This is a genomic window from Polaribacter sp. Asnod1-A03 (genome assembly GCF_045063585.1).
Classification (GTDB): domain Bacteria; phylum Bacteroidota; class Bacteroidia; order Flavobacteriales; family Flavobacteriaceae; genus Polaribacter.
In genome coordinates this window covers 2,121,715-2,179,385 of sequence record NZ_JBEFOE010000009.1, presented here as the reverse complement: position 1 = coordinate 2,179,385, position 57,671 = coordinate 2,121,715, and the positions used below count along the sequence as shown (strand labels likewise).

The 57,671-nt window shown below is 28.4% G+C and carries 49 protein-coding genes (1 of these 49 running past the window's edge); 19 read left to right on the top strand and 30 right to left on the bottom strand.

The features are described from left to right. From ACJJVY_RS10065 to ACJJVY_RS10055, 3 genes are all read right to left on the bottom strand, one after another. Window positions 1-679: the 5' portion of a RagB/SusD family nutrient uptake outer membrane protein gene (locus ACJJVY_RS10065; RefSeq protein ID WP_405607721.1), read on the bottom strand. 824 nt of this gene lie to the left of the window's left edge; the window shows 679 of its 1,503 coding nt (coding positions 1-679); it begins with the start codon at window positions 677-679; its stop codon lies beyond the left edge, outside the window. Window positions 680-699: 20 nt separating this feature from the next. Next, window positions 700-3,840, bottom strand: a complete 3,141-nt coding sequence (locus ACJJVY_RS10060) for a SusC/RagA family TonB-linked outer membrane protein (protein ID WP_405607718.1) — start codon at window positions 3,838-3,840, stop codon at window positions 700-702. A 223-nt stretch (window positions 3,841-4,063) separates the two neighbouring features. Next, complete coding sequence (locus tag ACJJVY_RS10055; protein WP_405607715.1) at window positions 4,064-6,859, bottom strand: triple tyrosine motif-containing protein; 2,796 nt, start codon at window positions 6,857-6,859, stop codon at window positions 4,064-4,066. 275 nt (window positions 6,860-7,134) lie between these two features. On the opposite strand from ACJJVY_RS10055, the gene ACJJVY_RS10050 reads away from it, so the two are divergent. Both ACJJVY_RS10050 and ACJJVY_RS10045 read left to right on the top strand, forming a co-directional pair. Then, a complete protein-coding gene (locus tag ACJJVY_RS10050; protein WP_405607712.1) occupies window positions 7,135-7,644 on the top strand; it encodes a hypothetical protein in 510 nt (169 codons plus the stop codon). A gap of 51 nt (window positions 7,645-7,695) precedes the next feature. Beyond that, complete coding sequence (locus ACJJVY_RS10045) at window positions 7,696-8,055, top strand: hypothetical protein (RefSeq protein ID WP_405607709.1); 360 nt, start codon at window positions 7,696-7,698, stop codon at window positions 8,053-8,055. Between the two features lie 767 nt (window positions 8,056-8,822). On the opposite strand, the gene ACJJVY_RS10040 is transcribed toward ACJJVY_RS10045, so the two are convergent. The 6 genes from ACJJVY_RS10040 to ACJJVY_RS10015 all read right to left on the bottom strand — a co-directional run bounded on the left by ACJJVY_RS10040 (window position 8,823) and on the right by ACJJVY_RS10015 (window position 15,984). Then, complete coding sequence (locus tag ACJJVY_RS10040; RefSeq protein WP_405607706.1) at window positions 8,823-11,309, bottom strand: BspA family leucine-rich repeat surface protein; 2,487 nt, start codon at window positions 11,307-11,309, stop codon at window positions 8,823-8,825. Between the two features lie 235 nt (window positions 11,310-11,544). Then, window positions 11,545-12,807 (bottom strand): tectonin domain-containing protein, encoded by a 1,263-nt coding sequence (locus ACJJVY_RS10035; protein ID WP_405607703.1) that lies wholly within the window; start codon window positions 12,805-12,807, stop codon window positions 11,545-11,547. 14 nt (window positions 12,808-12,821) lie between these two features. After that, complete coding sequence (locus tag ACJJVY_RS10030) at window positions 12,822-13,355, bottom strand: hypothetical protein (protein ID WP_405607700.1); 534 nt, start codon at window positions 13,353-13,355, stop codon at window positions 12,822-12,824. Between the two features lie 15 nt (window positions 13,356-13,370). Next, entirely contained in the window at window positions 13,371-13,931 is a 561-nt protein-coding gene (locus ACJJVY_RS10025; protein WP_405607697.1) for a hypothetical protein, read from the bottom strand. Window positions 13,932-13,944: 13 nt separating this feature from the next. Then, a complete protein-coding gene (locus ACJJVY_RS10020; protein WP_405607694.1) occupies window positions 13,945-14,580 on the bottom strand; it encodes a hypothetical protein in 636 nt (211 codons plus the stop codon). Window positions 14,581-14,592: 12 nt separating this feature from the next. Beyond that, on the bottom strand, window positions 14,593-15,984 hold the full coding sequence (locus ACJJVY_RS10015; protein ID WP_405607691.1) for a hypothetical protein: 1,392 nt from the start codon (window positions 15,982-15,984) through the stop codon (window positions 14,593-14,595). 99 nt (window positions 15,985-16,083) lie between these two features. Between ACJJVY_RS10015 and ACJJVY_RS10010 the strand changes: the two genes are divergently transcribed. Both ACJJVY_RS10010 and ACJJVY_RS10005 read left to right on the top strand, forming a co-directional pair. After that, complete coding sequence (locus tag ACJJVY_RS10010; protein ID WP_405607688.1) at window positions 16,084-16,644, top strand: RNA polymerase sigma factor; 561 nt, start codon at window positions 16,084-16,086, stop codon at window positions 16,642-16,644. Beyond that, complete coding sequence (locus ACJJVY_RS10005; RefSeq protein WP_405607685.1) at window positions 16,634-17,263, top strand: tetratricopeptide repeat protein; 630 nt, start codon at window positions 16,634-16,636, stop codon at window positions 17,261-17,263. Before ACJJVY_RS10010 ends, ACJJVY_RS10005 begins: the two co-directional genes overlap by 11 nt. Here the strand turns inward: ACJJVY_RS10005 and ACJJVY_RS10000 are convergent. The 5 genes from ACJJVY_RS10000 to ACJJVY_RS09980 form a co-directional block, all read right to left on the bottom strand. Continuing rightward, entirely contained in the window at window positions 17,246-20,368 is a 3,123-nt protein-coding gene (locus ACJJVY_RS10000) for a CHAT domain-containing protein (protein WP_405607682.1), read from the bottom strand. The two genes, ACJJVY_RS10005 and ACJJVY_RS10000, sit on opposite strands and share 18 nt — an antisense overlap. Window positions 20,369-20,960: 592 nt before the next feature. Next, window positions 20,961-21,797: a DMT family transporter gene (locus tag ACJJVY_RS09995; RefSeq protein ID WP_405607679.1), complete on the bottom strand. Its 837-nt coding sequence runs from the start codon at window positions 21,795-21,797 to the stop codon at window positions 20,961-20,963. Between the two features lie 67 nt (window positions 21,798-21,864). After that, entirely contained in the window at window positions 21,865-22,533 is a 669-nt protein-coding gene (locus ACJJVY_RS09990) for a bifunctional 4-hydroxy-2-oxoglutarate aldolase/2-dehydro-3-deoxy-phosphogluconate aldolase (protein ID WP_405607676.1), read from the bottom strand. Between the two features lie 22 nt (window positions 22,534-22,555). After that, window positions 22,556-23,773, bottom strand: coding sequence for a 6-phosphofructokinase (locus ACJJVY_RS09985; RefSeq protein ID WP_405607673.1), 1,218 nt, complete (start codon window positions 23,771-23,773; stop codon window positions 22,556-22,558). 112 nt (window positions 23,774-23,885) lie between these two features. Continuing rightward, the gene (locus ACJJVY_RS09980) at window positions 23,886-24,932 is read right to left on the bottom strand and encodes a PfkB family carbohydrate kinase (RefSeq protein WP_405607670.1); all 1,047 of its coding nucleotides are present in this window, start codon (window positions 24,930-24,932) and stop codon (window positions 23,886-23,888) included. 157 nt (window positions 24,933-25,089) lie between these two features. On the opposite strand from ACJJVY_RS09980, the gene ACJJVY_RS09975 reads away from it, so the two are divergent. Beyond that, a complete protein-coding gene (locus ACJJVY_RS09975; RefSeq protein WP_405611635.1) occupies window positions 25,090-26,115 on the top strand; it encodes a LacI family DNA-binding transcriptional regulator in 1,026 nt (341 codons plus the stop codon). 27 nt (window positions 26,116-26,142) lie between these two features. Here ACJJVY_RS09975 and ACJJVY_RS09970 read toward each other — a convergent pair whose 3' ends face one another. From ACJJVY_RS09970 to ACJJVY_RS09960, 3 genes are all read right to left on the bottom strand, one after another. After that, the gene (locus ACJJVY_RS09970; RefSeq protein WP_405607667.1) at window positions 26,143-26,322 is read right to left on the bottom strand and encodes a hypothetical protein; all 180 of its coding nucleotides are present in this window, start codon (window positions 26,320-26,322) and stop codon (window positions 26,143-26,145) included. Window positions 26,323-26,578: 256 nt separating this feature from the next. After that, complete coding sequence (locus tag ACJJVY_RS09965) at window positions 26,579-27,712, bottom strand: cysteine desulfurase family protein (RefSeq protein ID WP_405611632.1); 1,134 nt, start codon at window positions 27,710-27,712, stop codon at window positions 26,579-26,581. 21 nt (window positions 27,713-27,733) lie between these two features. Continuing rightward, the gene (locus ACJJVY_RS09960; protein ID WP_405607664.1) at window positions 27,734-28,273 is read right to left on the bottom strand and encodes a Smr/MutS family protein; all 540 of its coding nucleotides are present in this window, start codon (window positions 28,271-28,273) and stop codon (window positions 27,734-27,736) included. Between the two features lie 63 nt (window positions 28,274-28,336). Here ACJJVY_RS09960 and ACJJVY_RS09955 point away from each other — a divergent pair, with 63 nt between their 5' ends. Further along, window positions 28,337-28,969, top strand: coding sequence for a hypothetical protein (locus ACJJVY_RS09955; RefSeq protein ID WP_405607661.1), 633 nt, complete (start codon window positions 28,337-28,339; stop codon window positions 28,967-28,969). Here the strand turns inward: ACJJVY_RS09955 and ppk2 (ACJJVY_RS09950) are convergent. Further along, window positions 28,966-29,751, bottom strand: a complete 786-nt coding sequence (gene ppk2, locus ACJJVY_RS09950; protein ID WP_405607658.1) for a polyphosphate kinase 2 — start codon at window positions 29,749-29,751, stop codon at window positions 28,966-28,968. The two genes, ACJJVY_RS09955 and ppk2 (ACJJVY_RS09950), sit on opposite strands and share 4 nt — an antisense overlap. A gap of 6 nt (window positions 29,752-29,757) precedes the next feature. Then, a complete protein-coding gene (ppk2, locus tag ACJJVY_RS09945; protein ID WP_405607655.1) occupies window positions 29,758-30,615 on the bottom strand; it encodes a polyphosphate kinase 2 in 858 nt (285 codons plus the stop codon). A 91-nt stretch (window positions 30,616-30,706) separates the two neighbouring features. Here ppk2 (ACJJVY_RS09945) and ACJJVY_RS09940 point away from each other — a divergent pair, with 91 nt between their 5' ends. Next, complete coding sequence (locus ACJJVY_RS09940; RefSeq protein WP_405607652.1) at window positions 30,707-31,657, top strand: lipid A deacylase LpxR family protein; 951 nt, start codon at window positions 30,707-30,709, stop codon at window positions 31,655-31,657. Here the strand turns inward: ACJJVY_RS09940 and ACJJVY_RS09935 are convergent. After that, window positions 31,654-33,078 (bottom strand): ATP-dependent RecD-like DNA helicase, encoded by a 1,425-nt coding sequence (locus ACJJVY_RS09935; protein ID WP_405607649.1) that lies wholly within the window; start codon window positions 33,076-33,078, stop codon window positions 31,654-31,656. The two genes, ACJJVY_RS09940 and ACJJVY_RS09935, sit on opposite strands and share 4 nt — an antisense overlap. A 105-nt stretch (window positions 33,079-33,183) precedes the next feature. Between ACJJVY_RS09935 and ACJJVY_RS09930 the strand changes: the two genes are divergently transcribed. The 3 genes from ACJJVY_RS09930 to ACJJVY_RS09920 are packed head-to-tail and all read left to right on the top strand — an operon-like array spanning window position 33,184 to window position 35,256. Further along, a complete protein-coding gene (locus tag ACJJVY_RS09930; protein WP_405607646.1) occupies window positions 33,184-33,918 on the top strand; it encodes a hypothetical protein in 735 nt (244 codons plus the stop codon). Beyond that, on the top strand, window positions 33,887-34,723 hold the full coding sequence (locus tag ACJJVY_RS09925; RefSeq protein WP_405607643.1) for a DUF3822 family protein: 837 nt from the start codon (window positions 33,887-33,889) through the stop codon (window positions 34,721-34,723). Before ACJJVY_RS09930 ends, ACJJVY_RS09925 begins: the two co-directional genes overlap by 32 nt. Beyond that, window positions 34,720-35,256: an RsmD family RNA methyltransferase gene (locus ACJJVY_RS09920; protein ID WP_405607640.1), complete on the top strand. Its 537-nt coding sequence runs from the start codon at window positions 34,720-34,722 to the stop codon at window positions 35,254-35,256. The genes ACJJVY_RS09925 and ACJJVY_RS09920 overlap by 4 nt, the downstream gene beginning before the upstream one ends. Window positions 35,257-35,331: 75 nt before the next feature. On the opposite strand, the gene ACJJVY_RS09915 is transcribed toward ACJJVY_RS09920, so the two are convergent. The 8 genes from ACJJVY_RS09915 to nusB all read right to left on the bottom strand — a co-directional run bounded on the left by ACJJVY_RS09915 (window position 35,332) and on the right by nusB (window position 41,829). Further along, complete coding sequence (locus tag ACJJVY_RS09915; protein WP_405607637.1) at window positions 35,332-35,952, bottom strand: L-threonylcarbamoyladenylate synthase; 621 nt, start codon at window positions 35,950-35,952, stop codon at window positions 35,332-35,334. A gap of 73 nt (window positions 35,953-36,025) precedes the next feature. Next, complete coding sequence (locus ACJJVY_RS09910; protein WP_405607634.1) at window positions 36,026-36,727, bottom strand: response regulator transcription factor; 702 nt, start codon at window positions 36,725-36,727, stop codon at window positions 36,026-36,028. A gap of 9 nt (window positions 36,728-36,736) precedes the next feature. Further along, window positions 36,737-38,305 carry a sensor histidine kinase gene (locus tag ACJJVY_RS09905; protein ID WP_405607631.1) on the bottom strand — a complete coding sequence of 523 codons (1,569 nt, stop codon included), beginning with the start codon at window positions 38,303-38,305 and terminating at the stop codon, window positions 36,737-36,739. Window positions 38,306-38,414: 109 nt separating this feature from the next. After that, entirely contained in the window at window positions 38,415-39,005 is a 591-nt protein-coding gene (gene coaE / locus ACJJVY_RS09900; RefSeq protein WP_405607628.1) for a dephospho-CoA kinase, read from the bottom strand. Beyond that, a complete protein-coding gene (locus ACJJVY_RS09895) occupies window positions 39,006-39,944 on the bottom strand; it encodes a CdaR family protein (protein ID WP_405607625.1) in 939 nt (312 codons plus the stop codon). A 104-nt stretch (window positions 39,945-40,048) separates the two neighbouring features. Further along, entirely contained in the window at window positions 40,049-40,366 is a 318-nt protein-coding gene (gene yajC / locus ACJJVY_RS09890; RefSeq protein WP_405607622.1) for a preprotein translocase subunit YajC, read from the bottom strand. A 5-nt stretch (window positions 40,367-40,371) separates the two neighbouring features. Then, a complete protein-coding gene (locus ACJJVY_RS09885; RefSeq protein ID WP_405607619.1) occupies window positions 40,372-40,839 on the bottom strand; it encodes a DUF1573 domain-containing protein in 468 nt (155 codons plus the stop codon). 51 nt (window positions 40,840-40,890) lie between these two features. Beyond that, complete coding sequence (gene nusB / locus ACJJVY_RS09880) at window positions 40,891-41,829, bottom strand: transcription antitermination factor NusB (protein ID WP_405607616.1); 939 nt, start codon at window positions 41,827-41,829, stop codon at window positions 40,891-40,893. 196 nt (window positions 41,830-42,025) lie between these two features. Here nusB and ACJJVY_RS09875 point away from each other — a divergent pair, with 196 nt between their 5' ends. Then, window positions 42,026-43,780 (top strand): ABC transporter ATP-binding protein, encoded by a 1,755-nt coding sequence (locus ACJJVY_RS09875; RefSeq protein ID WP_405607613.1) that lies wholly within the window; start codon window positions 42,026-42,028, stop codon window positions 43,778-43,780. A gap of 81 nt (window positions 43,781-43,861) precedes the next feature. Next, complete coding sequence (locus ACJJVY_RS09870) at window positions 43,862-44,236, top strand: PUR family DNA/RNA-binding protein (RefSeq protein WP_405607610.1); 375 nt, start codon at window positions 43,862-43,864, stop codon at window positions 44,234-44,236. Between the two features lie 121 nt (window positions 44,237-44,357). Here ACJJVY_RS09870 and ACJJVY_RS09865 read toward each other — a convergent pair whose 3' ends face one another. Continuing rightward, the gene (locus tag ACJJVY_RS09865; RefSeq protein ID WP_405607607.1) at window positions 44,358-45,407 is read right to left on the bottom strand and encodes a chorismate-binding protein; all 1,050 of its coding nucleotides are present in this window, start codon (window positions 45,405-45,407) and stop codon (window positions 44,358-44,360) included. 12 nt (window positions 45,408-45,419) lie between these two features. Next, window positions 45,420-45,836, bottom strand: a complete 417-nt coding sequence (locus ACJJVY_RS09860; protein WP_405607604.1) for a PaaI family thioesterase — start codon at window positions 45,834-45,836, stop codon at window positions 45,420-45,422. A gap of 71 nt (window positions 45,837-45,907) precedes the next feature. Between ACJJVY_RS09860 and ACJJVY_RS09855 the strand changes: the two genes are divergently transcribed. The 7 genes from ACJJVY_RS09855 to ACJJVY_RS09825 all read left to right on the top strand — a co-directional run bounded on the left by ACJJVY_RS09855 (window position 45,908) and on the right by ACJJVY_RS09825 (window position 57,097). Further along, window positions 45,908-46,408, top strand: coding sequence for an IS1096 element passenger TnpR family protein (locus ACJJVY_RS09855; RefSeq protein ID WP_405607601.1), 501 nt, complete (start codon window positions 45,908-45,910; stop codon window positions 46,406-46,408). Window positions 46,409-46,589: 181 nt separating this feature from the next. Then, a complete protein-coding gene (locus ACJJVY_RS09850) occupies window positions 46,590-47,489 on the top strand; it encodes an ABC transporter ATP-binding protein (RefSeq protein ID WP_405607598.1) in 900 nt (299 codons plus the stop codon). A gap of 19 nt (window positions 47,490-47,508) precedes the next feature. Then, on the top strand, window positions 47,509-48,354 hold the full coding sequence (locus ACJJVY_RS09845) for an ABC transporter permease (RefSeq protein WP_405607595.1): 846 nt from the start codon (window positions 47,509-47,511) through the stop codon (window positions 48,352-48,354). A gap of 44 nt (window positions 48,355-48,398) precedes the next feature. Further along, complete coding sequence (locus tag ACJJVY_RS09840) at window positions 48,399-51,968, top strand: T9SS type B sorting domain-containing protein (RefSeq protein WP_405607592.1); 3,570 nt, start codon at window positions 48,399-48,401, stop codon at window positions 51,966-51,968. 114 nt (window positions 51,969-52,082) lie between these two features. After that, on the top strand, window positions 52,083-53,708 hold the full coding sequence (locus tag ACJJVY_RS09835) for an acyl-CoA carboxylase subunit beta (protein ID WP_405607589.1): 1,626 nt from the start codon (window positions 52,083-52,085) through the stop codon (window positions 53,706-53,708). A gap of 106 nt (window positions 53,709-53,814) precedes the next feature. Further along, entirely contained in the window at window positions 53,815-55,908 is a 2,094-nt protein-coding gene (gene pta / locus ACJJVY_RS09830) for a phosphate acetyltransferase (protein WP_405607586.1), read from the top strand. A gap of 4 nt (window positions 55,909-55,912) precedes the next feature. After that, on the top strand, window positions 55,913-57,097 hold the full coding sequence (locus tag ACJJVY_RS09825) for an acetate/propionate family kinase (RefSeq protein WP_405607583.1): 1,185 nt from the start codon (window positions 55,913-55,915) through the stop codon (window positions 57,095-57,097). The last annotated feature ends 574 nt before the right edge of the window (window positions 57,098-57,671 follow it).

Sequence of the window (57,671 nt, the reverse complement as noted above, 5' to 3'; positions counted from 1 at the left end):
AATACACTTTTCCTAATAAGGCTTGCGCTGCGTATTTTGTGATACGTCCTTTTTGTGTAGCTGTAGGAGACAATACCTCTATAGCATCTAATAGATCTGTTTCAATTTGCGCATAAACATCTGCTTGAGGAGCTCTTTCAAAACCTCCAAAATCAGCAATACCTAATTTTCTGTCAGTAAATAAAACTACATCACCAAACATTCTTGTTAAGTTAAAATAATAATACGCTCTTAAAAAAAGAACTTCACCAAAGAGTGCTTCTTTACCATCAAAACTTACAGTGTTTCCTAAAAGATTAACATCTTTATATTTTAATAGATAATTTGTTCTATTTACACCTTCGTAAGCAGATTTCCATAAATCTTCTAACGTACTATTATTTGCCAAAAGTTGATAATCATAATCATCTATATTCTGCAATGTAAGTACATCAGAAGCATTTTCACCTCCTGCTACTGAATTGTCTGATGCAATATCTCCAATAACCATAATTCCATTTAACCATTGTGATGGCGTATAGCAACTTACTGCCATTGTTTGATAGTCTGACGCTGTTTGTAAATAATCTATTTCTGTTACAGCATATTCGTCATGCGGGTCAAATTCGATAACATCTGAACAACCAACAAAGATTGAAAGCATTATAATTAACCCAATACTATTTTTTATATTTTTCATACTAATATATTATTTGGATGTTAAAATTTAAGGTCTAAACCAATAAGAAATGTTCTTGCTTGTGGGTAAGCACCTCTATCTATACCTGTATCTAAAATACCTCCAGAAATTTCAGGATCTAAACCAGCGTAATCTGTAAGTGTTAACAAGTTTTTTGCTTGTGCATAAACACGTACTTTTCTAAAGAATTTATTTGAAGTTTCTGGTAATGTATAACCTAAAATTAAACTTTTAATTTTTACAAAACTTCCATCTTCTACATATCTATCTGAAGGTCTAATATTACTATTAGTATCTGCAAAAGTGTAACGTGGATTTTTAGCATCATTCGTGGTTCCTTCTCCTGTCCATCTGTCTAATATACTTCTATCTTTATTTGTATAAAGTGCATTACGCTCATAGGCTCTAAAAATATCATTTCCTACAGAAGCATACGTAAACATACTTAAATCGAAATTTTTATATTCAAAACCTAAATTCCAACCTAAAGTAAATGCAGCAAATGGGTCTCCAATATTTGTTTTATCATCATCATTAATAATACCATCATTATTATAATCTACAAAACGAATATCTCCTGGCTCTGCACCTGTTTGAGTTGCGTGTGCACCTATCTCTGCTTGGTTTTGAAATAAACCATCTGTTTTAAAACCATAAAAATAACCCGGTGAAAAACCTTTTTCAAATCGTGTAGCATCGTGTGATTGACCATTAAAATAAGATCCTCCCGATATAAATGCGGTACCATCACTATTTGTTTCTGTTACTAAATTTTCTGATGTTGTAAATGTTATTGAAGTATTAAATTTAAAATCTTCTTTATCTATATTATATCCTAAAGTTAAGTCTATACCTTTACTTTCTGTACTACCAATATTTGCTTTCACAGGCTCTGAAGTACCTGCATAAAGTGATGGTGCGTCTGTAAATAATAAACCATCTACGGATTTATTAAAATAATCTGCAGTAATTGAAATACTATTAAAAAATCTAGCATCAAAACCAATGTTATATTGTGTTTGCTCTTCCCAACTTAATGTTGGATTGCTAAATGAATTTACAGTAGCACCTGAAACAAATTCAGATCCAAAAGTATACCCATTACTATTTGCTGTAGAATTATAACTTGGTCCACCTACAGTTATACTTACATATTGTGGATCTACGTTTTCATTACCTACAGTACCGTAAGAACCTCTCACTTTTAGAAAATCAACAGCTTCCGAGTCGAAAAAATCTTCACTAGAAACGACCCAACCTAAAGAACCCGCGTAGAAGTTTGCAAATTTATTATCATTACCAAATGCGATGGATCCATCACGTCTTGCAGAAAATGAGGCTAAATACTTGTCATTATAATCATAGTTAACCCTACTAAAATAAGATAAATTTCTACGTTCTAAATTTTGATAACTATATCCTGTATATGCATTCGTATTTAATTCTGTATTAATTCCTGTAGCTGCACTAATATCTGCCCAAGCCCAAGAATTATCTCTAACATCTTGTCTTGTTGTACCAATTCCATCTCCTGTAGACTTACTCGTTGAAATTCCTAAAACAACATCAAAATTATGTTTTTCTTGTAACTTAAAATTATAACTCGCAAAAGTTTCAAACGTATAACTAAAAGTAGAAACTTCAGATTCTGTAACACTATTATTATATGTTGGAATTATACTTGTTGTACCATCTCCATTATCTATTGTTTGCATTGGCACTGTTCCGTCAGGTAAATATTGACTAGAGACATTATTAGGACCATAATATGCTAATGGACTAAAACTTTTACTAACTTGATCCCATTTGGTATATCCAAAACGAGATGTAACTTTAAGATTCTCTAAAACATCATATTGTAACTCGAATTTACCATATAACTTATCTCCATTGTTCTCATTATACGTATCATCTAATCTTTGAATAGGATTAAAAATTTCTGATAACAATAAGTTACTGTAACCATAAGTTGCAAAATCATTAGCATCATTATTATAAACAGAAACCGTTGGATCAAAATTGATAGCATTCCCTAGAATAGAATTAAAAGAATTCTCAGCAACTGATTTACTTTTTATATTCGCGTAACTTGTGTTAAGTATAAATTTTACCTTAGGTGTTAATTGAACATCTATATTAGCTGTGAAGTTGACTCTATTAAAATTAGACTTTTCATCTCCTCCTACAACACCGCCTTGACTTAAGTAACCTGTAGAGAAAAAGTAACCAATATTTTCAGAACCACCTCTTGCAGAAAAAGTATGAGATGTTACTGAAGCATCTTTAAAAATTTCGTCTTGCCAATCTGTACCTTTTCCTAAATTAGAAATATCGGAAAAAATTAACTCACCTCCTGCAGCAACACTACCTTCATTTGCCATAGCAGCATATTCAGAAGCATTTAACAATCCAATTTTTTGAATTACAGATTGAAAACCCGTATAAGAGTTTAAGCTAAATTCTGCTTTTTGATTTTTTCTACCTCCTTTAGTGGTAACAACAATTACACCATTACCCCCTTTAACACCATAAATAGCTGTTGATGCAGCATCTTTTAAAATATTAAGTGATTGAATATCTGACGAATTAATAGAATTTAAATCATCTAACGATTGAGGCACACCATCTATAATAACTACAGGATCTGTTCCAGAAAAAGAAGGAATACCACGTATAAGTACAGTTGGTTTACTACCAGGAGAACCACTTTGAATTACAGAAACTCCAGATGCACTACCTTGTAATGCTTCTTCTACTCTTAATGGTTTTAATTTTTCGATCGATTCTGATTTAACGGTAGAAATCGCTCCAGAAACAGTCGTTACTTTTTGCGTACCATAACCAATTACTACAATTTCCTCTAAAGTTTCGGCCGCTTCTTCTAAAGAAGCATTTATTGTTTCTTTATCAACTAAAACTTCTTTTATGGTATATCCTAAATAATTAAATACAAGCGTTACTCCTTTTTCTACTTTATTAAGACTATAAAGTCCATCAAAATCAGTTTGAGTTCCAACTGTTGTTCCTTTAATTAATATACTTACTCCAGGCAAGGGATCACCTGTTTTTGCATCTTTAACAACACCCTTTACATTTATAGTTTGTGCATTTGCAAAAAAACCTATAAGTAAAAGGAGTAATAATGTGATTTTTTTTCTCATGAATAAAGGTATTTATTATTTCATGATAAAATTAAAGTTAATTATTAGTTAAATCGCAAAAACAACCCCTACAAAAAACATACATCATAAATTTATCTAGTAAAAATCATAAAAACCCCAATAAACACAAGGTTTTATAAATGTGATAAAAATTAACTTAAATAGATACAAAATTATCTTTGTTGTGGTTATGTATGGGTAAAAAAATGAAATGTTTGGGAGTTTACATCTCTAAAATGTAGTTTGTTAAATTAGAATCATGTGGTAATTCCATTTTTTTTCTTAATCGATATCTTTTAACTTCTACACTTCTAGTAGAGATATTTAATAAAGGAGCAATTTCTTTAGAAGTAAGGTTTAATCTTAAGTAAGCACAAAGTCTTAAATCGTTTGGTGTTAAAGTTGGATGTTTCTCTTTTACTATTTTTAAAAAATCTTTATCGGCATTATTAAATGCTTCCTGAAACATATTCCAATCATCTTTATTGTTCAAATTTTTATCAATAATCTTTACTACTTTATTAATACTATTTGCATCCCCTTTAATCAATTCAATTTTAATCATATTTAAAAAGTCATTCTTTTTTATAATATTCATAGTAGAAGTCGCCAATTCTCTATTCTTACTTTCTATATCATTTTTTAACTTTTCATTATTTAACTTTATAATTTGTTGAGAGTTTTCTAGTTCTTTTAATTCTGATTCTTTATTTGTTTTTTCTAATAATTCCTCTCGTTGCTTTCTATAATATCTCTTAGACGCTGCATGCACCAGGTAAAAGGCAAATAAAAACAACACCACGTATAGTATTATTAACAAATTAGATAAGTACCATGGCCTATTAACATTAAAATTATAAAGAGCTTCATCACCAATTATTTCTCCATTTACAATAGCTCTAACCTTAAAAGTATAACTACCATAAGACACGTTTTCAAACAAAACAGATTCCGAAGTTAATGGATTACTCCATTGTTCGCTTTTACCAGATAAGAGATACTGGTATTTAATATCAATAAACTTACTGTAATTAGGTACACTATAAAAGAATTCAAAATTATTTTCTTTATATAAAAATTCTTGTTTTGCAGTTAAATCTACTCTTACTTTTGGTTTATCTAATACAAAATTATTTACCTTATTAATTTTAAGATCAAATTCCCTTTTTATAGCCAATCTGTTTAAATCAATAATAATGTAACCGTTAGATGTACCAATAAGGTATTTGTTTTTACCTAAGTGAATAATATTTTCATACCCATAAGCTGCTTTAGGCATAGAACTGGAAAATGGGATGCTCTTAACAGTAGGTTTATCACTTAATTTACCTGGTCTTAAATATTTAATACTACTCTTAGAAAAAGACCATAAAATATTATTATGCTTGCTAAAAATTAATTCTCCTGAAGTAAAGTTTTCTTCTGATATTAACTGACTATAAATAGAATCTCTTTTAAAAAACTCCTTCTCTTTATCATATAAAAAGACTCCTTTTTTACTTGTATATAATATTTTATCTTGATAAGAAATAAGGCTTGAATGCAAACCTTTAGTAATTGATTCTTCTTTACTTAAACTTATTACCTTTTTGTAATCTTCATCTAAAACAACTTTAAAAACACCTTTATACTCATGATTTACAAAAAATTTATGAGTATCGTATTTAACAAAGTATTTACTTGAATTCTTAAAACCATCAATCTTACTCCTTAAAGACCATTTATTATCTACTTTCTTTAAAATATACAAACCATCATAAGAACCTTGAAGTATAGTATTATCGTCTATTTTACTCAACCGCCATGTACCTTGTTTATTAAAAATTAGGGTAGAAACATCATTATTTACTAAAAACGTACCAGAAGTATGACCGCAGAATAATTGTTTATCAATTATTGATAAACTCCAAACTTGTCCTTGGGTATTTTTTACTAATTTAAATTTACCATCTGAGTTTTCCTTTCTATAAAATAAACCTTGATTTGTTCCTAAATACAGATTATCATTATAAATAATAGAAGCGTAAATTGTACCTATAAAATTTACTTTGTTCGTATAAAGTTTAATGGGAGAATTGTTATTAATACAATTAATTCCATTGTCTAAACCCAACCAAATATTACTGTCTATATCTTCAAAAACCGAAAGCAGCGTATTATTATTTAAACCTGTACTCTGAGTAATTTGATAATCTACAACACCGTTACTCTTTAAGTAGATAAATCCATCAGAAATAGTACCCAAAGCATAATCTTTATTGTTAACCAACTTAGCACTGTAAACTGTTACTTTATTAAGAATAGATTCTGATGGGGTTTCCCATTTTGTAAGTGCATTATTTTCTAAGTAAAAAAAACCTGATTTCTGAGTTAAGACCAATATTTTATCTTCTTTACTAAAAAACTCTACAACTACACCTTCTTTTAAAATTTTATGATCAGATACTAATTTAGCAACACCATTTTCTATTTTAAAGACCCCTTTATTTTCTTCTTGAAAATATACAACCCCGTTTACTTTCGATAACTTATGTAATCTATAGTCAGAATTGATAATTTTAATCTCTTTATTCTCTAAATTATAGAGATAAATTCTTTCTAAGGTTTTAAACAACACCCAATTATCTATTTCTAATATATTCCAAACTTGCTCATCTTCAAGCATCTCTACACCTTCATTCTTTACAATCGAAGTAAATTCTAATACGCCAAAATTATTTTTTTGCCAAAAGCCAAAATCCATATAAAAGCCTGTGTAAATTTTATCATTTACAACTTTTACACTTCGCATTATTGTTTCATTAGGCGTCGGATATAATTGCCAACTTGCTCCGTTAAATTCTAATAACCCTTTATTATTGGCAACGTATATAAATTTATTTTTAGACTGGGTAATTGCCCAGTTTTGGTTTTCTGCTTTATATTCTTTGGGTGTGTAAGTATTTATAGGTGGCAACTCTTGTGCCGAACACAAATAAGAAAGAAAAGTAAAAAATAAAATAAATAAACCTCTAAGCATGTTTAATTCAGTAATGTTTGGTTACTAAATTACACCAAATAATACAAAGTGTAACTGCAAATAAAGTTTTTTACTTGTATAAAGATTCTATAAGAGCTCAATTAATATTATCACTATCATAAAATAAACCATTATAAAAAATTAATTATATAAATATGATAGATTAAATATTAAGAATAATCAACCATTACGTATTTATTATAAAAATCAACTTAACATTTATCATGTTTTGAAAATAAAAAAGAAGATAATTTTGCTTTGAAAAATTAATAGTTTTGAAGAAAAAAATCATCATCATTGCAGTTCTATTAAATGGATTTATTTCATTTTCGCAAGAACATTTTAAACATTTTAGAGTAAGCCCTGTCTTAAGCCAGACTTACATACCAATAGCAACAAATGAAGGAGATAAAACTGTAATAGTCCCTTCTTTTGGTCTAGATTTAGAATATTGGTTTAATGAAGAATGGGGGTTGGGGTTGCATAATGATATCGAATTAGAAACTTTTGAAATCGAGAAAGATCATGAGCTTTATATAGAAAAAGAATACCCCGTAGTTTTAACCTTAGATGCTTTATGGAAATTCAACAAAAACTGGGTTTTAGTTTTAGGGAGTGGAGTTGAATTCGAAAAAAACGAAAAACTATTTGTCATTAGAACTGGTATTGAATATGAAATTGAATTCGGTAATCATTGGGATGTTGCTCCTACTATATTTTACGATTATCGAGTAAATCATTTTAACACCTGGTCTTTAGGAATAGGAATTGGAAAACGTTTTTAAGCACTACTATAGATAGAATGTCTTATTTTTGATTTCTACATTAAAAATAATATGACAATTCAAGATTTAGTTGGTACATTTTCTATCATTGGCAGCAATCAAGACGGAGAAGAAAACACCTATAAAGGAGAACTTTATTTATCATTAGACACCAACAATAGAATTATTGCTAAGTGGATTATCAACAACACTCAAGAACAATTGGGCAATGGTTTTTTTAAAGACAACATACTTGTTATTAACTTTAATTATGTTGGTTTCGAAAACAAAATATACAAAGGCACAGTTGTTTATAAGTGCTTAAATAAAGATATTTTAGAAGGTTTCTGGTCCGAAGAACTTGGAAACCCTAATTATTTAGGATCAGAAAATTGTTTTAGAATTAAAGAAGCCAAACAGCTTTTAGATTGAGTATTTATTTATTTTGTCTTTTAAGGTAAATATTATATACCAAACCAGACAGAATTAAAGCGACACCTAACAACGCCCAATAATTATAAGTTTCTTCAAACCAAAAAACACCTAAGCGTAAAAATAAAACCTCTATAAAAATTGGTGTAAATCTTATCTTTTAGAACCTTTTTAGGTCGTATAATTGTTTATCATTGGGTGTTTGGATATAACTACCTATTTACCCCATTAAACTCTAATAAGCATTTATTATTAGCAACATAATAAATTTAATTTCCGCTTGAGAAATTCCCCAATTTTGATTTTCTGCTTTATACTCTTTTAATATATCGCTATTAATTGGTGGTAATTCTTGCCTAAAAAATTGAAACAGAAATTAGAAATAATAAGTAAAAATAATTCTATACAGAACTAACAAAATAATGTTAGCTTATTACATTAAATATTCTAAAAGAAAGATTAGCATGCTTCTATTATACTTTTTGTATAAGTAAATACTTTTTTTAGAGCATGTCTAAAATTAGCTATTACATCTTTAAAATTTCTAATTTACAAACCAATATTAAACACAATAATTTAGAGAAAAGTCAAAAAATGATTTTACTGGATTTGAAATACATTTTAAAAGTAAACTTATAATTTAACGTAAATATGACTTTTATTAATAAAGGATAACGATATTTTATTTTGAAAAAAAAATAAAATCCATCAATTTATATTAAATATAAAAGTGATGGATTTATGTTCTTAAAATTCTACTTTTTACTTCAGTTTATCATTATTTTTTTTACAACAACCTGATTGTCAATTTTAATCTTTAGAAAATAAATTCCGGTTGATAATTTTGAAATATTTAAACCTGTTTTCATAATATTATCAATATTCTTAGAAATTAATACCTGTCCATTTGTATTGAATAACTCAATTTTAGACATAACACTACTACTTTCTAAAGTAATATTTGATGACGCTGATGGATTTGGAAATACATTTAAGTTAATTTGTTGAACCGAAAAATTATCTGTAGATAAAACACTTGTTTCTTCTGCTTTAAACGTAAATGTTCCAACTTCAGACTGGTTTTTTACATTTTTAGAAGTATTAGTCTCTAACCATACTTTTACATATAATGTTGTTCCAACAGTCAAATTTGATAATGAAATAGTCTCTCCACAAGCAACGGATTGTGTACTTGTGCAACTATGATAAACAGCAAATTTTAGTTGACCACCAACGCCAGAACCTTCTATCTTAAATTCCCCCGATTGTGGCACTATTATAGAATACCAAACATCGGCCAACACGGTTCCTACGGCACAACTTGGGCTGCTATTTGATGTACCACTAATGACATCTCCTGGCGTTAGTTGACCAAAAACTAACGGAATTGCATTTGAACACTCATCATTTGAAGGAGCACAATCTGTAGAAAAGTTTGCGGTTGTATCTTTATCATTACCCCAATTAGAAGTACTATAAATATCATCATCAACCTCTATACATGTTAAATTTGGATTACCTGTTGCACTAAAAAAGGTAATTTTAGAGTTGTTTTCATTTTTAATTGTTAAACTTTCTAGGGCATTATCTTCTACATCAATCCAAAATAAATCTTCATTTTTTCTAATATCAACTGTTTTTAATTGATTTTCATTCGCAATAAAAGTTAACAAGCTTGTATTAGAAAATAGATTAATAGTAGTTAATTGATTTTTATAACAAGAAATTGTTTCTAAATCTAATAATAAATGAACATCTAAATTAACTAAATCATTATCTCCAACATCTAAATTTTTGAGTTGTAAATTTTTTGATAAATCTATTGTTTGTAGTTGATTATTAGCTATAATCAACTTTTCTAACAATACATTTTTACTTAAATCAATAAAAGAAATTAAATTATTAGTTGCCTCCAATTCTTTAAGGTTTGTAAAATCTTGTATTCCGGTTAAATCTGATATGTTTTTATCCTTAAGAGTAAGTTCAGATATATTTTCTATATCAGTAGTTAATACTTGTCCGTTTAAGGTAGCATCAGAATCTATATTTTCATCAATTAAATATTGCTCAAAATTTGCGTCTAAGATTACTGTAATATTATTACAATATTTAGTGTCGCCCATAATAGACCAATTGTTGGGTGCAGAAGTTAAAATTGTTCTTGCGACTTCTCCTGTACAATAGTAAAGATCTTTTGCACCTAAAGAAACATTTGGTTTTAAGGTTTGTGTTGCCCAACCTTTTAAAATGGCATCATAATTTTCTTTAGTTATAGCAGACTCATCTAACATAGAACTCATACTTATAACATTACTAATATTCCAACTACTAATGTTTTGATTAAAAACCTTTGATTTTTTAAACATATTGGTCATGTCGGTTACATTAGATACATCCCAACCACTTATATCTTGGTTAAAAGCACTAGTATCTTCAAACATATAGCTCATATCGGTTACATTAGATACATCCCAACTACTAATATCTTGGTTAAAAATATATGTTCCTTCAAACATATAGTTCATATTTGTTACCTTAGACACGTCCCAACCACTTATATCTTGGTTAAAATTATTTGCTGAAACAAACATACCACTCATATCTGTTACATTACTTACATCCCACCCACTTATATCTTGGTTAAAGACTCTTAAGAGTCTAAACATTGCATTCATATTAGTAACATTACTTACATCCCAACTACTAATATTTTGATTAAAACCTGTTACAAAATTAAATAAGGCACTCATATTTGTAACATTGCTAACATCCCAATTTTCTATGTTTGGTATATGCCAAACATTATCATCTTCATCAAAATTAAGATTGATAGCACTAAACATATAACTCATGTCTGTAACGTTACTCAAATCAGGAATATCAGTAGCTAAAACCCTAAAATAAGTACAACCATAAAAAGCTCTTTCCATACTTTTCCATTGATTATTACCCCATTGTTCTACAGTTTTTAAAAATTCTTTAGCACCAGAATAGTTTACAAAAATTGCAGGAAACGTACCTGTTATGCTTACAGTATAAGTTCCTTTTACTAAATAAGTATGAGTTGCATCTCCTATTTGGTTAGTAGATGTACTACCATCTCCCCAATCTACATTATAATTATACGTATAATTTGTATTAATAGGGATACTTATTTCTTGATTATCTCTTAAAGTTAGCCAAGTTGTAATAAACTGTGCAAAGGATGTTTGAACAAAGAATATAAATATTAAAGTTTGTAGTGTTTTTTTCATAGCTGCTGATTTAGTAGTTCATTTTTTTATATTAATTTGAATTAATGGTAAGGTTCTTATAAGATAATTTTACACCTTAAATACTAAAATTTTGTACTTGATAATTAGAACTGATTTCTAAAACAAAAGTTACTATTTCTGTTTTATTCCCTATTATCTCTAAAATCATTAAATGCAATGTCTATAGTTAGTGTAACTAATGCTCTTAGTTTTAAAATTTCATAGTTACTGTGTTTTATAGTTTTTCTATTTTAAAACAAATAATTGATAAGCTACTACCGTGTGCATAAAAATATTCTTTATTAAGTATAAGGTCTTTGACATTCATTTTAACCCTTTGCCATTTTCCAACGTCTATTCCACCAAATCCATCATTTGTTAAATTTACTTGAATATCAAAAGTAGCATTACTATTTGCTGCCTCACCTTGTAATATAAATTCTCTCATTACATCTATATTTAAAGATGCTTCTATCAAATCATTTTTATAGTTATTATTAAGGTACTTGTCTACTTTAAAACCTTTTCCTAAAACTTTTCTAGATTCTGTTTTTGAAATATCTAAAACTCTATTTGGTTTTTTATCTTTTGGTTGAATTTTTACATTTCCAGAAAGAGTTTTTGATTCTAAATAAACACCAATAGTGCCATAATATTTATGCCCTTTATCACTACCAAGTTTATTAATTGTAACTCTATAAGTCCCAGAATAATCTTTTTCTTTTTTTACCAAAGGTATTACGTACTTACCATACTCATAAATAGACTTGTTGGTTGCAACTGCCCAAATTTTACCATTATGTACGGCTATATCTTTAAAATCTTTTCTAGTTCCGTTTAATAACACCCATTTTTTAGTCGTTTTATTCCATTTATAAATGCCTTTATTTCTACCTACCGCATAAAGATCTCCTGTTTTATCATCTATTGTAATTTTTAAAGGATTTCCATTTAAGGTTTGCCATTTTCCGTTTTTATGTATTTTAAAAGCGTTATCCTTAAATCGTGCAAAAAGTGTTTTAGAATCTTGACCAATAATTTGGTTAAAGCCTGTTGTTCCTCTGTTAATTAAAATTTTTTCTTGCCATTGTCCTTTGTACAGGTTGTATAATTTACCAGAGAGATTTAAAGCTCTTATGTTTCCATTTTTATCAATATTAATCTCATTCGTTTTTATCCCCGTAATTTTATTCCAGTAGCCCTTATAGTCTCTATAAACTTCATTTGTTGTTGAAACCATATAAACAGTTCCGTTTGGATGTACTGTTATAGATTTTATATTTTTAGATTGTTTGCCAAATGGCTTAAACTTTTTTGATCTAAAATCGTATTTAAGTACATTTTTAGAGGTACCTACAACATAAACGCTGCCGTCTTTTGAGCTTATTGCTATATCTGTTGCTTTACCTGTATTTTTTATAAAAGATTGTGCATTTATACTAAGCGTAAAAAAAAACACAACAATAATTGCTATTATTTTTAATTTTAAAATTTTCATAATTAATGTGTTTATTATTTTAATCTTCCAGGTCTTTTACGTAGCATAAAACTAAACTCTAAAGGCTTTATTTCTCCTTTAAAACCAACTGGTTTTGCAAATAACTGCATGATGTATTTTCCTTCTGGCATAGTGCCTTGGTATCCTTTTTCTATTGTAGTAGCGTGCCTTTCTTTGTCCAAACTTGCTAAAACACTAATAAAATCGAATGCTTCTGCTGGTAGAAACATTTCTCCTGGGAAATAAGGTATTGGTTGCTTTCTTTGTAGGTTTTTAACTATTATACCATCTTTTTTTACAACTGTAATAAAATCAAAAAAGATAACGGTTTCTCCATAAATGTTTTTTGAGATTTCTTTAGATTTAAAATTGAATTTTAATTTATATTTTTCTGTTTTAAAATCTTTAAATAATTGTACTGCCGAATTCGTTTTTAAATTCAATTCGGTTTTTGATTTTCCGTTTAAGGTTAATGTACCTTGTATGGTTTGTGCATTGGTAAATGCACAAAAACCTATTGTAAAAATAATTATTACTAGCTTTTTCATAATGTTAGTTTTTTTTTAAATTTGATAATGTTTTGCTATTTCAATAACAATTTCTTTGTTTTCTTTACCCGTATTAGTAGACCTACCCCTGCTAGGAGCCGCAATGCTATACATAACACCTTTTTTAAGTATTAATAACTGATACGTGTTGGCAATGTAAACTGCTTTATCTCCTATACCTTCTACTTTATGATAAATAGCTGCATTTCTTTTAGGATTATATTGCCAAAAAGGGTCTTTTTGTTGATTTACCCAAGCTGTAACTTGTCCTTCCCAAAACTCATAGTCTTTTTTGCCGTAAAACAGTTTTACTTTGCAATGCAAAATGCCTCCAGATCCATTACTTATAGGTTCTATAGTAATATGAGTAGCATCTGTATTGTACTTTAAAACAAGTTCTTTTGGGAACTCATTACACATCTTACTTTTTATGTCTTCTATGTTTATTTTAGGGTTTGATATATCTGAATTCATATTTGACTCCCCATTAACAATGTTGTTAGAATCCGTTTTATTTTCTTTACAAGACATTAATAGTAAAGCACATAAGAGTATTGTATATTTTAAAAAATTCATTTAAATCTGTGTTTTAATTAATATATCCACCAACTTTAGCCATACTGATAGCTATTTTTTTATAATCTCTATTTTTAGAGGTTTCGGCTTTATTTAATCTGTTCTTTAATGGATTTACCACCAATGTATATCCTTCAAATTTAATTTCTAACACTCCTTTTTTAGGATTCCAAAGTGCAGCTTTTCCTAAATTAGGTATCCATTCTGCAGATTTAGAAATTGATTTTTTTAAGCTCCATGCTTCTTCCCAGTTTTTGCCACTACCGGCAGCTTCAGCTACATCTCCCATAAATTCGTCTTTACTAATTTCACGATTTACTGCAATAGAACCTCTTAACCACATAAAATCATTATCTCCTTCTTCAACATAAAAAATACAAGCAGGTGCCATATCTTTTTTATATCTATCAGACTTTGTAGGGTCTTCTACATGTACTTTACTTGCAGAAACGCCATATATTTTTGCGATAGCTTCTTTAGTTATGTTATTGCAAGCACTCATTCCTTTGGTATAATTAATTTTATTGACTTTAAAGTTTTTATTTATAAATGATGTTTCACCTATTTCAAAAACATTGGTTACTTTTTTATCACCAAAACAACTGGTAAACAAACTGATTATTAAAGTAAGTATTATTAAATTTCTCATAACATTTTTATTTTAGAATCCCATTTTTTTGTATTCATTTGTATTTATAGACACACTTCTATCTTTAACCCCAATAACTTCTATAGAAAAACTTTTTCCATCTTGTATGGTATTCATTTCTAAAACAAAACCAGAAAAATGAGGGTTATTCATTTTCATGCCCAACATTGGCAGAGCTTTATTTTGAACTGGAAAATCATTTGAAACCCAAAAAGAAACACTTCCTTTTTGGTTTGTATACTCATAATCTACCTTTACTTCTTCACATAAATAACCTACAATTGTTTTCATTTTTCCCGTTTTTTTATAGGCAAAATCTCCTTCTTCGGGAATTTTATCTTCCATATTATATTGGCTACCCATTTGTTCTATAGAGGTCGATTTTTTTATTTTCATACCTGCCATACTCATAAAGATTGTCATTGATTCTGGAGTATTTACAACCAGCATTTCTTGACCTTGCATTTCTTTTGGTGCTACAGACATACCGTAAATGTCTGGGTAAGTTCCTAGTAAAAACTCAATAATTTGAGCATCTCCTCTATCATCTATCATTTTAACCTCTACACTCTTATCAAAACTAAATGTTGATGGAATATCTACGGTTGGCATTGCTTTTTTAAAGCCTTGTAATATTTCTTCTTCAGAAATATCATTAGAAATTGCTTTCTTAACCTTAGGCGCCTTGGTTATCGTATATTCTGGAGATGATGTCGTTACCATTCCTTGTATATTTGCGGGTATGTTTTGTACATAAGAATCTGTATTCTTATGATCATGTAGTTTTACATTTCCAGAAAAATTAATAGCAAAATTTTTATCTTTATTAAAAGTAACAGAAACTGTTCCGCTAGTTATATCCATATTTTGATGTGCTCTAACTTCATCTCTATTATAACTATATGTACCTTGTACCATAGCATTGTAAGCCAATTTTAACGTAGCTTCTTCTGGAATTTTATAAGTTTTATCTTTAAGATTATCAATATCTTCTACCTCGTTTATCACTAACTTGTAACCATCAAAAACATCTGCATCAGAAGTTCTCCAATACCCAATAATTCTTACCGTATTGCCTTCTTTATTCACTTTGGTTTTTGTTAAATCGTCTACATTAAATTTACCATATAAAGTAGAATGATTTATAGAAGCAGATCCGTAAGATTGTAAACTATCATCTATTTTTTTAGTTTGAGTATCATCTTCTTTGTCCTCTTTACCTTCCAAGGTATTATCAATAATTTTGTCTGTTTCTTTATCTACTTTTTTTTCTATTTTTTGCTCAATTTTTGTTTGTACTTTCTTTTTAAGTTTTTTCCATAATTGTGCGTTAGTAGGCACCATAAAACCTATTGATAAAACAAAAAAAGTAATTAGAATTTTAGGGTTGGTTTTTAGTATCATTTTATAGTATTTTTTACTTTAATGATTCTAAAACCAAAAGGTTAACATTTTTTTATTTATTTTTAATTTTTTGTTTACTATTCTATTTTTAAACCATTAATGAGAGAACAACAGTTACTTCTTCTTTTAAAACAAGCTGATAAAAGTGCTCTTAAAATGGTATATACAGATAATAGAATTCCGTTTATAAATTTTGCTAGAACTTTTCATCTTTCTGAAGATGATATTCTTGATGTCTATCAAGATGCAATTATTGTCTTACAAGAAAAAGCTGTAAAAGGAGAAATACACCATTTAAAATGTACTATAAAAACTTATTTGTTTGGTATTGGCAAGTACATGTTATATGAAAAAGCTAGAAAAAATAATAAGAAAATTAAAGAATTCCCTTTAGAAAAAGAAGATTATAATTATAAAGAAATTAGTAGCGATTTTCTTAATGATACACCAAATGAGCATCAAGATTCATTAAGAAAAGCTTTTGCTACATTGGGTAAAAAATGCAAAGAAGTATTGACATTATTTTACTATAGAGGATTTACTATTGACGAAATTTGTGAAACTTTAAATTATGATAATAAAAACGTTGTAAAAAGTCAAAAATCGAGATGTATAAAACAATTAAAAGAAAAGATTAAAACAGAAACTCATGGAAAATAACGAGTTTGAAGCACATCTAAAAAAAGTAATTACTGCAGAAGAGCGTAAACAACAAAAAGATTTTTTAAAATCTGTAGAAGCCACAATAAGAATAGATAAAACTAAAAAAACAAAATGGTTTATAGCCGCCTCTATTGCTGTTATCATTAGTTTGTCTAGTTATTTTGTTTTTAATAACCAGTCTATTTCTAACCAAGAATTGTATGCAACATATTTTACACCACATAGAAATATTGTGGTTCCTATTGTTAGAAGCGAAACAAAAGCAACTAACAAAATAACTGCTTTTAAAAACTATGAAACTGGAAAATATACGGAAGCAATTGCCCTTTTTAATCAATTAACAAAAAATGATTCTATTGATAATAATACGCTTCATTTTTATAAAGGAAACGCATATTTGCAATTAAATAAACCTGAAAAAGCAATTCTATCATTTTTAAAAATTTCTGATTCTGATACCAATTGGCAAGAAGAGCGTTTATGGTATTTGGCATTGGCATCTTTAAAAACAGATAAAAAAGAAGATGCTAAAAAATATTTAATTCACTTAAAATCTAATAACTCTAAAGGTTTTAAATTAAAAGAAATTGAAAATTTATTAAAAGAAATTAATTAATCTTTTTCTAAAAACTACAATTATAATACTTGCAAAACCTAAAGCAAACCACCAATAATTTTTAGAGGTTTTAACAGGACTTATATCTCCAGATACTACAAATCCAGCCCAATAATAAGGATGCTTTAAGGCATTGTATTCTGTTGTTTTTAAATAATTTAATTTTGCTATTTGTAAAGCTTCATTTTTAGATTTACCCTTCTTTAATTCTTCGTAAAAACTGATCATAATTTTAGAAGTTTCAACATCTGGAACCGCCCACAAACTAGCTACCAAACTTGGTACACCGGCGTATGTAAAAGCTCTAGAAACATTTACTAAACCTTCTCCTTTTTTTAACTCTCCAGAACCTGTATTACAAGCACTTAAAACCGCCAAATCTGCATTTAAAGACAAGTTATATAATTCTGATATAGAGAGTTTATGGTCTTTTTTTTCTGGCGAAAAATTTAAACTAGAAAACTCTGGTGCTATATTGTTAAAAGAAGAATGCATGGCTAAATGTAACATACTATATTCTGACGCATTCTTTATAAATTTACCTTTATTTGCATCATTTCCTATAAACGATTCTGAACTAAATATAGTTGCTATTTTTGTTGCTTCTTTTAACGCTCCAAATAAGGCAGTGCTATCGTTTCTTTTTGGGTTTTCTTCTTGGTATTTTTTATAAATTGGCGCATAAATACCCAACTTATCTTTCTCAGATTTTTTTGTTTTTATTTGTCCATTCCACAACAATAAAGAAGGTGCATAACTTACTTTATAAGTCTCAATTAAAAACGCTCCTTTTTCATCAATTAGAGCTTCCATAGGAATATAATTTAAAACATCATCTTGTATAAAAACAAGTTCTTTATCTTCCTTTTTTGTAATTACATCTTTAGGTAAAAATAATTTATAAAGCTGTTGTACTTTTTCTTTGTAACCTTTTTTGTTTGGTGATTTTAATAGTTCTAACAGTATTTTTGTCTCTGCAATTAAAGAATTTTTATTACCTATTTTAACTAAACCTGTATTGTTTTTAGTAATAATAAAAGCAAAAACATTGCTTTCTGTAAAAATATATTTAATTACTTTTTGGTCCGCTACTAAATGTTGTTTAAGTTCTTGTAATTTAAAAGGTTTTATTTTTTGATTAAAATATTTCGGATAATTTATTTGAAACCATTCTTCTACTTCAACAATTTCATTATTAATTGATAAAATATGTTCTTTATAAAGGTTTGCTTTTTCATGATCTGATTCTTCATTTAAATACAATTCTTTTTTATAAAAATATAATTCGGCCAACAAATCGTTTTCTTTTTGTAAAATAGAATCAGGAATATTTAAATATTTTCTTTGTTGGCTGTTTAAAAAATTATTCCAAATGGTTTTAGAACCATTATTTTCTATAATTTCTAAAACTCCTTCTTTAGAAACCGTATTATCTAATAAAGTAATAGATAATAATTGCTCATTAATTTTAGTTACCGTTAAGTGTTTTAAATCATTATACACTAAATGGTTAAAGTTTTTAGAAAAAATATCTGAAGCCAATTTTATAACACTAAATGCTTTTTTTATATTCTTTTCATCATTATTTATTTTATAATATTTTTTATAATTAGCACTTATTTTAATTAGGATATCTAAAACATCTTGACTCCCATAAGGATTTATTTTATCATAATTTAATTCTTCAATTAAATATAGTTGAGAACTATCTCTTTGCATTCTTTTAAAAAGAGAAGTATAAATGGTGTCCATTTTCTTATAATCTTCCTGTTTAAAAAAGATTTCTCCTTTTTTTGCATACAAATTAATTAAACTATAATCATCGTTTTTTTCTTCTCCTGCTTTTATATAAATATCTAATAATGAATTTACTTTAGATAAAGAATCTTCTTTTATATAATAATCTACTATATGTAAACGATCGTTTAAATTAAATCTAGCAATATTTTTTTTACCTAAAACAGCCAAAATTTTATCGCTTATTTTTTTTGATTCATAGGGTTGTTTTCTACGTATCAAATCTGCTTTAAACCTTAAAGCTGCCATTTGATAATTTTTAACAAACTCATAAAAATAAGAAAGTTTGTGCGGGTTATTTTCTTTTTTATTTTTATCAAAATTATTTACAAAATCTAATATTTTATTTACATGATTTAATGCAGTTACAGTATCTTTTTTGTGGGCCGCCAATTTACCTCTGTAATACCAACCTCCTAATTTTGTTCTGCCTTTAAAAGTCTCATTAAACCAAATAGAAACATCATTTTTTCTATCTTTCACTAATCGTTCGCTCTTTAAAATGTATTGTTCTGCTTTTTTAATATCACCATATAAAAAATAACAAATAGCTATAGAATTATACGCTATATTTAAGTAGCTCATATCTTTATGCTCCGGGATAGCCTCCCAACGTTTTATTACCTTTTTGTAACTTTCTAATTCTTTTCTATAATATCCTAAATTACCATAAACAGTAGCCAAAACATGTTCTTGTATAGCAACATCTTCATTAAATTCTCCTTGATAGGCAATATTATTTGCAATTGCTTTTTTACACAATGCTATTTCTTCTCGTCTTAGTCCTTTTCTTCCTAAAGCACTCCCTCTTATATACATAGCTTCAGAAATAAATTTATGATGTTTGCCTAAAGTATCTCTAAAAGCTTTTTCTGCTATTTTTGTATTTGCTATAATTGAATCTTGGTTTGCTTTAATCTCCCAATATTTATACAGTTGTCGATGCGTATGACCTTTTAAATAATTGTCTTTTTTTCTTACTTTTTGTTGAAGTGATAACGATTTTTTTAGATAAGAATATGCCAAATCATTTCTCATTGCTACTACTTCAAGGAGTGCTTTTACAGCGTACTTTTTAGCCTGAATATTTATATATTTTTCAGAATTTTCTTTCTTAATTCTTTCTAATAAATCAGTATAAAGAGATATTGATTTTTCTAAAGTTACTTTTTTAGAATATACTGTGTGATTAAAATAAATAGAATCTGCTAGTGCTTCTTGTTTTAGAAAACTCATTTTTACTTCTTGTGAAAAAGAAGTAATCGTTGCTCTAAAAATCAGTAAAAGAAATAAGTATTTAATTCTCATTCAGTTATTTGACAATTTTTACAGCCAAAATAAAAGCTTTTTACTAAATAAACAAAAAGCTGTACTAATTTTAAAAAATTTAATCCTTCTTTATCATTCATTAAAGAAATCATAGATAGGGTTTTGAAAACAAATTGCTTATCTAAAAAGAAGAAAAAAGGATGTTGAAATAAAAATGTGTAAAATTAATAATTACTACCTTTGAAATACTTTGTAAATAGACTATGATAATTAAAGATTTAGTAGGTACCTTTCTATTATTGGCTACAACTAAGATGATCATAAAAACCCATATAAAGGAGAACTTAGTTTATCTTTAAATAAAGATGATAGAATTGTTGCAAAGTGGATTATCAACAAAACTTTAGAACAATTTGGGGTTTGATTTTTTTTAAAATAATATTCTTGTTATTAACTTCAAATATCTAGGTTTAGAAAATAAAACATATAATGGAATTGTTCTTTACAAATGCTTAAACAAAGATATTTTAGAAAATTTTTGGTCGGAAAAATATGAAAACTTTAATTATTTAGGATCAGAAAATTGTTTTAGAGTTAAAGAAGCCAAACAGCTTTTAGATTGAGTATTTATTTATTTTCTTTTAAGATAAATATTATATACCAAACCAGATAGAATTAAAGCGATCCCTAACAACGCCCAATAATTATAAGTTTCTTCAAACCAAACAACACCTACAATTATCATAAAGACCACTTCTAAATATTTTAAAGGAGCAACCACATTTGTCTCTCCCACTTGTATTGCCTTTGTCATGTATAATTGACCGATATAACCAAATACACCTAAACTTAGAAACAAGACCAACTCTATAACCGTAGGAGTTTCCCAATAATTAATAGACATAATTCCTCCAAAAACAAAAGCAGCAACCATAAAGTAATTTATAATCACTAACGGATGTTCTGTATCTCCTATCTTACGAATAACTACAAAAATTACCCCTAAAGAAACAGCCGAAAGTAATACAAATAATAAACCAATCGATTTTACTTCTCCTCCAAAACCTTTTATAATTAAAACACCGATAAAAGCGACTAAGAAAAGTACCCATTGCATGGGTTTGATTTTTTCTTTTAAAAAAATTAATGCAAAAATAGCTGCAAAAATAGGTGATGTATACCTTAAAGACACAGCAGTACCTACTGCTAAATAATTTAAAGACTGAAAGAAACAAGTTAAAGAAAGTACACCTGCTATCCCTCTTATGATCAACAATTTTTTATGGTTTCCTAAAATTGGAATTTTATTTTTTAAAATTAACGGAACTGTAAATGCAAGTGTACCAATGGATCTAAAAAAAACGATTTGATATACATTAAAAGATGTTAAATACTTTACAAACGCATTCATAATAGCAAATGCTATTACGCTAAAAATCATGTAAAAAATTGCCTTGTTATTTTTCATAAAAAAAAAGAAGAAACCCTTCAGTAAAAATACTGAAGGGTTTTATTATTTAACGTTAAAAATACGATTATTTTCTAACTTTTGTTACAATTGCTAAAGCGGCTTTTACATCTTGCTCTAACTTTGCATAATCTTGATTAGCTATAATATCTTTAGAGATTAATTTAGACCCCATACCAACACAAGTTACACCAGCATCAAACCAACCTTTTAAGTTTTCTTCTGTTGGAGCAACACCTCCTGTAGGCATGATAGAAGTCCATTGTTGTGGTCCTTTAATACCTTTTACAAATTGAGGTCCATAAATATCACCAGGGAAAAGTTTTACGATTTCACATCCTAATTCTTCTGCTCTCGTAATTTCTGTTAAAGTACCACATCCAGGAGACCAAAGTACTTTTCTTCTATTACAAACCATTGCAATATCTTCTCTTAAAACAGGAGTTACAATAAAGTTTGCTCCTAAAGCCATGTATAATGCTGCTTGACCTGCATCTGTAACAGAACCAACTCCCATTATCATTCCTGGTAATTCTGCAATTGCATATTTTGTTAACTCACCAAAAACTTCGTGAGCAAAATCTCCACGAGCAGTAAACTCCATTAAACGAGCTCCACCATCGTAACATGCTTTTAATACTTTTTTACTTAATTCTATATCATTATGAAAAAATAAAGGAATCATCCCTGTATCTTTCATTGCTTGCGCTACTTCTAATCTTGAAAACTGTGCCATTTTATTTTATTATTTTTTTTAGTTAATTCCAATTTAATATTTTTTTGAAATTGTAAGCTTCTGGATTTGGTAAATATTTTTTTGCTGCTTCATAATCTTTCTCTTTAATGTAAAAAAGATTTTTTATAAACAATTGTGCCATATCAGAATCTATATCAACCAACCTAGGCGGAATTTTACCTTCATTGTCTTCAAAATCCTTTAAATATAACGGCATTATATCACCATTTGAATTTGCACTTACGATGCAACCAGAAACACCTTGATCAAACAATTTTTTAACACCAATACCTAATAAAGTACATAGTGTTAAATCGAATGCAATTGGCTTACAACATCTTAACTCATACCCAAGTTCTACAGGTCTAGATTTAATTTCTAACCTGAGTTCTTTTAATTTAACCTGTAATAAATAGTTGAATATATGCGATTTACTTACATTTCCTAATTCTGGATGACCATGATCATCATAAGTAAAATTAATTCCAGAATTTATAATTTCATCTTCTTCCATAAAATGAAAAACTCCTTCACTGACTAAAGCAACACCATACTCAATACCTTGAATTTTACATTTTACAATCGATGAGATAATCATGTTAATGATTTTTTCGAATGTAATTTTGCTTTTATTAAACATTTCAGGAATAATCATCATTTGGTAATGACATGCAGAAGCAATACCAAATGCTAAGTGTCCTGCAGAACGCCCCATAGCAGCAACTACAAACCAATTTTCACTTGTTCTGGCATCTTCATAAATTGTGTTACCAATACGAACCCCTTCGTCTTTAGCTGTATGAAAACCAAAGGTTGGGTTTCTGTCTGGCAACGGTAAATCATTATCAATTGTTTTTGGAACATGTACATGCGTCACATCCAAATTTTGACTATTTACGTATTTTGTTAATCTATTTGCCGTTGATGCGGTATCATCACCACCAATAGTAACCAATAACTTTACATTATGTTTCTTAAAAAAATCTGCTTTAAAGTCGGTGTCTTTTGGTTTGTACCTACTCATAATTAAAGTAGAACCCCCTAAACTAAAAATACGATCTGCCCGATGAAAATCAAAAAAGACTAATAACGGATTATCAGAAAGCAACCCTTTATATCCGTGATGCACGCCTATAACTTCATAACCATCTTTTAAGAATGTTTTAGCTAATGTACTTATTACTGTATTTATACCTGGAGCGGGTCCGCCACCACACATAATTGCAATAGACTTTTTCATATATTTTAAAGGTTTAATTAAGACTACTAAATAAATAAACCTACAAGAAATTTGCTAAACTATATTTAGCAACACATCTTGTAGGTTCTTTTATAAATTTATGTCTGCTTAATTATCTAGCAACTCTACCAGATGCATCACCACCCATTAATTTTTCTACCTCAGCAACAGTTGCTAAGTTAGCATCACCTTTAATAGTGTGTTTTAAACAAGATGCTGCAACAGCAAAGTCTAATGCATTTTGATCATCTTCTGGGTATTTTAATAATCCGTAGATTAAACCTCCCATAAATGAATCTCCACCACCTACTCTATCTACGATATCTGTAATTTGGTATTGACGTGTTTGGTATAAAGTTGTACCATCAAATAAAACTCCTGCCCATGTGTTATGAGATGCAGAAATAGAACCTCTTAAAGTAGTAATTACTTTTTTAGCTCTTGGAAATTTTTTCATCATTTGCTCACAAACTGATAAAAATGCTTCCGCTTTTACGTTATGTCCTTCTGTTTGTACAGAGATCCCTTCTGGTTTGATACCAAAGTGCATTTCTGCGTCTTCTTCGTTACCTAAAACGATATCACAATAAGAAGTTAATTCTGTCATTATTTTTTCTCTGTGAGCATCGTCACAAAATTTCCAAAGCTTAGCTCTATAATTTAAATCTGTAGAAATAGTAATTCCTTTTGCACTTGCAGCTTTTAAAGCCTCTAAAGTTACATCTGCAGCTCCTTGAGAAATTGCAGGGATAATACCTGTCCAGTGAAACCACTCACAACCTTCAAAAACAGCATCCCAATCAATCATACCAGATTCAATTTCTGCAATTGCAGAATGTGCTCTATCGTAAACTACTTTAGAACCTCTAGATACAGCTCCTGTTTCTAAGAAATAAATTCCTAAACGATCTCCTCCGTACACTATTTTATCAACTCCAACACCTCTTTTACGCATTTCCATCATTGCACAATCACCAATATCATTTTTTGGTAAACGTGTTACGAAATCTACATCTACTCCGTAATTAGCTAATGAAACAGCTACGTTAGATTCTCCACCTCCATAAACAGCATCAAAACTATTTGCTTGAGAAAATCTTAAAAATCCTTGAGGAGCTAATCTTAACATGATCTCTCCAAATGTTACTACTTTACCCATTTTAATTTTATTTAAACTTTTTTTAAGTTAATTGATTAAACGTTTAAGCAATTTTTACCATAAATTAAAAAGACCTTATTTATTAAATATTATTAAGAGTTTTTAAAAAATCGTATTACCTTTGCTTTAACGATTAAGCAAAGATATAATTTTTTTTATTATCAAAAAGAAAACCACTATAAAAGATATTGCAAATGTTTTAAACATTTCTCCTGCAGCTGTCTCTAAAGCACTTCATAACGACTCTCGCATTAGCGAAAAAACAAAAGAGGCTGTTAGACAAGTAGCTAAAAACCTAAATTATCAACCAAATTACTTAGCAAGTGCTTTAAGAAGCGGAAAAAGCAAATTAGTTGGGGTAATTGTACCTAGAACAAATAGCCACTTTTTTTCTTCTGTAATACAAAACATAGAAGAAGTTTTAAATAAAGAAGGATATAATATAATTATCACACAATCTAACGAATCTTACAAAAAAGAATGTGATAGTATAGATACCTTACTATACACACAAGTGGATGGTATTATTGCATCTATGGCAAACCAAACAGTAGATTTATCTCATTACGAAAAAATTAAATCAAAAGGAATTCCATTAATAACCTTTGATCGTGGAGAAAATGATTTAAATGTAGATTATATTGGTATTGATGATTATAATAGTAGCCAATTAATTGTAGACCACCTTGTAGAAGAAGGTTGCAAAAGAATTGCACATATTGGAGGTTTTAAACGTACTAGAATTTTTAATAATAGAATTAGAGGATATATAGATGCATTAGAAAGACATAATTTACCTATTTGTGATGAGTTACTGATAGAAAGTAACCTAACCATTGATGATGGTAGAGAAAAAATGCAACAATTATTAAATTTAAATAATAGACCAGATGCTGTTTATGTTGTTGGTGATTATGCTGCTTTAGGAGCGCTACAAGTTTTAAAAGAAGAAAACATTAATGTACCAAACGAAATTGCTTTAGTTGGTTTTGGTAACGAACCTTTTAGTGCTATGGTAACACCCTCTATAACAAGCATAGAACAACATAGTAAAGAAATAGGTAGACAAGCTGCTCTTACTTTTTTAAAATATGTTAATAGCGATGAAAAACAGACTTTATCTAAACAAATTCTTGATGTAGCACTTATTAAAAGAAATTCTTCTATTAGAAATAAGAACTAAACTACCCTAAGTTCAAATATTTAGTAATTATTTTTCGAGTAAAACAATATCAAAACCTGAATCGATAATTATTTTCCCATCCATTACTTCTGTTTTTTGTTTAGAATAAAAATCCGTTATGGTTTGTCCGTTCTCAAAAACGGAAGCTACATTTATTTCTTTTTTTCCTTTTGATAAATTAATCCATCTGTAAGACCAAATTACCATCTGTTTTTAAATAGTTTTCTAGGTTTGCCTAACAAATTACTAAATGAGTAGTAAAAGATAAGACAATTAATCAACCTTTGCCTGATGTTAGTATTGTGGTACAGCTACTGTAAACGATTTTGATGGAAATTTTTCTATCGATAATATAAAAACAGGAGATGAACTTGTTTTTAATTATTTAAGATATACAACTAAAAACTTTACAATTCGTACCGGTTTTAATTGAACAGTTGTTATTTCTAATAAAAGAGTTGCTTTACAGCAACTCTTTTATTTTTTTTACAGTTTCTGTAATTTCTTCTTTGGTTGTAAACTTAGAAAAAGAGAAACGTACAGAAGTATTATCAGCATCATTTTCATCTAAAATTTCTGCAAGCACATGAGAGCCAATGTTACTTCCACTTTGGCAAGCAGAACCTCCAGAAACAGCAATTCCTGCCATATCTAAACTAAATAGAAGCATCTCATTTTTTACAGGAAAACACACATTTAAAATAGTATAACTGCTTTTATCTAAATCAGAAGAACATCCATTAAATTGAATATCATTAGAAATATTTTTTAGTTCATAAATAAAATAAACTTTTAAGCTTTCTATATAATTTTTGTCTTTTTCTAAATTGTTATAAGCAAGTTGCAATGCTTTTTCCATACCTAAAATACTATGCACATTTTCGGTACTAGATCTTGCGCCTCTTTCTTGATCTCCACCATGTAACATGGGTAAAATTCCAAAACCCTTTCTAAAATAAGCAAAACCAACACCTTTTGGTCCGTGAAATTTATGGGCACTTGCCACAATAAAATCAATAGGAGTATTTTTTAAATCCATTGAATAATGGCCAATTGCTTGCACAGTATCTGAATGAAATAAAGCATCGTATTTTTTACAAATGCTACAGATTTCATCAATAGGTAAAATAGTACCAATTTCATTATTTATATGCATTAAACTCACCAAAGTTTTATGTTCTGAACCTGAAAGTAATTTTGCTAAATGAATTAAATCTACACTCCCAAATTCATCAACATTTACAAAATCTAATTGTATATTTTGTGTTTTTTCTAAAAACTCACAAGTATGTAAAACTGCATGATGCTCAATTTTAGTTGTAATAATTTGTTTTACCCCTAAATTTAAAACAGCATTTTTTAGAATTAAATTATCGGCTTCTGTACCACCAGCGGTAAAAACAATTTCGCTAGCAGTTACATTAAAATGTTTGGCAATGTTTTTTCTAGCAGTTTCTACAGACGATTTTGCTTTTCTACCAAATTGATGTGTAGAAGACGGATTACCATAATTTTCTATCATAGATGTATTAATCACTTCCTTAACTTCTTCATCTATCTGTGTAGTTGCAGCATTGTCTAAATAAATTGGCTTCATCATTTAAAAATATAATTAAATTTAGTTTTGATAAACATAAACTTCCGTAGCTCCAAGTCCGTATTTTTTATAAGAGGCATCGTAGAATTTTACATTATATTTTTTAAGTAAACGTACAAGTTCAGATTTTAAGACCCCTTCTCCTACTCCATGAATAAAAACGATTTTAGAAATCCTTTTAGATACAGCAAAATCAATTTTCTTTTTTGCAACATCTAATTGCAGATTTAACATATCGTAATTATCCATATTTCTTGTAGATCTTGTTAACTTATTAATATGTAAATCTACTTCTAATACAACTTCATTTTTATGTTTTTTAAAAAGACTTTTTTTAGACTGATTTTCGTTTGCTTTTTCTTTTAATAAGGCATTATTAATATCAGAAAACTTAGTTAATTCGTGTTGATCGATTTCAATTTTCACTAATTCTGATTTATCAAATCTATAAATCATACCATCAGAAGTTTGTACAGTAATATTTTTACCATCTACTTCTACTACTCTTCCTTTTAAAACATCGTCTAAAACCGCTACTTTATCACCAATTTCTATACGCATTCTTAACATTGAATTAATTTACCTAAACTACGAAGTTAGTATTTTGGGACAAAAATAATAATGATGAGTATGACTTCCACTATTTCTACAGAGAAATTCTTTTTAAATGCATTTGATAAAACATTTTTAAATAGTGAAAGAAGAGACCTATTACTTAAAATTTCACATCAAATTTCTGAAGAATATAATAATCAGGGATTTGTTAATTTAAATTTTATTTGCACTCATAACTCTAGAAGAAGTCAAATGGCACAAGTTTGGGCATTTTTTGCTGCTCAGTATTTTAATTTAAATATTGGTAGTTTTTCTGGAGGTACAGAAGTAACTTCCTTTAATAGAAATACTATAAAAACATTGCAAAAAGCAAGTGTTAAATTTCAATTAGACGATTTCTCTCATCAAAACCCAAAATATATTATTTCTTTTAAAGGAATCTCTAAAACTATTTTAGGTTTTTCTAAAAGATATGATCATCCAGAAAACAAAACTCCTTTTATAGCGATAACAACTTGTGATAATGCAGATGCAAAATGCCCTTTTATACCAGAAGCAATGTATCGATTTCATCTTCCTTTTGATGACCCAAAATCTGCAGAAGGAACGGAATTACAAAACAAAACATATTTAGAAACAAACGAGCAAATAGCTGCTGATGTTTATTTTATATTTTTAGAAGTTAATAAAAAAAGATGCTAAACTTCTAAATCTTTATCATAAGGGATTCTATTTAAAATGTGGTTTATTACATTAACCCTAGCTTCTGTTTTTCTATTAGCTCTAATTATTTTCCAAGGAGATTCTTTAGTATTTGTTTTTTCAAACATTGCATTTTTATACTCCGTGTATTGATCCCACAAATCTTGCGCTTTTTCATCTAACTTGGTCATTTTCCATTGTTTTAATGGATCACTTTTAATATCCGCAAAGCGTTTTGCTTGTTCTTTCTTAGAAATAGACATGTAAATTTTTACCAAGTGAATACCAGATTCTAAAATCATCCTTTCAAAATCATTTACTTGATTCATAAATATTTTATATTCTTCTTGAGTACAAAAGCCATTTACAGGTTCTACAACAGCTCTATTATACCAACTCCTGTCAAAAAACACCATTTCTCCTGCTTTAGGAAACTGCTCTACATACCTTTGAAAATACCATTGAGTTTGCTCATCTTCTGATGGTTTTGGTAAAGCTACAATTCTCATATGACGTGGGTTAATACGTTCTGTCAATCTCCTAATCGCTCCACCTTTACCCGCAGCGTCTCTACCTTGAAAGACTATAATAATTCTCTCATTATTATTAATAGCCCAAGTTTGCAAACGAATAAGTTCTACTTGTAAACTCTCTAATTTTTTTAGATAATCTACATATCTTATGGCTCTATCTAAACTTAAAGGCTCTTTTGTTAATAATGATAATAAACCTTTCTTTGAGTTTAGTTTTTTTAAGTTTTTAGCTGATAATTCCTTTTCCATAATCAATTAATCTACATTAGAGTTAGACCTGTAATAACGCATCACCACATTAGGGTCTGGATTTAAAACTGTTTTAGCATCTTCTTTTCCTTCATAATCAAATTGAGACAAAACATGCCTAATAGCCTCTAACCTTGCTACTTTTTTATTATTTGTCTTAATCATCATCCAAGGACAATAAGAAGTATGTGTTTTAGAAAACATTTCTTCTTTATAATGCGTGTATCTATCCCAAAGTATTTGACCTTGTTTATCTACAGGACTGAATTTCCATCTTTTTAATGGATTTTCTTTTCTTCCTTCAAAACGTTTTAATTGTTCATCTTTAGTAATAGAAAGCCAAAATTTTATAATAATTAAACCATCTTCATACATCATATGTTCAAACTCCGGCACTTGTACTAAAAATTCTTTATACTGAGATTCTGTACAAAACCCCATTACTGGCTCTACAACAGCTCTATTATACCAACTTCTATCAAAAAAAACAATTTCTCCAGGATTTGGTAGCTCTTTTATATATCGCTGAAAATACCATTGTCCTTTTTCTACTTCTGTAGGTTTATTTAAGGCAACTAATCTACTTGAACGAGGATTCAAATGCTCCATAAATCTACGAATATTACCTCCTTTACCAGCAGCATCTCTACCTTCAAAAATAATAGCAACCCGTTTATTATTAGCCGAAACCCACCTTTGTAACTTTACAAGTTCTACTTGTAGTAACCTTAACTCTTCGTTATATAAAAGTGTATCTTTAACTTTCTTAAAAATCGAATTTTTCTCTTCTAATAGAGCTAATAAATCCTCTTTGCTTTTTGCATTTAGAAAGTCCTCCGCACTTAATCCATCTTTAGTCTCCATTCAATATAATTAGTGCTCTAAAATAACTATTTTTTTATTAAATAAACAAATTAAATCTTTTTTTAAGCAACTTCTTTTATATTTGCTAAGTATGAAAAAAAACAGTTTAATTTTCTTTTTATTTATCTCTTCTTTTCTAATTTCTCAAGAAAAATTTTCTAAAGAAATAAGCTTTACTACAGATAATGACTTATACGTATCCATAGTAAAAGACAGATATTATACCAGTGGTATTTTTCTTAGTTATAGGTTTCTTTCTAATACTAAAAAACCATCTTTAGAAAAGAAAATAATAGCATGGAAATTGGCTCAAGAAATGTATACCCCATACAAAGCTACTGCTCCTATAATTTCACTTCATGACAGACCATTTGCAGGGTATTTATATGCTAGCTATGGTATTCTTAGAGCTTATAAAAATAACAAAATATTAAACACTTCTTTTCAACTAGGTAGTATTGGTAAAAATGCTTTTGCAAAAGAAACACAAAATTTGATACACAGTATTTACGGTTATAGAGAAGCTACCGGCTGGGAATATCAAATAAAAAATGCCATTGCTCTTAATTTTAATGCAACGTACCTTAAAACAATTTTACAGACAGAAAATAATTATTTAGATATTACTTGGACTAATAATTTAAACATTGGTACGGTTTACACTAATATTTCTACAGGCTTTAAGACTAGAATTGGTCTTAGGCCTCTGCAAAAAATGATTAATTCTATTGCGTTTAACACAAACTTAAACAATAGCAAAACAAACTACTACAGAGAAATTGAGTCTTTTTTCTATATAAAACCAAGCGTTCGTTACGCAGTATATGACGCTACTTTAGAAGGTAGTTTTTTAAATGATTCTAGTGAAGTAACCAATACAATAAAACCTATCGTTTTTAACCTTGAAGCTGGTTTAATGTTTACTTCTAAACGTTTTAATTTTGGATATGCCTTTATTTACAACACTCAAAAATCAGAAGGCTTAAGATATACAAACGGACAAAGTTATGGGAAAATTACAATTAATTATCTATTACATTAGGCATTAAAAAATTCATCTTTAAATCCTATTAAATATAATTTTTCTTGAGCTCTTGTTACCGCAGTATATAACCATCTAAAATATGCTTTAGAAACCCCTTCGGGTAAATATGGTTGTTCTATAAAAACAGTTTTCCATTGTCCTCCTTGAGATTTATGACAGGTAATTGCATAAGAAAACTTAACCTGTAAAGAATTGAAATACACATTCTTTTTAATTGCTAAAAACTGTTTAAATTTTGATTTCTCATGCGCGTAATCTTCTTTAACTGCCTGATACAACCTATTAGACTCTTCGTAGCTTAAAGACGGACTTTCACTTGATAAAGTATCTAATAACAAGACTGTTTCAAAAGGTTGCATTTCTGGATAGTCAATCATTCTAATTTCTACTTCTGCAAACTTAAAACCATATAATTCTTTGATAGAAAATATTTTTAAGACTTCGCAAATATCTCCATTTGCAATAAAACCTGCTGATGAAGATTCTGGCAACCAAAAATAATTATTCTTAACAATCATTATATAATCGCCTGCAGAAATTACATTTTCTTGTCCACGAATTTGCATTCTTATTTGCTCGTTGTATTGATTAGCCCTTTTATTAGACCTTACAATAAAAGCAGTATCTTCCACTCCGCTGTTATCATAAGCAGAAACAATAGCATCTTCTATATCATAGCCATCTTCTAACCTTATAATATCCGGAAAACCAATATCAAATTTAAAATTTGTCGCATCATTTTGTATTAAAAATCTTAATAAAGTAGCATTTGCTAAAATACCAGAATCTTTATGTTGACGCATTACTTCATCTAACTCAATTTCTGTAACATTTTTAAAAAAATCGTATTGTAAAGTTGATGCTTCTAAAGCAGGACTCACTTCTAATTTTACAGGCGGTAATTGTGCTGTATCACCAATAAAGATTAATTTACATTGATGACCTGAATAGACATAAGAAATTAAATCGTCTAGTAAAGAACGAGAATCAAATAATTTTTGATTTTGTCTAGCATCAGGAATCATAGAAGCTTCGTCTATAATAAAAATAGTATTTCTATGTTTATTAGGCTGAATGACAAAATCTACAGAACCGTTAGCCTGCTTTTTAGGAAAATATATTTTTTTGTGTATTGTAAAAGCAGGTCTTTTAGAATACACAGCTATTACTTTTGCCGCTCGACCGGTTGGTGCTAATAAAATTGCTTTTTTTCCTGCAGAAGGCAAACTATTAACAAAAGCACTTATAATTGTCGTTTTTCCTGTACCCGCATATCCTTTTAATAAAAATAAATCATCTTTATCTTCATTAAAAACAAAGTCACTTAAAAGCTTTAACAACTTGTTTTGCTTTAATGTAGGTGTAAATTGAAATTTTTTAAGTAAAACGGAGTAAAATTCAGGTGTTTTTTTTAACATATAAAAATTAATACAACAAAGATACATTGATTTGTAAATAAAAGTTTTTATCATAAAAAAAAAATTGTAGATTTGCTTAAGACTATTAAAAAAACATAAATTAAAATGGGATTACTCGGAATGATTTTGGCAGCGGTTATCGTTGCAGTGCTATTGGCTATTGTTATAGTTAAATATTTACCATTAAAATTAAGATGGATAGCATCTTTATTGCTTTTGGTTGTAACAGTATTTTTAGTTTATAAAATATACTATGGTATTATGGAGCCAATTATCTTTAATAAAAACAAAGTTGTTAAATACAGCAAAGTTGTAGAAAACTTAAAAATAATTAGAGATGCAGAGGTAAAATATTTTGAAGTAACAGGTAAATATACTAAAGACAAAGCTGGTTTAATCCAATTTATTGATACTGCAAAATTAGCGTTAACGGAAACTAAAACTATTGTTGAAAAAGAAGACAGAGGTGGTGGTATTATTGTTGATGTTGAGAAAAGACAAATAGACACTATCGGTTATGAACCTGTTTCTAAATATTTCACTGGTAAAAACTACAAAGAGATGTTTAAAGTTCCTGGTTTAAATGGAAAAGAATTTGAAATTGAAGTTGGAACAGTAGAAAAAATACAAGGTCTAGTGGTACCAACATTTTATGCATATGCAGAGAAAAAAGAAGTTTTAAAAGGAATGGACGAATCTCTTTTAAAGCAAGAATTAGAAGCAATAGCAACTGATCAAATTAAAGGTGAGTATATTTCTGTAGGTTCTTTAGATGAAGTTACAACTGGTGGTAACTGGCCTCCTTCTTATGACAAGCAAGACGGTGATAATAAAGAATAGTAATATTTCTATTAGTAACACAAAAGATACAAAGTTATCCATCCAATTTAATTTGGATGGATTTTCTTTTTGTATTACAGATATTGTTACCAGAGAGACCATTTATTTTTCGGAATATTTATATGATGAAACTCAAATAAACCCTGAAGATTTAGTTTTAAAAATTGATAAAATTTTTAAAACTGATTTACACTTACAAAAAGATTTTTCTTCTGTATTAGTTATTCATCAAAATAATTTATCGGCACTTGTACCTAATGAATATTTTGTAGAGGATAAACTTTCTGAATACCTAAATTTTAATGTTAAAACGTTAGCTACAGACTTTATTACTTTTGATGATTTAGAATGTATAAAGGCTAAAAACATTTTTATCCCGTATATAAATATCAATAATTATTTATTTAAAAATTATGGAGAGTTTGAATATAAACATCACACTACCATACTTATTGAAAAACTAATAACTATTAACAAATCTGAAGAAAAAACACTTTATCTTAATGTATCTAAATTTACTTTTGATATAATTGTACTTGAGAATAAAACGTTAATCTTTTCTAATACTTTTTCTTTTCAAACAAAAGAAGATTTTATATACTATATCTTATTTACATTTGAACAATTAAAATTAGATGTAGAAAAAATAAAGCTATATTTTACTGGTGATATTGAAGAAGAATCTGCAATTTATAAAATAACATATCAATATATTAGAAATGTTTTCTTTTTAGAAAGTACTAACTCTATTTTTAACAACTTAAACATCTCTAAACATTCTAACATTATACTATTAGGCTCATGAGAATAATTTCTGGAAAACATAAAAGTAGACGCTTATCAGCACCCAAAAACTTACCTGTTCGCCCTACAACAGACATGGCCAAAGAATCTTTGTTCAACATTTTAAATAACACCTATTTTTTTGATAGTATTTCTGTAATAGATCTTTTTGCTGGAACGGGTAATATTAGTTATGAGTTTGCCTCTAGAGGAACAAAAACAATTTATGCTATAGATGCACACTTTGGCTGTATAAAATACATTAATACTACCTCTAAAGAATTAGATTTACCTATAAATACTTTTAAAAGTGATGTCTACAAATTTCTAGAAAAGACCTCTTTACAAACAGATGTTATTTTTGCAGATCCACCTTATGATTTTGAAGAAGAACAATTTTTAAAAATTGTAGATTTAGTATTTTCTAAAAATATTTTGATGGAAGAAGGTGTTTTAATTGTAGAACATTCTAAACATACAGATTTATCTAAACATGAAAAACATAGTTATGACAAGCGTTATGGTGGTAATGTTTTTAGTTTTTTTGAAAATTAATTGGTAGAACACTAAAGAACAGCATAAAAAAACATCTACTAATATCTTAATTTTCTCTTAAGTAATAATAACTTTTTAAAGTATATCTATACTTCCTTTTCCTTCTCTTATTATTTCTGGAGCACCAAGTGTTAAATCTATCACTGTAGAAGCATAATTATCTCCGTAACCTCCATCAACTACAATATCTACTAAGTTTTTCCACTTTTCGAAAATCAATTCAGGATCTGTTGTGTACTCTAAAACATCATCATCATCTCTTATTGATGAAGAAACTATTGGGTTTCCTAAAGACTCTACCAGAGTTCTAGCAATATTATTATCAGGAATTCTAATTCCGACTGTTTTACGCTTTTTAAATGCTTTAGGTAAATTATTACTTCCTGGTAAAATAAATGTATAAGGACCAGGTAAAGCTCTTTTTAAGAGTTTAAAAGTAGGTGAGTCTATTTGCTTAACGTAATCAGACAAATGACTTAAATCATTACAAACAAAAGAGAAATTAGCTTTGTCTAGTTTAATCCCTTTTATTTTGGCAATTTTTTCTAAGGCTTTTGTATTTGTAATATCACAACCTAAACCATAAACAGTATCTGTGGGATAAATTATTAACCCACCGTTTTTTAAAACTTTTACAACCCTATCAACTTCTTTTTGATTTGGGTTTTCATTATATATTTTAATGAATTCTGCCATACCATAAATGTACAAAAACTCAACTTGAAGTATATCAAGTTGAGTTAAGTTTTTTTTAGGGAAGAATATTTAATTACGATTTATCTACCATTCTAAATCCTTCTCCATGGATATTTAAAATCTCCACAGACTCATCTTCTTTTAAATACTTACGAAGCTTTGCAATATAAACATCCATACTCCTTGATGTAAAATAATTATCATCTCTCCATATCTTGGTTAATGCTAACTCTCTTGGCATTAAATCATTTTTATGAATTGCCAACATTCTTAACAATTTACTTTCTTTTGGAGATAATTTTATAACATCTCCGTCTTTACCTACTGATAATTGACGTAATTTAGAGTTAAAGAAAAAGCCACCAATAGTAAACTCAAATTGTTCTGATTCTGTAGAAATATCTGTTTCTTTACGTTGTAAGATTGCTTTAATTTTGTGCAATAATACTTCAGAGTCAAAAGGCTTATTTAAATAATCATCTGCACCAACAGCATACCCTTTTAAAACATCTTCTTTTAATGTTTTTGCTGTTAAGAATATAATTGGCACTTCTCTATTTGTAACTCTAATATCTTGTGCTAAAGAAAAACCATCTTTACGAGGCATCATTACGTCTAAGATACATAAATCATATTCACTATTTTTGAACATGATTAAACCTTCTATACCATCCTTTGCATGTGTAACGTTGTAATCGTTTAATGCTAAATAATCCTTTAAGACTGTTCCAAAATTTGGATCGTCTTCAACTAATAAAATTTTTTTACTTCCCATTGTTATATTTTAAATTAAAGGTAATTTTACTGTAAATATGCTTCCTTTTCCTTTTTCACTTTCTACAAATACCGTTCCGTGGTGCTTATCTATAATTTCTTTTACGTAAGCTAAACCTAAACCATGACCTTTAACATCATGAATATTTCCTTTTTGCTCTCTATAAAATTTTTCAAAAATTTGCTTTTGAACCGTTTTTGTCATTCCTATTCCTTCATCTTTAATCTTAAAAACAAAGTACTTATTTGTTACTTCTGTATAAACATCAATCTTTGGTGAACCCTCAGAATACTTTAAGCCATTTTCTAACATATTGACAATAACATTTGTTAAATGAAATTGGTTACCAGATATCTCTGCTGTTATCGCTTCAAAATGTGTATCTAAAGTTCCTTTTCTATCAGAAATTAATAAACTAACATGAGAAATGGCATCATCTATTATGTCGTGCATGTCAATAGTTTCCTTACTAATTTCTATTTGATTTTTTTCTAATCTAGAAATTCTTAATACATTTTCTACTTGAGAATGCATTCTTTTATTTTCATCTCTTATCATTTGCACATATCGTAAAACCTTTTGACTATCATCTATAATCTTAGGATTCTTAATAGAATCTAAAGCAAGATTAATGGTAGCTATTGGTGTTTTAAACTCATGTGTCATATTATTGATAAAATCTGTCTTTATTTCTGAAAGCTTTTTTTGTCTTATCAACTGATATAAAGAGCTAGAAAAAGCTACGATAATAATAAATATAAAAAGTAAAGACAGTAATAAAACACCAGAAATACCAGAAAGAATATGTTCGTTCTTAGAAGGAAATGTTACATATAAATCATACTCTACTTCTCCATCAGAATTAAAAAATAAAGGATAAGGAAAACTCTCTTTTTTATTAATTGTATAGTAACCAGATTTTAGCTTTGTAGCTAACCCATCTTTACTATACACGCCATACTTAAAATCTAAATAAATATTTTTTTTCGCTAATTCTTCTTTAATTATTGTATTTAACTCCCTATTACTTATCCTTTGATTAATTGGTTTCTTACTTGCTAAATCTTTAAAAACTTCTTTAAATTGTGCCTTCTCTAAACTTGAAAGTCTTTTTGTAAAAGAAAATCTATTTTCATCTGTAGTTGTAAAAATATTATCGACCCCTTTTATTAATCGAGATTGAAAATAATCTTTTTTACCAGAAACTCTCTTATAGATTATAGTATCGTTATCTAAGAAATCTGAAGGTAATTTAAAATTTTCTTCTAAAATTGTTGCTCCATAAGAAAATCGTTCTTGGGTAGCTGTGTCAATTTGTTGAAAAAAATAGTTTTTTATTTGAGCATCATCTGCAACACCTTTCTCTTCAATGATTCCTTCAATTTGTTTTTCGAACTCTTCTTCTTCATTTGTAGTAATTCTCTCGGTAACACTAACTAAAGATTTCTGAACATCATTCTTAAATTGTTCTTGTTTACTGGCCAACGCATCGTTAATCCAAAACACCTGTACAGCAATAATCCCTATTAAGGAAATGCTCATTAAAGCAACTATAAGAATAAACATTTTCTTACCCATCCGTCAAAGTTACGGCTTTCAAAAATTGAAATTATTTTTTTTAACCTAAATTAACAATATAACAGTAAATTTGTGACTTTTTTAACAAAAAAAATGAATTTACTATAAATCACACTCTTTTTTTTGTTAAAATATTATGAATGGTAAAGACCTGAAAGTCAAGGTCTTTATTGTTGAAATTATTAATAACATAGTTAGATTGCAATAGTTTTTTACCCTCTAACCATTGATTATTAATTCTATTTTCTACTTCTTTTTTAACACTACCATCCCTTAACATAGTTCTTTCTATTCTAATGTCTTTTGGTGCAAAAACAGAAATAATAATATCACATTTTAAATTACTTTTACTTTCAAAAAGAATGGCATTTTCATACAAAATATAATCTTTGCCTGAACGTTTATTAAGATAGTCTTTAAAATGTTTTTTTACGACAGGATGTACAATAGCATTTAAAGCATTTAATTTAGTTTTATCTTTAAAAACAATACTTGCAATAAAACTTCTATTTAATTGATTATCTATATAAGATTCTTCTCCAAACAAATCAATCAATTTAGATTTTATCTCAACAGAAGTATTCATTAATTTTTTAGCTTCATCATCTGCACAGTAGATTTCTACTGTTTTGAACTGTTTAAAAATATTTGCTACAGTTGTTTTTCCACTACCGATTCCGCCTGTTAAACCAACTACCATTTATTTATGAATAAGAAAATCTATTTTATTTGGCAAAACCTTATAACTTTTAATCAAATTAGATTTTAGTTCAACTTTTGGTAATAAATAATTAAGATTATTTTCTTCCGCTAACTTATAATCACAGTAAACTCTAAAAAAGCTTTCATCTATTTTATCAAAATTAGAAAGACCAACTACATAGACAATTTCTACTTTTTTATTAAGTGTTGTTAACTCAACTCCTTCAGGAAGGTTTATTATTTCTATTGGCACTTCTATAGATCCTTCTGTAAACCTTTCTACCTTTCCGCTTAGTATTGCTTTTCTGGAGCTAGTTTTTATTTTACTTGAATTACCTGGTATTACAATTTTTAATTCTTTAGAAAAATCTGATTTTACATTTTCTAATTTTAAAAATTCTAATTTAAGATTGCTTATTTTTTCTATTTGGTCTTTTGGCCCAGAAACCACAATACTATCTGGAGTTAATTTTAAATCCTCTGAGTTTTCATAACCAACTTGATATTTAATATTTAAGTTAGGTAATAAAGCTACTTTTTTTGAAGTTAAAGTTGCTAAATTTAGATAAATAGTATCTTGGAGTACTTCCTCTAATTGAATACCAGAAAGAAGTTGATTTTTAATATTACTTAATTGATCTTTTGTTAGAAAATAGTATTTATTTACCTTTTTTCTATTTAACACATTTCCTTTTAAAATAATTTCCTTATTCCTAAATCTAGACCTTAATATATTGTAACCCGAAGCTTGTACTAAAACATCTATTTTTTTTGTTGTTTTGTCCTGTAATAATTTGTCTTGAGGTATATTACTAAAACTCACAGGAAAAGTTAAAGTAACAGAGTAGTCTTTAGAAAGCGTAATTAAAAGCCACATTAAAGTTGAAGCTACTAAAAAACCTATAAAGCTTTTCGATATTTTTTTTGTTTTTCCCAAAATTACAACAGATTTTTATGCAATCTACAAAAAGCATTTAAACAAAAAAAGCGAGCAGTATCAAAAACGATAATGCTCACTTCTTATTCTTTATAATAATATTTTTACTTTTTTATTGGCTCTAAATATTTCTTACTTAATTCCATTGAAATTGCAGAACTTTCAAATTTAATTTTTCCAGCTCCAGTTTCTAAAGTAATTGTATTATCTGTAGAATTCATTTCAACAATTTTACCGTGAATTCCACTTGAAGTAACCACTTTAGTTCCTTTCTTAATTTCTGCTTGAAAAGCTTTTTCTTTTTTTTGTTTTTGCATTTGTGGTCTTATCATAAAAAAATAAAACACAACAATAATTGCCAAGAAAGGTAACATACTCATTAAAGAACCTATTCCTTCTTGTAAAAACATTACAGTATACATATAAATTATAATTTTGATTTTGGTATTACAGATCCTTTTAAAGTTAAGACTTCTCTACCAGATTCTGTATTTGTAGTTAAAGTAACTGTTTTTTGTTGTCTATTTGGCTTACCATTTGTATTAAACCTTACAGATACATCACCTGTTTCTCCTGGCTTAATTGGTGCTTTTGGCCAAACAGGAACTGTACAACCACAAGAACCAGTTGCATTAGTAATTACTAAATCAGTTTTACCAGAATTTGTAACCTTAAATACTGTTTCTACTACTTCTCCTTCATTTACAGTACCAAAATCATAGATTTTTTTATCTAAAGATATTAATGCAGTTCCTTTTTTGATTTCCATATCTCTAGAAGCTGCTTGATCTAGATTCTCTTTTTTAATTATTTTTGTTGCATTTCCACCATCTTTACATGCTGTAAAAAAAGATGCACTAATTACTAAAGCTAATAAAATTGTTATTTTTTTCATTGTGATGTTATTTTGTGTAAAAATAATAAATTAATTACTTTAAACAATCTTTTAAAGCAACCCTCTACCAATTTTAACTATTTTATTATTATTTATAAACTCTTTAGAAATTTTATCTAAAACTCCATTTATAAAGTAACTACTCTTTTCTGTAGAGTAATCTTTAGAAACTTCAATATATTCGTTAATTGTAACTCTTGTTGGAATTGAATGGAAATTAAGAAATTCTGATATTGCCATTTTTATTAAAATCATATCAATATCAGCAATCCTATCAGTTTCCCAATTTGGAGTTTTTTCTTCTATAATTTGCTCGTACTCGTTGTTTTTTAAAACTGTTTTCTTAAATAATTTAGACACATATTCTTCATCATCTTTATCTTTATAAAGTTTTCCTAAAACAAAAATAGTATTGTCTTTTTGCTTACTTAGAGTTTTTACTATCCAAGTATTTACAAAAGGGATATCATCAGACCAAGAAATCATTGTATCTTCGTAATACTCACCTAATTTTTCATTTGGTGCAATAATTTCCTTAAAAAAACCTATTACAAAAGCTTTGTCAATTTTGTAAGAATCGTCTGTAGTAGCTAAATACTTTTTGTATAAATTACTACTTTGTAATTGATCGAAAATAATTTTTACATATTCATCATTTTCTTCCCAATTATTTAAATTATTAAGCTCTAAATAACCTTCTACACTAACGCTTTCTGCAATTGTGTTTATTAATTTATTATCAATAAATTTAGTGTTTGGTTTTAAATCTTCTTTAGTTGCTAAAATTTTCTTCTTAGAAAGAGCAATTTTTTTTGCTGCTAATTTTTGCACCTCTACTAGCAATTGTAAATTTAAAACGTATAGGTCATACATTTTTAAGATACTATGTTTTAAAAACTTTTCTTCTTTAATGATATCATCATTATGAGACTGTAACATAGCGTATACAGATTGCATTACTTTAACTCGAATATGTCTTCTGTTAATCATTTTGTAAAGAACTTAAATATAGATTTCGGTGCAAAAATAGTATTATTTTATTTTTATTCTATCAACTTTTAATTCTTTTTTAAGAATTAATTTTATGCTTAATCTTGTATCTTTGTGCTTTCTCTTTTTTAACAAAAAAATAATTTATACGCTTTATAATAATTGTAATTTTATTTTTTTAAAAAATTAATTTTCCTTGAAGGAACTAAGACACGTTAATAAATACTTTTCTAAATATAAATGGCGATTAATAATTGGTCTTTCGATTACTATTTTATCTAAATTTTTAGCATTAAAAATTCCTCAAATAGTTGGTGACTCTTTAAATGTTGTAGAAGATTACCAAAGCGGAACCATCACAGATTTAGAAGAAGTTAATCATCAACTACTTATTAATGTTCTTATTATTGTAGGAGTTGCTATTTTATCTGGGTTTTTTACATTTTTAATGCGTCAAACAATTATAGTTACCTCTAGGTTAATTGAATTTGATCTTAAGAATGAAATCTATCAACAATACCAAAGATTATCACTTAATTTCTACAAAAAGAATAGAACAGGTGATTTAATGAACAGAATTTCTGAGGATGTTTCTAAAGTAAGAATGTACGTTGGGCCAGCAATTATGTATAGTATAAATATGCTTGTTTTATTTGCTGTTGGTTTTACACAAATGCTAAGTATAGATGTTAAACTTACCATGTACACCTTAATCCCTTTTCCTTTACTATCAATTTCTATATTTATTTTAAGTAAAGTTATCCATAAAAGAAGTACTATTGTTCAACAATATTTATCTAAATTAACAACGTTTAATCAAGAATTTTTCTCTGGAATTAATGTGGTAAAATCTTACGGAATAGAAGATTCTATTATTAACGATTTTGATGAAATTTCTAATCAAAGCAAAGAAAAAAACATTCACCTTCATAAAGCAAATGCTTTATTTTTTCCTTTAATGGTATTATTAATTGGTGTTAGTAACTTACTGGTGCTTTATATAGGTGGTAAACAATACATTAATAATGAAATTCAAATAGGTACTATTATTGAATTTATGCTTTATGTAAATATTTTAACTTGGCCAGTAGCTGTTGTTGGTTGGGTTACCTCTATAGTTCAACAAGCAGAAGCATCTCAAGCAAGAATTAATGAGTTTTTACAAGAAGTGCCAGAAATACAAAACACAAACACTTCTGTTACTAGAATAGACGGAAATGTTACTTTTAAAGATGTTACTTTTACTTATGATGACACAAATATAACAGCTTTAAAAAACATAAACTTCTATGTAAAATCTGGAGAAACATTAGCTATTTTAGGTAAAACTGGTTCTGGTAAATCTACCATTATAGAATTAATTTCTAGATTGTACGACACAACTAAAGGAAGTATTTTATTAGACAAAACACCTATAAAAGAAGCCAATTTAAACGATGTTCGAAATCAAATTGGTTTTGTACCACAAGACCCTTTTTTGTTTTCAGAGAGTATCGAAGACAATATTAAATTCGGAAAAGAAGATGCTACAGAAGAAGAAATAATTGCAGCTGCAAAAAATGCCGACGTACATAAAAACATTATAAATTTCCCTAACGGATATAAAACGATTCTAGGAGAAAGAGGTGTTACCCTTTCTGGAGGTCAAAAACAACGTGTTTCTATTGCTCGTGCAATTATTAAAAAACCTAAAATTTTAATTTTTGATGATTGCTTATCTGCTGTAGACACAGAAACCGAAGAAAAAATATTATCAAATTTAGAACGAATATCTAAAAACGTTACCACTTTTATAATTAGTCATAGGGTTTCTTCTGCAAAAAATGCAGATAAAATAATTGTTTTAGAAGATGGCAAAATCATACAACAAGGAACTCATAATCAACTAATAACACTAAACGGATACTATAAAGAATTGTACGAACAACAACTTATAGAAAAAGAAATTTAATCTTTATTATTGCTACATAAAATATTTTGTTAGATTTGTTAAGTATAACAAACAAATTATAATTACTATTTTAAAAGGATTATGGCAGAGAGAGCAGAAAGAGTTGAACAAGAAGAAATTTTTTCACAAGTACTTAGAGCAGGAAGAAGAACGTATTTTTTTGATGTAAGAGCAACAAAAGCAGACGATTACTACCTAACCGTTACAGAAAGTAAAAAATTTACTCATGATGATGGTTCTTTCCATTATCAAAAGCATAAAATCTATTTATACAAAGAAGATTTTACCGACTTTAAAGAAATGCTAGGTAAAGCAACTGATTATATTTTAAACGAAAAAGGTAGCGAAGTAATTAGTGAACGCCACCAAAAAGACTTTAAAAAAGAAGACACACCAACAATAGGAGACAATAAAACTACAGATAGTTTTACAGATGTTTCTTTTGACGATATTTAATAGTTTTTTTTGAAAACAAAATTTCATTAAAACTGAATTAAAAAAATCTTAATTCAAATAATTCAATTTACACATTAAAAACCGTTAGTTTTAAACTGGCGGTTTTTTTACTTTTTAAAGATTAAAGTACCCTTTTTATTGTTTTACTTTTAGAAACTGTTTCTTGCCATTCTTTTTTAGCATTACTTTCTTTTGTAATTCCGCCACCAACATAAACAGAAGCTGTATTACCTACAACACTCATACATCTTAAATTTACAAATAATGATGTTTTTTGTATATCTACATTTAATTCCCCTAAAAAGCCAGCATAAAATGTTCTTTTATAATTTTCATTTAGATTGATAAAATTTTTCGCCTTTTCTCTAGGTAAACCACAAACTGCTGGTGTAGGATGTAAAGCTCTAATCAAATCTTTTAGATTAGAATTATTTTTTAAATTACCCGTTACTTTTGTTCTTAAATGCAGTAAATCTCCTGCTTTAATAGTTTCTTTTTTATCAATTTTTAAATCCGAAGAAATTGGTTTCAATTGATTTTCTATAAAATTAGTTACTAATTGTTGTTCTTCTAACTCTTTATTTTGCCAAATAACCTCATCAGAATCATTATTAACTTGAGTTCCTGCCAAAGACATCGTACTAAATCTATTTTTAGAAATGCTTAAAAGAGTTTCTGGTGTTGCACCAAACCATAACCCTACTTTAGGATGATACCAAACATATACAAAAGCATTAGAATATGCTTTTAAAAGCTTTTTAAAAGTAGCTAAAACATTAAAATTACTAAGTAAAACATCTTCTTTTCTAGAAACAACAACCTTTACTAGTTTATTCGTATTAATCTCATCTAGCACTTTTTCTATCAAATGAATGTGTTTTTCTTTTTCTGTAATATCTTTTGTTAAAAAAGCATCTTTTAACTCTAAATCATCATTTAAAATAATTTCCTCTCTAACAAGTTCAGATTTTTCAACAGGAAATAAAACTGTTTTCTCATTACTGTTAAAAGGAGAAAATATAAAACCTGTTTCTTTAAATTCTGATGAAAAATGCAACATATCATCCTTTTGAAAAAAAGATAAAACCTCTTTTATATTTGGTTTTCTATAAACAACAAAAGGCTTGTTACTCTTATAGCTTTTTTCAATTTTATTAAAAATAGTATCCAATATAAAAATTAATTATTTTTTAGTTAAAACAATATTTGTCATTTTAGCTACAGAAATTAAATCATCATTTTCATCTACAATAGTAACTTCCCATAAATGTGTTGTTCTACCTTTATGAATGTTTTTTGCCGTTGCATAAACCACACCTTCTCTTTTACTTTTAATATGATTTATAGATAATTGGATTCCGTTTATAAATTGCTTTTTATTATCAATAAAAAAGTTAGAAGCTGCGCTACCTACACTCTCTGCTAAAGCAGCAGTTGCGCCACCATGTAATTGCCCCAAAGGTTGATGAACCTTAGCATTTACAGGCATTTTTGCAGTTAAAAAATCATCACCTAAAGCAACATATTCAATATCAAGCGTTTCCATTAAAGTACTTTTAGAGCTTTCATTAAAAGCTTTTAAAATAGCATTTGTATCCATATCATTAAGATTATAATGTAAAAGTACGTATAAAAATTTGTATTTTTGCAGCTTAAAAGTTAAACCATTTTATGTACAAAATACGCGTAATTTTAGACTCAAAAGAAGATGTAATTAGAACTATTTTAGTTGATAGCAAACTAAATTTAGAAGATTTACATTTAATTATTGCAAAATCTTTTGGTTTTGGAGGTCAAGAAATGGCTTCTTTTTATAGAACGGATGATGAATGGAACCAAGGTGAAGAAATTCCGTTGTTTAATATGGAAGAAATTGGAGTTGGAGATTCTATGCAAACTTGTATTTTAAATGAAACTTTATCAAACGAAAATGATAAACTAATTTATGTTTATGATTTTTTAAATATGTGGACTTTCTATGTAGAAGTTATCGAAATTTCTAATGAAATTAAAGAAGGTTTACCTCAAATTATTTTAACTGTTGGTGAAATACCAAATGAAGCTCCTGAAAAAGAATTTGTTGCAGAAAAATTAGACACTGATTTTGGTGACGAAGACGATCTAGATAATGAATTTGATAATTACGATGATTTTGATTTTAATAATTATTAATATCTGTGTAATTATTTAACTGGTTATTTTTCTAAATGCTTATATCTTAATAGTTATGATAATAAATTCACATTTGTTTTATCACAATTAAAGATTTACCCAATTCAACAATTCAACATCTTTCTCGTAACAAAATTGTAAATTAGTCGTCTTACATACATAATCGACTAAATCAACTTCTTTGGAAACTATCTTATCTCTTAAAAATCTCGATAAAAAATACGGAAAAGTTCACGCAGTAAACAATCTTTCTTTTGATATACAAAGAGGTAATGTTTATGGAATTTTAGGACCAAATGGTAGTGGAAAATCTACTACTTTAGGTATTATTTTAAATGTTGTAAACAGAACTTCTGGAGAGTTCTCTTGGTTTAATGGGCAATCTACAACACATGAAGCTTTAAAAAAAGTAGGTGCAATTATAGAAAGACCCAACTTTTACCCTTACATGACAGCGGTACAAAACTTAGCTCTAATTTGTAAGATAAAAGGAATTACTACCGATAAAATAGACGAAAAACTAAAAGTTGTAAACCTATTTGATCGTAGAGATAGTAAATTTAAAACCTATTCTTTAGGGATGAAACAACGTTTAGCCATTGCTTCTGCTTTACTAAACGATCCTGAGATTTTAATTTTAGATGAACCTACTAATGGCTTAGATCCTCAGGGAATTCATGAAATTCGTCAAATTATAAAAAGTATTGCCGCTAACGGAACTACAATTTTATTAGCCTCTCATCTATTAGACGAAGTAGAAAAGGTATGTAGCCATGTTGTGGTTATTAGAAATGGAGTAAAATTATATAGTGGTAGAGTTGATGAAATGACTGCTTCTAATGGTTTATTTGAACTAAAAGTAGCTACAGACGAAGAAAAACTAATAACTCTATTAGAAGAACATGTTGCAATCGGTAAAATTACCAAAGATTACCAAACTATAATTGCAACTTTAAAGACACCTATTTCATCTACAGAAATTAATGAATTTCTTTTTAAAAATGGAATCGTTTTATCTCATTTAGTAAAACGTAAACCTAGTTTAGAACAACAATTCTTAGATTTAACTAACAACAACTAATCAACCTAAAAACAAAGTCATGTTAAGACTACTTACTATAGAGTTTCATAAATTAAAACACAATAAAGCTAGTAAAATATTATCTCTAATTTACTTTGGTTTATTAACATCTATTGCTTTAATAGCTGCTATAAAATTTGATATAGGTCCTATAAAATTTCATTTAGCAGAAATGGGCATCTTTAATTTCCCTTACATATGGCATTTTAACACCTACATGGCTTCAATTTTAAAGTTCTTTTTACTTTTAGTTATTGTTTCTATGATGGCTAATGAGTATAGTTATAAAACCTTAAAGCAAAACTTAATTGATGGTTTAAGTAAAAAAGAGTTTATACTTTCTAAATTTTATACAGTAATTGCGTTTGCTTTAATATCTACCTTATTTGTTTTTTTAGTTTCTTTAGTACTTGGTTTTATCTATTCTGATTATAATGAACTTGGTATTATTTTTTCTGATTTGCAATACTTACTTGCTTTCTTTATAAAACTTGTTGGTTTCTTTTCTATGGGGTTATTCTTTGGTATTTTAGTAAAACGTTCTGCCTTTGCTGTTGGGGCAATGGTAGTTTGGTTAATTGTAGAAAGTATGTTTAAAGGATATCTTTTTTGGTCTTTTAGAGGCGCAGAAAACACTACGGAATCCGTAAATAATGTTATGCAATTTTTACCTTTTGAAGCCTTAACTAATTTAATAAAAGAACCATTTTCTAGATTAGGTGCTGTTAAATCTGTGGCAAATCAAATTGGAGAAAATTTCACTAAAAGTTATGATGTCAGTTTCTTATCAATACTTATAGTTTCTATTTGGACTTTTGTATTTATCTATTTGTCTTATGCCTTGTTAAAAAAGCGAGATTTGTAATCCTTTTTAAATATATTTGACTTTAATTAACTTAATTCTGTCAAATGAAAAGATTATTACCTCTAATAATTCTATTTTTTACATTAAATTCATTTTCTCAAAAAGAAGCCAATTTTTGGTATTTTGGAGATAAAGCAGCACTAGATTTTAATACAGGAGACCCTGTACCTGTTACGGGTAGTCAATTAAGTACAACTGAAGGCTGTTCTTCTTTTTCAGATTCAAATGGAAATTTATTATTTTATGTAGGTGCTCCGGGTACCGATGACCGAACATTAACTATATGGGACAAAAACAATAACCCAATGCCTAATGGAACAGGTTTACAGGGAGATGCATCAAGTTCTCAATCTGCACTGACTGTTCCTTCCCCTAGTAATCCTGATATTTATTATTTATTTACCGTCGGAACAACTTCTACTGGAGCTGGTGGTGGCGGTACAGCTGGGTTTTTCTTATATGAAATAGACATGAGTTTAAATGGAGACCTAGGGGATATAAGTACAACCACTCCTATAAATTTATCTGATGGGAAAGATGATAGGTGGAAAGAAAAAGTAACAGCAGTTAGAGCAAAAGAATGCAATGCTTATTGGGTAATTTCATTATCAGGAAATTCTGGTTCTAGTGGAAATAATGAATTTTATGCATATAAAGTTGACGAAAATGGTGTTGATACAACAAACCCTGTTATAAGCGAAATTTCTGGTTTTAGAACCGTAGGATCTTCTTACTTAGATGTAAGAGGTTATTTAAAAGTATCTCCTGATGGAAGCACTTTAGTTTCAGCAAATATGGGAGATGGTACTTTTATTTTCGATTTTAATGATGAAACAGGAGAAGTAACCAACTTTAAAGGGGCTATTAGTGCTAACGAACTAAACTTAAATAGTAATAATGGTTATGGTGTAGAGTTTTCTACATCTAGTAATAGATTATACATTTCTACAGGAGAATCTAATAATACTACAGAAAACTTATATCAATTCGATTTAACACTTCCTACTTTTTCAGAAATAAATAATTCTAGAACTACTATTTACAGTTATTTCAATTCGAGAGGAGCATTACAATTGGGTCCTGATGGAAAGATTTATTGGTCTAGTGATGGTGCCAATAATATTAGTGTTATCAATAACCCTGATAATGACGCAGCAAATGTCAATTATTCTCATCGTTCAGTTTCTTTAGGTAGTGCAACTGCTACACAAGGTCTTCCTCCTTTTTTATCTTCTCTTTTATTACCCATTGAAATTAAAGATACCAGTACAAACAATGTAATAAACAATCAAGATTTACAATTTTGTATTGGAGATAATAAAATTATTGAACCTGAAAGTGTCTCTGGTAGTAATATTACTTACGAATGGTTTTTTGACAATGGCACAACAAATGCGGTAATAGCAACAACACAAAACTTAGAATTAACTAACTTAGTAAAATCAGATAATGGTAAATACACACTTATAATAAAACTAACTGACGACTGTGGTAACCTTACACAATACAATGGTACTTTTAACATCGAAGTCTTTGAAGCTGCAAGCGCTACAAAACCAGTAGACATTAATTTCTGTGATACCGATTTAAGCACAACTAATCAATTTGATTTAACTACTTTAAAAAGTTCAGAAATCTTAGACGGATTAGATCCTACAACTTTTGATGTTTTATATTTTGACTCTTTAAATAAAGCAATAGATAATGAAACTGATACAGATTTACCCAACCCTTACGTAGTTAATACAGTAAGTACTCAAACTATTTATGCTCGTGTGCATAATGTAAATGCACCTGATGGATGTTTTGCTATTACAGAATTTGAATTAGAAGTTACAAGCGAGCCAGAACCTATACAACCTACAGATTACAGATTATGTGATGATGCTGCAAGTGGTTCTGATAGTGATGGAATTATAAATACTTTTGATTTAAATAGTAAAGATGTAGAAATTTTGGGCACTCTTAATCCTGCTCAATATACTGTTTCTTACCACACTACTTTAGTAGACGCACAAACAAGTAGTTCTTCTAATCCAATAGATAAAAATGTAGATTATTCTGTTACTAATTCGCAAACAATTTATGTTAGAGTAGAAAATATTGATAATGCTGATTGTAATGCTATTTCAGACGATAGCTCCGGCAGTTCATTTACTTCTTTTCAATTAATTGTAGACCCAAAACCGGTATTATTATCAACTTTAATAGAATTACAACAATGCGCAAATGATATTGATAGAAATACAATTATAAATCTTACACAAGCAGAAATTAATATCACCAACGAAACATATGTAACTTTTGAATATTACGAAACTGAAAACGATGCTATTAATGGAGACTCTTCTAAACTTATAACGGATATAGAAAACTATCCTGTAACAAATGGTTTTGCCGAAGCTGGTGTTAAAGTAATTTCTGAACAAGGTTGTTACTCTATTTCTAAAATTGAAATTACAGCATCTTACGCAGGTGATGTTGCTTATGATAAAATATTTGAAACTTGTGATGATCTTGTAGATGCTGATGGTAATGACTCTAGCTTTGACGGAGTTACTTATTTTGATTTTAGTTCTGCAGAAGAAGATATTATAAATACTTTTCCTGCTGATTTTAGAGATGAGATTGAAGTTCTTTTCTTTGAAACAATACAAGATAGAGATGCTGTTGTTAATCAAATTACTGATATTTCTAATCATAGAAATAATAACAGTCCAGATTTTGCTTATGATCAAACCATCTATATCAAAATAAAGAACAAGAACAATAATGATTGTGAAGGAATTGGTTTATTATATTTAAAAACAAATGCTATACCTGTATTTACAATTGAAGGTGAAGATCCGGATGACCCGATTATACTTTGTGCTAAAAACATTCCTTATACTTTAACTGCCGAGACACTTAATGATTATAATTACCAGTGGACTAAAGATGGAATTTCTTACGGAGGAAACACACAAGAAATTAGCATTACAGAACAAGGTACTTATACAGTAACAGCTTTAAGTAAAACAGCTACTGTTTGTTCTCTAACAAAAACTATTTTGGTTTTAAAATCAGATTTTGAAACATTAGATCTAAGTTATGTAACCATTACAGATGATACTTCTGGGATAAGTGGCAACCTTAGTATTCAAATAAACATACCAACAAACCCTTTAATAGAAGAAGAATTTCTATACGCATTAGAAGATGAGAATGGTGTTATTATTCGTCCTTTTCAAGACAGTAATATATTTAATGATATAGAAGGTGGTTTTTATAATATTATTGTAGAAAATAAAAATGGTTGTGGTACATCAGAATTAATTGTTTCTGTAATACAATTCCCTAAATTCTTTACACCAAATGGTGACGGTAAAAATGATACGTGGTCAATTAGAGGAATAAACAATACTTTTTATCCGAACGGACAAATTTATATTTTTAATCGATATGGAAAAATTGTAGCTCAAATTTTTATTGACGGACAAGGTTGGGACGGAACCTACAATGGCAAAACATTACCTTCTGATGATTATTGGTTTAGCGTACAATTAACATCTACCGACACGGATAAACAACCTATTATAAAAAAAGGTCATTTCTCATTAATTAGAAGAGAATAAATACTTCCTTAAAATGTTTAATCGGGATAGCTTGTTGAAGTTATCCTGATTTTTTTTATCATTTCTATCAAAAGAATATTTCTTATTTTAGCATAAATAAAGAAAAAGGATTTTATGGATTTAAACTTCAATAAAAACGAAGATTATAACAAATTACTTGCATCAGATTTACGTAGACGTTTTGCCAAAGTTAGATTAGGTGGTGGTCAAAAAAGAATTGACAAACATCATGAAAAAGGAAAAATGACTGCTAGAGAAAGAGTAGATTATTTGTTAGACGATTCTAAATCTATTGAAATTGGTGCTTTTGCAGGTGAAGATATGTATGCAGAACACGGTGGCTGCCCTTCTGGTGGTGTAATTGTAAAAATCGGTTATATAAAAGGCAAACAATGTATTGTTGTTGCCAATGATGCTACTGTAAAAGCCGGAGCATGGTTTCCTATAACCGGTAAAAAGAACTTACGTGCTCAAGAAATATCTATAGAAAATAAAATCCCAATTATTTACTTAGTTGATTCTGCTGGTGTTTATTTACCAATGCAAGATGAAATTTTTCCTGATAAAGAACATTTCGGAAGAATCTTTAGAAATAATGCAAAAATGAGCAGTATGGGAATTACTCAAATTTCTGCTGTTATGGGAAGCTGTGTTGCTGGTGGTGCTTATTTGCCAATTATGAGTGATGAAGCTATAATTGTAGATAAAACAGCAAGTATTTTTTTAGCAGGTAGTTATTTAGTAAAAGCTGCAATTGGAGAGTCTATTGATAATGAAACTTTAGGAGGAGCAACAACACATTGCGAAATTTCTGGAGTTACTGATTATAAAGCAAAAGACGATAAAGATGCACTAAATAAAATAAAATTTATTGTTGATAAAATTGGAGATTATGACAAAGCTGGTTTTAGTAAAACCGAAGCTTTTCCTCCAAAAGAAAATGAAGATGACATTTTCGGAATTTTACCAAGAGAAAGAAATGCGCAATATGATATGTTAGAAATTATAAAGCGTTTGGTAGATAACTCTGAATTTGAACAGTATAAAGAAGGTTATGGGCAAACCATAATTACAGGTTACGCAAGAATTGATGGTTGGGCAGTTGGTATTATTGCTAACCAACGTAAATTGGTAAAAACAAAAAAAGGAGAAATGCAATTTGGTGGTGTTATTTACAATGATTCTGCAGATAAATCTACTCGTTTTATTGCTAATTGTAATCAAAAGAAAATTCCTCTAGTTTTCTTACAAGATGTTACCGGTTTTATGGTCGGTTCTAAATCAGAACACGGAGGCATCATAAAAGACGGTGCCAAAATGGTAAATGCTGTTAGTAATTCTGTTGTGCCAAAATTTACAATAATTATCGGTAATTCTTACGGAGCAGGTAATTATGCAATGTGTGGTAAAGCATATGATCCTAATTTAATTGTAGCATGGCCAAGCGCAGAACTAGCTGTTATGAGTGGTAATTCTGCTGCTAAAGTATTATTACAAATAGAAACTGCATCTCTTAAAAAGAGAGGTGAAGAAATTACTCCAGAAAAAGAAGCCGAATTGTTTGAAAAAATAAAATCGCGTTACGATAAACAAATATCTCCTTATTATGCAGCTGCCAGAATCTGGACAGATGCTGTTATAAATCCATTAGACACTAGAACTTGGATTTCTATGGGTATTGAAGCCGCTAACCATGCCCCTATCGAAAAACAATTTAATATGGGGGTATTACAAGTTTAAAATAAAAAACTATTAAAAACGTTTGTTTTGCGTTTTTAAATACTGACTATTATCATAATAAATAGTCTTTTTTAAATATATTTTTGCTAAAACAATTAATTAAAAAATGAGTAAAGCTATCTACATTGCCGCAATAGAATCAGACAGTGGTAAATCTTTGGTATCATTAGGTCTTTTAAGAATAATGTTAACAAAGTCTACTAAAGTCGGATATTTTAGACCTATAATTAACGAAACGGAAGACAGTAATTTTGATAATCACACTAACACTGCAATTAACTTCTTTAACCTAGACATCGATTATAACGATTGTTATGCATATAAACAAAGTGAAGTTGTAGAGCTTTTAAGTGAAGGAAAAAGAGATGATGTTATTCATCATGTTATTAAAAAATATAAAAAGTTAGAAGCTAAGTACGATTATGTTTTAGTAGAAGGTACAGATTTTTCTGGAGAAGGTGGCTTTACCGAGTTAGATGTAAATTTAATGATTGCCAAAAACCTTGGTATACCTGCATTGATAGTAGGTTCTGGTAACGGAAAAAAGAAAAAGGATTTTGTAAACACAATGCAACTTACTTATAAGTCTTTCATAAATAAAGAAGTAGATGTTATTGGTATTATTGCTAACAAAATAGAAGTAGATGAAATAGACTATATCAATAAGCAATTAGAAAAAAGTTTTCCTAAAAACTTACAAATAGACATTATTCCTAAAATAGACTTTTTAGCTTACCCAACAGTAAAAGAAGTTGTACAAGCTCTAAAAGGTAAAGTTTTATTTGGAGAACAATTTTTAGACAACGTTATTGGTAGTTACAGTACAGGTGCAATGCAACTGCGTAATTACTTAACAAGAATTAAAGAAAATGCTTTAGTAGTTACCCCTGGTGACAGAGCAGATATTATATTAGGTGCTTTACAAGCTAATGCTTCTAGTAATTATCCAAAAATTGCAGGTATTATTTTAACAGGAACTATAATCCCAGAAGAATCTATTTTAAAGCTAATAGAAGGTGTACAATCTACAGTACCTATTATTTCTGTTGATGGAGGAACTTTTGGAATATCAAATAAAATTGGAAATGTAAAATCTAAAATTTACTCAACTCACAATAAAAAAATTATATTATCATTAGATACTTTTGATAAATATGTAAATGCAGAAGGATTAACACATACTTTAAAATCCTATAAATCAGAAAGATTAACACCAAGTATGTTTCAATATAGTTTATTACAAAGAGCAAGAACTAATAAAAAACATATTGTATTACCAGAAGGAGATGATGAAAGAATTATTGCTGCTGCTGCTCGTTTACAACTTTTAGATATTGTAGATTTAACTTTATTAGGTGATAAAACGGCTATTCAACTAAAATGCGATCAAATAGGTTTACAAATCGATTTAGATAAAATCAATATTTTAAACCCAGAAGATTCTATTCATAACGATTCTTTTGTTAAAACATTATACGAAGCACGTAAACATAAAGGGATGACCGAAACAACTGCTCAAGATCTTGTTAGTGATGTTTCTTATTACGGAACCCTAATGATTATGAATGGTTTAGCTGACGGTATGGTTTCTGGTGCTGTGCATACAACAATGCACACTATAAAACCATCTTTACAATTAATTAAAACAAAACCAGGTGTTTCTGTAGTTTCATCTGTATTCTTTATGTGTTTATCAGACAGAGTTTCTGTAATGGGAGATTGTGCTGTAAACCCAAATCCTAATGCAGAACAATTGGCAGAAATTGCAATTTCTTCTGCACAATCAGCAGAAGCTTTTGGTATAAATGCAAGAGTTGCTATGCTGTCTTATTCTTCTGGAAACTCGGGAAAAGGTGAAGAAGTAGAAAAGGTTAGAAAAGCAACAGAAATAGTAAAAACAAAACAACCTCAATTAAAAATTGAAGGGCCAATACAATATGATGCAGCTGTAGACATGTCTGTAGCAAAAACAAAAATGCCAGAATCTGAAGTAGCCGGTCAAGCATCGGTTTTAATCTTTCCAGATTTAAATACAGGTAATAATACTTACAAAGCTATACAGAGAGAAACTGGTGCTTTAGCAATTGGGCCAATGTTACAAGGCTTAAACAAACCTGTAAATGATTTAAGTAGAGGATGTACAGTAGATGATATTTTTAACACCGTTTTATTAACAGCAATACAAGCACACCAAGGATAATAATATGAATATTTTAGTTTTAAATGCAGGCTCTTCTTCTTTAAAGTACCAAATAATAGAAATGCCATCACAAGTAGTAAAATGTGTTGGTTTAGTAGAAAGAATTGGTATGGAAGATGCCATTTTTACTCATGAAAAAGAGACTCAAAAACACACCGAATTTTTACCAATTTTAAATCATGAAATTGGTTTAAAAAAAGTAGCAGAAGCTTTATTAGATCCAAAATTAGGAGTTATAACTTCTGTAGAAGAAATTAAAGCAATTGGTCATAGAGTTGTACATGGCGGAAGTAGATATAGCGGAACTGTTGTAGTTACAGAAAAAGTTAAAGAAGATATTAAAGATTTATTTAGCCTTGCACCTTTGCACAATCCTGCTCATTTAACAGGAATTGAAGTTGCAGAAACTATTTTTACCGCAGCAAAACAAACTGTAGTTTTTGATACTGCTTTTCATCAAACTATGCCAGTAGAAGCTTATCAATATGCTATACCAAAAAAATATCTAGAAGAAAATAAAGTAAGAGCATATGGTTTTCATGGTACAAGTCATAAATATGTTTCTGAAAAAGCAATTGAATATTTGGGTAAAAAATCATCAAAGTTAATTACCATTCACTTAGGTAATGGTTGTAGCATGGCTGCTATTAAAGACGGACAATGTATTGATACTTCTATGGGGTTCTCTCCTACCAATGGTTTAATTATGGGAACTCGTTCTGGTGATGTAGATCATTCTGTAGTATTCTTTTTGATGAAAAAATTAAACAAAACAGCAGATCAGGTTAATGATTTATTACAGAAAGAATCTGGTATGAAAGGTTTAACTGGTTTTTCTGATTTAAGAGAAATTGAAGAAAATGCTAGTAAAGGTAATGAAGATTGCCAAAATGCTTTAAACTTAGCAGCTTATAGAGTTAAAAAATTTATTGGAGCATATGCAAGTATTTTAAATGGTTTAGATGCTATTATTTTTACTGCAGGTATTGGTGAAAACTCAAGTTTAATGAGACAGTTATCTTGCCAGAATTCAGACTTTTTAGGTATTGAATTAGATGAAGAAAAAAATAGTATTCGCTCTAAAGAAATTAGAGAAATTCAGACAGTAGATTCTAAAATAAAAATTTTAGTAGTACCAACTAATGAAGAGTTAGAAATAGCTAAAGAAACTTATAGCCTATTAAACTAAAAAAAAATACTCCTGAACAAATTAATGTTTCAGGAGTATTAAAAACAAATTTGAGGGAAATTTAGTTTTTAATTATTCTTTTAACTGCAATATTTCCGTTTTCATCGTGTACCTTTAATAAATAAAGTGTTTTGTAAACTTAATTTATTTTCACCTACAACTTCTTTATTTTTTTTGCCCAACATATTAAAAATCTGAACTTTACTAATAGAAGAATTATAAGTATAAATAGATATGGAATATTCACTCCAAGCACTACCACTCCAACTACTTTCTATTTCTCTAATTAAATTATTATCACTATAATACTCATAATTAGATTTATAGTTATTTATACTGTTAGTTCCGTTAAAGTATTCTGCTAAAACTAGAGGTTAGTTTGTCTTGCCCCAAAAAAGAAGTTGTTATGAAAGTAACAATTAAGAAAGTAATTTTTTTCATATCATTTTTTTTAATTAGCTCTTTAAAATTATGAATAACATTTGCTTTACACAATACCTATAAATAGGTATTTTTTTAAAAAAAACATCAATCAAAAAAATTGTAAAAAAACAATCAAACCTTTACATTTGTA

Excerpts from the sequence above, each read along its gene's own strand:
- ACJJVY_RS10060 (WP_405607718.1), bottom strand. The coding sequence starts at position 3,840 with ATGAGAAAAAAAATCACATTATTACTCCTTTTACTTATAGGTTTTTTT.
- ACJJVY_RS10055 (WP_405607715.1), bottom strand. The coding sequence starts at position 6,859 with ATGCTTAGAGGTTTATTTATTTTATTTTTTACTTTTCTTTCTTATTTG.
- ACJJVY_RS10045 (WP_405607709.1), top strand. The coding sequence starts at position 7,696 with ATGACAATTCAAGATTTAGTTGGTACATTTTCTATCATTGGCAGCAAT.
- ACJJVY_RS10040 (WP_405607706.1), bottom strand. The coding sequence starts at position 11,309 with ATGAAAAAAACACTACAAACTTTAATATTTATATTCTTTGTTCAAACA.
- ACJJVY_RS10035 (WP_405607703.1), bottom strand. The coding sequence starts at position 12,807 with ATGAAAATTTTAAAATTAAAAATAATAGCAATTATTGTTGTGTTTTTT.
- ACJJVY_RS10030 (WP_405607700.1), bottom strand. The coding sequence starts at position 13,355 with ATGAAAAAGCTAGTAATAATTATTTTTACAATAGGTTTTTGTGCATTT.
- ACJJVY_RS10025 (WP_405607697.1), bottom strand. The coding sequence starts at position 13,931 with ATGAATTTTTTAAAATATACAATACTCTTATGTGCTTTACTATTAATG.
- ACJJVY_RS10020 (WP_405607694.1), bottom strand. The coding sequence starts at position 14,580 with ATGAGAAATTTAATAATACTTACTTTAATAATCAGTTTGTTTACCAGT.
- ACJJVY_RS10015 (WP_405607691.1), bottom strand. The coding sequence starts at position 15,984 with ATGATACTAAAAACCAACCCTAAAATTCTAATTACTTTTTTTGTTTTA.
- ACJJVY_RS10010 (WP_405607688.1), top strand. The coding sequence starts at position 16,084 with ATGAGAGAACAACAGTTACTTCTTCTTTTAAAACAAGCTGATAAAAGT.
- ACJJVY_RS10005 (WP_405607685.1), top strand. The coding sequence starts at position 16,634 with ATGGAAAATAACGAGTTTGAAGCACATCTAAAAAAAGTAATTACTGCA.
- ACJJVY_RS10000 (WP_405607682.1), bottom strand. The coding sequence starts at position 20,368 with ATGAGAATTAAATACTTATTTCTTTTACTGATTTTTAGAGCAACGATT.
- ACJJVY_RS09995 (WP_405607679.1), bottom strand. The coding sequence starts at position 21,797 with ATGAAAAATAACAAGGCAATTTTTTACATGATTTTTAGCGTAATAGCA.
- ACJJVY_RS09990 (WP_405607676.1), bottom strand. The coding sequence starts at position 22,533 with ATGGCACAGTTTTCAAGATTAGAAGTAGCGCAAGCAATGAAAGATACA.
- ACJJVY_RS09985 (WP_405607673.1), bottom strand. The coding sequence starts at position 23,773 with ATGAAAAAGTCTATTGCAATTATGTGTGGTGGCGGACCCGCTCCAGGT.
- ACJJVY_RS09980 (WP_405607670.1), bottom strand. The coding sequence starts at position 24,932 with ATGGGTAAAGTAGTAACATTTGGAGAGATCATGTTAAGATTAGCTCCT.
- ACJJVY_RS09970 (WP_405607667.1), bottom strand. The coding sequence starts at position 26,322 with ATGGTAATTTGGTCTTACAGATGGATTAATTTATCAAAAGGAAAAAAA.
- ACJJVY_RS09965 (WP_405611632.1), bottom strand. The coding sequence starts at position 27,712 with ATGAAGCCAATTTATTTAGACAATGCTGCAACTACACAGATAGATGAA.
- ACJJVY_RS09960 (WP_405607664.1), bottom strand. The coding sequence starts at position 28,273 with ATGCGTATAGAAATTGGTGATAAAGTAGCGGTTTTAGACGATGTTTTA.
- ACJJVY_RS09955 (WP_405607661.1), top strand. The coding sequence starts at position 28,337 with ATGAGTATGACTTCCACTATTTCTACAGAGAAATTCTTTTTAAATGCA.
- ppk2 (WP_405607658.1), bottom strand. The coding sequence starts at position 29,751 with ATGGAAAAGGAATTATCAGCTAAAAACTTAAAAAAACTAAACTCAAAG.
- ppk2 (WP_405607655.1), bottom strand. The coding sequence starts at position 30,615 with ATGGAGACTAAAGATGGATTAAGTGCGGAGGACTTTCTAAATGCAAAA.
- ACJJVY_RS09940 (WP_405607652.1), top strand. The coding sequence starts at position 30,707 with ATGAAAAAAAACAGTTTAATTTTCTTTTTATTTATCTCTTCTTTTCTA.
- ACJJVY_RS09935 (WP_405607649.1), bottom strand. The coding sequence starts at position 33,078 with ATGTTAAAAAAAACACCTGAATTTTACTCCGTTTTACTTAAAAAATTT.
- ACJJVY_RS09930 (WP_405607646.1), top strand. The coding sequence starts at position 33,184 with ATGGGATTACTCGGAATGATTTTGGCAGCGGTTATCGTTGCAGTGCTA.
- ACJJVY_RS09925 (WP_405607643.1), top strand. The coding sequence starts at position 33,887 with ATGACAAGCAAGACGGTGATAATAAAGAATAGTAATATTTCTATTAGT.
- ACJJVY_RS09920 (WP_405607640.1), top strand. The coding sequence starts at position 34,720 with ATGAGAATAATTTCTGGAAAACATAAAAGTAGACGCTTATCAGCACCC.
- ACJJVY_RS09915 (WP_405607637.1), bottom strand. The coding sequence starts at position 35,952 with ATGGCAGAATTCATTAAAATATATAATGAAAACCCAAATCAAAAAGAA.
- ACJJVY_RS09910 (WP_405607634.1), bottom strand. The coding sequence starts at position 36,727 with ATGGGAAGTAAAAAAATTTTATTAGTTGAAGACGATCCAAATTTTGGA.
- ACJJVY_RS09905 (WP_405607631.1), bottom strand. The coding sequence starts at position 38,305 with ATGGGTAAGAAAATGTTTATTCTTATAGTTGCTTTAATGAGCATTTCC.
- coaE (WP_405607628.1), bottom strand. The coding sequence starts at position 39,005 with ATGGTAGTTGGTTTAACAGGCGGAATCGGTAGTGGAAAAACAACTGTA.
- yajC (WP_405607622.1), bottom strand. The coding sequence starts at position 40,366 with ATGTATACTGTAATGTTTTTACAAGAAGGAATAGGTTCTTTAATGAGT.
- ACJJVY_RS09885 (WP_405607619.1), bottom strand. The coding sequence starts at position 40,839 with ATGAAAAAAATAACAATTTTATTAGCTTTAGTAATTAGTGCATCTTTT.
- nusB (WP_405607616.1), bottom strand. The coding sequence starts at position 41,829 with ATGATTAACAGAAGACATATTCGAGTTAAAGTAATGCAATCTGTATAC.
- ACJJVY_RS09870 (WP_405607610.1), top strand. The coding sequence starts at position 43,862 with ATGGCAGAGAGAGCAGAAAGAGTTGAACAAGAAGAAATTTTTTCACAA.
- ACJJVY_RS09860 (WP_405607604.1), bottom strand. The coding sequence starts at position 45,836 with ATGGATACAAATGCTATTTTAAAAGCTTTTAATGAAAGCTCTAAAAGT.
- ACJJVY_RS09855 (WP_405607601.1), top strand. The coding sequence starts at position 45,908 with ATGTACAAAATACGCGTAATTTTAGACTCAAAAGAAGATGTAATTAGA.
- ACJJVY_RS09845 (WP_405607595.1), top strand. The coding sequence starts at position 47,509 with ATGTTAAGACTACTTACTATAGAGTTTCATAAATTAAAACACAATAAA.
- ACJJVY_RS09840 (WP_405607592.1), top strand. The coding sequence starts at position 48,399 with ATGAAAAGATTATTACCTCTAATAATTCTATTTTTTACATTAAATTCA.
- ACJJVY_RS09835 (WP_405607589.1), top strand. The coding sequence starts at position 52,083 with ATGGATTTAAACTTCAATAAAAACGAAGATTATAACAAATTACTTGCA.
- pta (WP_405607586.1), top strand. The coding sequence starts at position 53,815 with ATGAGTAAAGCTATCTACATTGCCGCAATAGAATCAGACAGTGGTAAA.
- ACJJVY_RS09825 (WP_405607583.1), top strand. The coding sequence starts at position 55,913 with ATGAATATTTTAGTTTTAAATGCAGGCTCTTCTTCTTTAAAGTACCAA.